General features: G+C 67.5%; 51 protein-coding genes and 1 other RNA gene (1 of these 52 only partly in view). 23 read left to right on the top strand and 29 right to left on the bottom strand.

Annotation, left to right across the window (positions count from 1 at the left end; genetic code table 11):
* Positions 1–985: the 5' end (the start) of an efflux RND transporter permease subunit gene (locus tag AC5P7A_RS16655; RefSeq protein WP_169412063.1), read on the bottom strand. 2,537 nt of this gene lie to the left of the window's left edge; only the first 985 of its 3,522 coding nucleotides appear in the window; it begins with the start codon at positions 983–985; the stop codon falls past the left edge of the window.
* Positions 982–2,127: an efflux RND transporter periplasmic adaptor subunit gene (locus AC5P7A_RS16650; RefSeq protein ID WP_014036886.1), complete on the bottom strand. Its 1,146-nt coding sequence runs from the start codon at positions 2,125–2,127 to the stop codon at positions 982–984. Before AC5P7A_RS16650 ends, AC5P7A_RS16655 begins: the two co-directional genes overlap by 4 nt.
* Positions 2,128–2,332: 205 nt before the next feature.
* Between AC5P7A_RS16650 and AC5P7A_RS16645 the strand changes: the two genes are divergently transcribed.
* Together AC5P7A_RS16645 and AC5P7A_RS16640 are read left to right on the top strand one after the other, a co-directional pair.
* Positions 2,333–2,722 carry a c-type cytochrome gene (locus AC5P7A_RS16645; protein ID WP_014646842.1) on the top strand — a complete coding sequence of 130 codons (390 nt, stop codon included), beginning with the start codon at positions 2,333–2,335 and terminating at the stop codon, positions 2,720–2,722.
* Between the two features lie 9 nt (positions 2,723–2,731).
* Entirely contained in the window at positions 2,732–3,193 is a 462-nt protein-coding gene (locus AC5P7A_RS16640) for a c-type cytochrome (protein WP_005416218.1), read from the top strand.
* 154 nt (positions 3,194–3,347) lie between these two features.
* Here the strand turns inward: AC5P7A_RS16640 and AC5P7A_RS16635 are convergent, their stop codons facing one another.
* Together AC5P7A_RS16635 and AC5P7A_RS16630 are read right to left on the bottom strand one after the other, a co-directional pair.
* Positions 3,348–5,231, bottom strand: coding sequence for an ATP-binding cassette domain-containing protein (locus tag AC5P7A_RS16635; protein ID WP_014646841.1), 1,884 nt, complete (start codon positions 5,229–5,231; stop codon positions 3,348–3,350).
* Between the two features lie 356 nt (positions 5,232–5,587).
* Complete coding sequence (locus tag AC5P7A_RS16630; protein ID WP_014646840.1) at positions 5,588–6,463, bottom strand: LysR substrate-binding domain-containing protein; 876 nt, start codon at positions 6,461–6,463, stop codon at positions 5,588–5,590.
* A 101-nt stretch (positions 6,464–6,564) separates the two neighbouring features.
* On the opposite strand from AC5P7A_RS16630, the gene AC5P7A_RS16625 reads away from it, so the two are divergent.
* Together AC5P7A_RS16625 and dbpA are read left to right on the top strand one after the other, a co-directional pair.
* Positions 6,565–7,644 (top strand): YeiH family protein, encoded by a 1,080-nt coding sequence (locus AC5P7A_RS16625; RefSeq protein ID WP_046430181.1) that lies wholly within the window; start codon positions 6,565–6,567, stop codon positions 7,642–7,644.
* Positions 7,645–7,828: 184 nt separating this feature from the next.
* Positions 7,829–9,205, top strand: a complete 1,377-nt coding sequence (gene dbpA, locus AC5P7A_RS16620) for an ATP-dependent RNA helicase DbpA (protein ID WP_014646838.1) — start codon at positions 7,829–7,831, stop codon at positions 9,203–9,205.
* Between the two features lie 174 nt (positions 9,206–9,379).
* Here dbpA and AC5P7A_RS16615 read toward each other — a convergent pair whose 3' ends face one another.
* The 4 genes from AC5P7A_RS16615 to AC5P7A_RS16600 all read right to left on the bottom strand — a co-directional run bounded on the left by AC5P7A_RS16615 (position 9,380) and on the right by AC5P7A_RS16600 (position 13,223).
* A complete protein-coding gene (locus tag AC5P7A_RS16615; protein WP_049405272.1) occupies positions 9,380–9,916 on the bottom strand; it encodes an adenine phosphoribosyltransferase in 537 nt (178 codons plus the stop codon).
* Between the two features lie 620 nt (positions 9,917–10,536).
* Positions 10,537–12,102, bottom strand: a complete 1,566-nt coding sequence (locus AC5P7A_RS16610) for a protein adenylyltransferase SelO (protein ID WP_495220350.1) — start codon at positions 12,100–12,102, stop codon at positions 10,537–10,539.
* Positions 12,103–12,134: 32 nt separating this feature from the next.
* Entirely contained in the window at positions 12,135–12,824 is a 690-nt protein-coding gene (locus AC5P7A_RS16605) for a glutathione S-transferase family protein (protein WP_014646835.1), read from the bottom strand.
* A 189-nt stretch (positions 12,825–13,013) separates the two neighbouring features.
* A complete protein-coding gene (locus AC5P7A_RS16600; RefSeq protein ID WP_005416210.1) occupies positions 13,014–13,223 on the bottom strand; it encodes a cold-shock protein in 210 nt (69 codons plus the stop codon).
* A 303-nt stretch (positions 13,224–13,526) separates the two neighbouring features.
* On the opposite strand from AC5P7A_RS16600, the gene AC5P7A_RS16595 reads away from it, so the two are divergent.
* Positions 13,527–14,015, top strand: coding sequence for a YaiI/YqxD family protein (locus AC5P7A_RS16595; RefSeq protein ID WP_014646834.1), 489 nt, complete (start codon positions 13,527–13,529; stop codon positions 14,013–14,015).
* Between the two features lie 13 nt (positions 14,016–14,028).
* Here AC5P7A_RS16595 and AC5P7A_RS16590 read toward each other — a convergent pair whose 3' ends face one another.
* Complete coding sequence (locus AC5P7A_RS16590; protein WP_401730492.1) at positions 14,029–14,898, bottom strand: pseudouridine synthase; 870 nt, start codon at positions 14,896–14,898, stop codon at positions 14,029–14,031.
* Between the two features lie 124 nt (positions 14,899–15,022).
* Here AC5P7A_RS16590 and AC5P7A_RS16585 point away from each other — a divergent pair, with 124 nt between their 5' ends.
* The 3 genes from AC5P7A_RS16585 (at position 15,023) to AC5P7A_RS16575 (ending at position 18,913) form a co-directional block, all read left to right on the top strand.
* The gene (locus tag AC5P7A_RS16585) at positions 15,023–15,571 is read left to right on the top strand and encodes a YaeQ family protein (RefSeq protein ID WP_014646832.1); all 549 of its coding nucleotides are present in this window, start codon (positions 15,023–15,025) and stop codon (positions 15,569–15,571) included.
* On the top strand, positions 15,568–16,752 hold the full coding sequence (locus AC5P7A_RS16580) for a BaiN/RdsA family NAD(P)/FAD-dependent oxidoreductase (RefSeq protein ID WP_046430176.1): 1,185 nt from the start codon (positions 15,568–15,570) through the stop codon (positions 16,750–16,752). The genes AC5P7A_RS16585 and AC5P7A_RS16580 overlap by 4 nt, the downstream gene beginning before the upstream one ends.
* Positions 16,753–16,843: 91 nt before the next feature.
* A complete protein-coding gene (locus tag AC5P7A_RS16575; RefSeq protein ID WP_262224645.1) occupies positions 16,844–18,913 on the top strand; it encodes an EAL domain-containing protein in 2,070 nt (689 codons plus the stop codon).
* Between the two features lie 114 nt (positions 18,914–19,027).
* On the opposite strand, the gene fabV is transcribed toward AC5P7A_RS16575, so the two are convergent.
* From fabV to queA, 6 genes are all read right to left on the bottom strand, one after another.
* Positions 19,028–20,287 carry an enoyl-ACP reductase FabV gene (gene fabV / locus AC5P7A_RS16570; protein WP_227864451.1) on the bottom strand — a complete coding sequence of 420 codons (1,260 nt, stop codon included), beginning with the start codon at positions 20,285–20,287 and terminating at the stop codon, positions 19,028–19,030.
* Between the two features lie 728 nt (positions 20,288–21,015).
* Positions 21,016–21,996, bottom strand: a complete 981-nt coding sequence (gene secF, locus AC5P7A_RS16565) for a protein translocase subunit SecF (RefSeq protein WP_014646828.1) — start codon at positions 21,994–21,996, stop codon at positions 21,016–21,018.
* Positions 21,997–22,012: 16 nt separating this feature from the next.
* A complete protein-coding gene (secD, locus tag AC5P7A_RS16560) occupies positions 22,013–23,869 on the bottom strand; it encodes a protein translocase subunit SecD (RefSeq protein WP_046430175.1) in 1,857 nt (618 codons plus the stop codon).
* 61 nt (positions 23,870–23,930) lie between these two features.
* Entirely contained in the window at positions 23,931–24,275 is a 345-nt protein-coding gene (gene yajC, locus AC5P7A_RS16555) for a preprotein translocase subunit YajC (RefSeq protein ID WP_014036867.1), read from the bottom strand.
* Between the two features lie 133 nt (positions 24,276–24,408).
* Entirely contained in the window at positions 24,409–25,539 is a 1,131-nt protein-coding gene (tgt, locus tag AC5P7A_RS16550; RefSeq protein ID WP_014646826.1) for a tRNA guanosine(34) transglycosylase Tgt, read from the bottom strand.
* 98 nt (positions 25,540–25,637) lie between these two features.
* Positions 25,638–26,705 carry a tRNA preQ1(34) S-adenosylmethionine ribosyltransferase-isomerase QueA gene (gene queA, locus AC5P7A_RS16545; RefSeq protein WP_014646825.1) on the bottom strand — a complete coding sequence of 356 codons (1,068 nt, stop codon included), beginning with the start codon at positions 26,703–26,705 and terminating at the stop codon, positions 25,638–25,640.
* Between the two features lie 209 nt (positions 26,706–26,914).
* Here queA and AC5P7A_RS16540 point away from each other — a divergent pair, with 209 nt between their 5' ends.
* Positions 26,915–28,411: an aminotransferase class III-fold pyridoxal phosphate-dependent enzyme gene (locus AC5P7A_RS16540; protein ID WP_241886700.1), complete on the top strand. Its 1,497-nt coding sequence runs from the start codon at positions 26,915–26,917 to the stop codon at positions 28,409–28,411.
* A 193-nt stretch (positions 28,412–28,604) separates the two neighbouring features.
* A complete protein-coding gene (locus tag AC5P7A_RS16535; RefSeq protein ID WP_014036864.1) occupies positions 28,605–29,198 on the top strand; it encodes an LOG family protein in 594 nt (197 codons plus the stop codon).
* Positions 29,199–29,217: 19 nt separating this feature from the next.
* Here AC5P7A_RS16535 and AC5P7A_RS16530 read toward each other — a convergent pair whose 3' ends face one another.
* Positions 29,218–32,058: a bifunctional diguanylate cyclase/phosphodiesterase gene (locus tag AC5P7A_RS16530; protein WP_495220349.1), complete on the bottom strand. Its 2,841-nt coding sequence runs from the start codon at positions 32,056–32,058 to the stop codon at positions 29,218–29,220.
* Between the two features lie 247 nt (positions 32,059–32,305).
* Here AC5P7A_RS16530 and AC5P7A_RS16525 point away from each other — a divergent pair, with 247 nt between their 5' ends.
* The 5 genes from AC5P7A_RS16525 to AC5P7A_RS16505 all read left to right on the top strand — a co-directional run bounded on the left by AC5P7A_RS16525 (position 32,306) and on the right by AC5P7A_RS16505 (position 36,486).
* Positions 32,306–32,824 carry an RNA polymerase sigma factor gene (locus AC5P7A_RS16525; protein WP_229653773.1) on the top strand — a complete coding sequence of 173 codons (519 nt, stop codon included), beginning with the start codon at positions 32,306–32,308 and terminating at the stop codon, positions 32,822–32,824.
* The gene (locus AC5P7A_RS16520; protein ID WP_164167538.1) at positions 32,821–33,819 is read left to right on the top strand and encodes a hypothetical protein; all 999 of its coding nucleotides are present in this window, start codon (positions 32,821–32,823) and stop codon (positions 33,817–33,819) included. Before AC5P7A_RS16525 ends, AC5P7A_RS16520 begins: the two co-directional genes overlap by 4 nt.
* Positions 33,820–33,859: 40 nt before the next feature.
* Positions 33,860–34,456 (top strand): IMPACT family protein, encoded by a 597-nt coding sequence (locus tag AC5P7A_RS16515; RefSeq protein WP_495220348.1) that lies wholly within the window; start codon positions 33,860–33,862, stop codon positions 34,454–34,456.
* Complete coding sequence (locus tag AC5P7A_RS16510) at positions 34,449–36,221, top strand: ABC transporter transmembrane domain-containing protein (RefSeq protein WP_032960563.1); 1,773 nt, start codon at positions 34,449–34,451, stop codon at positions 36,219–36,221. The genes AC5P7A_RS16515 and AC5P7A_RS16510 overlap by 8 nt, the downstream gene beginning before the upstream one ends.
* 70 nt (positions 36,222–36,291) lie before the next feature.
* On the top strand, positions 36,292–36,486 hold the full coding sequence (locus AC5P7A_RS16505) for a hypothetical protein (protein WP_014646818.1): 195 nt from the start codon (positions 36,292–36,294) through the stop codon (positions 36,484–36,486).
* A gap of 219 nt (positions 36,487–36,705) precedes the next feature.
* Here AC5P7A_RS16505 and AC5P7A_RS16500 read toward each other — a convergent pair whose 3' ends face one another.
* From AC5P7A_RS16500 to AC5P7A_RS16490, 3 genes are all read right to left on the bottom strand, one after another.
* The gene (locus AC5P7A_RS16500) at positions 36,706–37,830 is read right to left on the bottom strand and encodes a prephenate dehydrogenase (protein WP_495220347.1); all 1,125 of its coding nucleotides are present in this window, start codon (positions 37,828–37,830) and stop codon (positions 36,706–36,708) included.
* On the bottom strand, positions 37,827–38,735 hold the full coding sequence (gene pdxY, locus AC5P7A_RS16495; protein WP_014646816.1) for a pyridoxal kinase: 909 nt from the start codon (positions 38,733–38,735) through the stop codon (positions 37,827–37,829). The genes AC5P7A_RS16500 and pdxY overlap by 4 nt, the downstream gene beginning before the upstream one ends.
* A 419-nt stretch (positions 38,736–39,154) precedes the next feature.
* Entirely contained in the window at positions 39,155–40,354 is a 1,200-nt protein-coding gene (locus AC5P7A_RS16490; protein ID WP_041863321.1) for an MFS transporter, read from the bottom strand.
* Between the two features lie 72 nt (positions 40,355–40,426).
* Between AC5P7A_RS16490 and AC5P7A_RS16485 the strand changes: the two genes are divergently transcribed.
* Positions 40,427–41,224 carry an AraC family transcriptional regulator gene (locus AC5P7A_RS16485; RefSeq protein ID WP_014646814.1) on the top strand — a complete coding sequence of 266 codons (798 nt, stop codon included), beginning with the start codon at positions 40,427–40,429 and terminating at the stop codon, positions 41,222–41,224.
* 60 nt (positions 41,225–41,284) lie between these two features.
* Here the strand turns inward: AC5P7A_RS16485 and dnaJ are convergent, their stop codons facing one another.
* From dnaJ to hrcA, 4 genes are all read right to left on the bottom strand, one after another.
* Entirely contained in the window at positions 41,285–42,409 is a 1,125-nt protein-coding gene (gene dnaJ, locus AC5P7A_RS16480; RefSeq protein ID WP_014036853.1) for a molecular chaperone DnaJ, read from the bottom strand.
* Between the two features lie 154 nt (positions 42,410–42,563).
* Positions 42,564–44,486: a molecular chaperone DnaK gene (gene dnaK / locus AC5P7A_RS16475; protein WP_032959111.1), complete on the bottom strand. Its 1,923-nt coding sequence runs from the start codon at positions 44,484–44,486 to the stop codon at positions 42,564–42,566.
* Positions 44,487–44,668: 182 nt separating this feature from the next.
* Entirely contained in the window at positions 44,669–45,184 is a 516-nt protein-coding gene (gene grpE, locus AC5P7A_RS16470; RefSeq protein ID WP_495220346.1) for a nucleotide exchange factor GrpE, read from the bottom strand.
* A gap of 63 nt (positions 45,185–45,247) precedes the next feature.
* A complete protein-coding gene (gene hrcA, locus AC5P7A_RS16465; RefSeq protein WP_010484463.1) occupies positions 45,248–46,312 on the bottom strand; it encodes a heat-inducible transcriptional repressor HrcA in 1,065 nt (354 codons plus the stop codon).
* Positions 46,313–46,427: 115 nt separating this feature from the next.
* Between hrcA and recN the strand changes: the two genes are divergently transcribed.
* Positions 46,428–48,089 carry a DNA repair protein RecN gene (gene recN, locus AC5P7A_RS16460; protein WP_014646810.1) on the top strand — a complete coding sequence of 554 codons (1,662 nt, stop codon included), beginning with the start codon at positions 46,428–46,430 and terminating at the stop codon, positions 48,087–48,089.
* 110 nt (positions 48,090–48,199) lie between these two features.
* On the opposite strand, the gene AC5P7A_RS16455 is transcribed toward recN, so the two are convergent.
* A complete protein-coding gene (locus AC5P7A_RS16455; protein WP_032959114.1) occupies positions 48,200–49,117 on the bottom strand; it encodes a LysR family transcriptional regulator in 918 nt (305 codons plus the stop codon).
* A gap of 97 nt (positions 49,118–49,214) precedes the next feature.
* On the opposite strand from AC5P7A_RS16455, the gene AC5P7A_RS16450 reads away from it, so the two are divergent.
* Entirely contained in the window at positions 49,215–50,522 is a 1,308-nt protein-coding gene (locus AC5P7A_RS16450; RefSeq protein ID WP_495220345.1) for an SGNH/GDSL hydrolase family protein, read from the top strand.
* A 63-nt stretch (positions 50,523–50,585) separates the two neighbouring features.
* On the opposite strand, the gene fur is transcribed toward AC5P7A_RS16450, so the two are convergent.
* Positions 50,586–51,002 (bottom strand): ferric iron uptake transcriptional regulator, encoded by a 417-nt coding sequence (fur, locus tag AC5P7A_RS16445; protein ID WP_014646807.1) that lies wholly within the window; start codon positions 51,000–51,002, stop codon positions 50,586–50,588.
* Between the two features lie 103 nt (positions 51,003–51,105).
* Between fur and AC5P7A_RS16440 the strand changes: the two genes are divergently transcribed.
* The gene (locus AC5P7A_RS16440) at positions 51,106–51,498 is read left to right on the top strand and encodes an outer membrane protein assembly factor BamE (RefSeq protein WP_014036847.1); all 393 of its coding nucleotides are present in this window, start codon (positions 51,106–51,108) and stop codon (positions 51,496–51,498) included.
* 33 nt (positions 51,499–51,531) lie between these two features.
* Here the strand turns inward: AC5P7A_RS16440 and AC5P7A_RS16435 are convergent, their stop codons facing one another.
* Positions 51,532–51,789 (bottom strand): RnfH family protein, encoded by a 258-nt coding sequence (locus tag AC5P7A_RS16435; protein WP_049439213.1) that lies wholly within the window; start codon positions 51,787–51,789, stop codon positions 51,532–51,534.
* Between the two features lie 3 nt (positions 51,790–51,792).
* Positions 51,793–52,218 (bottom strand): type II toxin-antitoxin system RatA family toxin, encoded by a 426-nt coding sequence (locus AC5P7A_RS16430; RefSeq protein WP_032959119.1) that lies wholly within the window; start codon positions 52,216–52,218, stop codon positions 51,793–51,795.
* Between the two features lie 57 nt (positions 52,219–52,275).
* On the opposite strand from AC5P7A_RS16430, the gene smpB reads away from it, so the two are divergent.
* Complete coding sequence (gene smpB / locus AC5P7A_RS16425; protein WP_005409231.1) at positions 52,276–52,779, top strand: SsrA-binding protein SmpB; 504 nt, start codon at positions 52,276–52,278, stop codon at positions 52,777–52,779.
* Entirely contained in the window at positions 52,776–53,207 is a 432-nt protein-coding gene (locus AC5P7A_RS16420; RefSeq protein WP_049439209.1) for a GNAT family N-acetyltransferase, read from the top strand. Before smpB ends, AC5P7A_RS16420 begins: the two co-directional genes overlap by 4 nt.
* 26 nt (positions 53,208–53,233) lie before the next feature.
* Here AC5P7A_RS16420 and AC5P7A_RS16415 read toward each other — a convergent pair whose 3' ends face one another.
* Positions 53,234–53,806, bottom strand: coding sequence for a hypothetical protein (locus AC5P7A_RS16415; RefSeq protein ID WP_014646803.1), 573 nt, complete (start codon positions 53,804–53,806; stop codon positions 53,234–53,236).
* 220 nt (positions 53,807–54,026) lie between these two features.
* Here AC5P7A_RS16415 and ssrA point away from each other — a divergent pair.
* Both ssrA and AC5P7A_RS16405 read left to right on the top strand, forming a co-directional pair.
* Positions 54,027–54,380: a transfer-messenger RNA gene (ssrA, locus tag AC5P7A_RS16410) on the top strand.
* Positions 54,381–54,545: 165 nt separating this feature from the next.
* Positions 54,546–55,751, top strand: a complete 1,206-nt coding sequence (locus AC5P7A_RS16405; RefSeq protein WP_495220344.1) for a tyrosine-type recombinase/integrase — start codon at positions 54,546–54,548, stop codon at positions 55,749–55,751.
* Positions 55,752–55,754: 3 nt separating this feature from the next.
* Here the strand turns inward: AC5P7A_RS16405 and AC5P7A_RS16400 are convergent.
* On the bottom strand, positions 55,755–56,115 hold a 361-nt coding region (locus AC5P7A_RS16400), incomplete at its 5' end, for a hypothetical protein (protein ID WP_495220343.1).

Raw genomic sequence — 56,115 nt, 5'->3', positions numbered from 1 at the left:
GCACCGGCACGCCGTTGGCAACCACGCTGGAGCCACCGCCGGACGATGCGCTCTGTGCCGCCGACGCCGCCGCGATGGCGGCCGCCGAACCGGTCGACGCGGCGATGTTGAACATCTGCTGCAGCGCCGAGTCCGCCGCGCTGCCATTGGCGGCCTGGGTGGTCACCAGCAGGTTGCGGATCTCCTCCAGGTCGGCGAACTGGTTGACGGTACGCACCAGGAAGCGCTGCGAGCCCTCCTCCAGGCGGCCGCCGGAAATGTTGATGTTCTCGTCCTTCAGGCGCTTGATGACGGTGTCGATCGGCAGGTTCAGCTGGGCAAGCTTCTGCTGGTCGATGTCGACCTGGATCTCGTCCTCCAGGCCGCCGCCCACCTTCACTGCCGCCACACCGGTGACCGGCTCCAGCTTCTTCTTGAGGTCTTCATCGGCATAGCGGCGCAGGCCGGTCAGCTCGCGCACCGCATCGGCATCGCTGGTCGGCGCCGTCTTGTTCGACAGCACCAGGCGCATGATCGGCTCGGTTGACGGATTGAAGCGCAGCAGCACCGGGGCCTTGGCCTCCAGCGGCAGGTTCAGCGCTTCCATCTTGTCGCGCACCTCCAGGCTGGCCTGGTCCATGTTGGTGCCCCAGGCGAATTCCAGCACCACGTCGCTCTGGCCGGTGCGCGAGACCGACTTCAGCTTGCGCAGGTTCTTGACCACGCCGACCGCTTCTTCGACCGGCTGGGTGATCAGGGTTTCGATTTCAGTCGGCGCTGCACCGGTGTATTCGGTGCGCACGGTCAGCGTCGGGTAGCTCAGGTCGGGCAGCAGGTTGACCTTGAGATTGCCCAGCGCGATCAGGCCGAACAGCAGCAGCGTGACCGTGCACATGGCGATGGTCACGCGGCGGCGGGTGGCAAACTCCACCAGGCCGCCGCGCATGCCGGCGGCGGCGCCGTCGCTCGCCGGCGAGGCACCGTGGTCGTGGCCCGGGGCGGTCATTGCTTGCTCCCGGCCTTGTCTGCGGGCTTGGCGGCCGCAGCGACCGTCTTCGCCTTCGGATCGGCAATCACCTGCACCGTGGTGCCGTCGCGCAGGGCGACCTTGCCGGCGGTGACCACCTGATCACCGGCCGCCAGGCCATCACGGATCTCCACCCACGGGCCCTCGGCGTAACCCAGCTTGACCGGAACGCGTGCGACCTTGCCTTCGCGCACGCGGAACACCGCCGGCTCACCGTCGTCGAGCAACGCCAGGCGCGGTACGACCAGCGCATCGGCACGCTGGTCGTAGTCGATGCGGATGCGACCGAACATGCCGGGCTGCAGCGCGTGTGCGGCGCCGTCGAAGGCGCTGACCACGCGAAACGTGCCGCTGCCCGAATCCACCACCGGCGCGATGCGATCAACGGTGCCGGTGAAGCTCTGCCCCGGCAGCGCGTCGGCCGCCAGCGTCACCGGCTGGCCGGCGCGCAGGGTGGCCAGTTCACGCTCGGGCACGTTGAGGGTGGCTTCCAGCCGCGAGTTGTCGACGATGCGGAAGATCGGCGTGTTGATCTGCACGAAGTTGCCGGTCTTGATCGAGCGCGATGCGATCACGCCGGAGATCGGCGCCACCACCGTGGTGTAGGACAGCTCCAGCGTGGCCAGCCGGTACTGCGCGCGGACGTTTTCCAGGTCGTAGCGCAGCTGGTCGACATCGGCGGCGCTGACCATCTGCTGGCCGACCAGCTTCTGTGCGCGCTGGTAATTGTTTTCCAGCTTGCGCATCTGCGCTTCGCTCTGTGCAACGGCCAGCCGTGCACGATCCGGGTCCAGCCGCACCAGCGGTTGGCCGGCGGTGACCCGCTGCCCTTCCTCGACCAGCACCGCCAGCGCCACGCCGGAGGTCTTGGCGACCACCTGCGACTCGGCGCGTGGTTCCAGCGCGGCCGTGCCGGTGTAGCTGGCCGCGACGGCACGATGGCTGGCCACCGCCACTTCGACCGGGACTGCGTCGACCTTCTTCTCCTCCTTGGTTTCGGCAGCCTTGGCTTCGGAATTGGGCCCTGCGGCGCAACCGCCCAGCAGCAGGGAGGTGGAGATCAGCAGTGCGGCAGCGCAGATTCCGCTGCGACGGCCGGACAGGAAGGTTGGGTGCGACATCGTCGGGTCCCTGAAGGATGCGTGGACAGGTGTGGTAGCAAAGTAATGCACCACTTCACGGCAACACCATATCCCAAAGGTCATGGTGCCTTCACGCCGCCGGTCGGCCCGACCCCATTTCAGCTAGATGAAACCTGAGGCTATACTCGGGTCGTTCCGTACCCCACGCCGGAACGACCAGACCCGAATCCCCGGAAACGACACCATGCGCCCGCAGCCGCTCGCCGCTTGTCTCGCTCTGGCCGTCCTCCTGCCCCTTGGGGCCGCCGCACAGCCCGCTCCTGCTCCTGCCACACCCGCCCCGGCCCCGGCTCCCGCCGTTGCGCCAGCGCCTGCCGCACCCACCGGCAACTTCGACAATGGCCGCGTCCTGGCCTACACCTGCCAAGGCTGCCACGGGATCACCGGCTACAAGAACGCCTACCCCAGTTACCGGGTGCCGAAGATCGGCGGCCAGACCCAGCAGTATCTGGCCCAGGCCCTGACCGAGTACCGCCAGGGCAAGCGCCGGCATCCGACGATGCAGGCGCAGTCGATGAGTTTCAGCGAACAGGAGATCGCCGATCTCTCTGTTTACCTGTCCACCGTCAAGTAAGGCCCGCCCATGTCGAAAGCCGCGCATCCGATGCGTCACGCCATCGCCCTGTCCGTTGCCCTGCTGCTGGCCGCCTGCTCACAGTCGCAGGTGGAAAACAGCGAAAAATCGGCCGCCGACCCGGGCCATGCCAGCGGCGAGCACGGTTCATCGTCCTCCGCCGGCCTGCCCGCTGGCCGCGAGGCCGCCGGTGAAGCCCGCGCCAAGGTGAAGGGCAAGGCCACCAACCAGAGCTGCATCGACTGCCATGGGGCCGACGGCAATGCGCCGATCGATCCGACCTATCCGAAACTGGGTGGGCAGTACGGTGACTACCTGGCGCACGCGCTGCAGGCCTACCGCGCCGGTGACCGCCAGCATGCGCTGATGACGCCGCAGGCGAAGGACCTGAGTGATCAGGACATCGCCGATCTGGCGGCGTACTTCGGCAGCCGGCCGAGCCAGCTGCGGGATCTGCACGGGGTCAAATGACGGCCGGCCCCCCGGTCGGTGCGGACCGTCGGTTGGTAGGTGCGGACCGTTGGTCCGCACAGATTCCGGATATCCACGCATGGCGTGGATCTGCTGAGCCGAGCGTGGGCTCGGCTCTACATCAATCGGCGCGATCGCTGGCGCCGGTCAACGCTCAGCCTTCCAGCTCTTCCCAGCGCGCGTAAGCGGCATCCAGTTCGGCCTGCACCTTGGCCAGCTGCTGGGTGTGCGCCGTCACTTCAGCACTGCTGCGGGTGTAGAACGATGGGTCGTTCATCGCCGAGGTCAGCCCTTCGACATCGCCTTCCAGCTTCTCGATGGTCTTTGGCAGCTGCTCCAGCTCGCGCGCTTCCTTGTACGCCAGCTTGCGCTTGGGGGCTGCGGGAGTCGCGGCCGCAGCAGCGGCCGGTGCAGCAGTCGCCGGCTTGGCAGCCGGGGCCGCGGCAGGCGCAGCCACGCTGGCCGCATAGCGCTGCCAGTCGCTGTAGCCACCGACGTACTCGCCGATCACGCCGTCGCCTTCCATCACCAGCGTGGAGGTCACCACGTTGTCGATGAAGTCACGGTCGTGGCTGACCAGCAGCAGCGTACCGGTGTACTCGCCCAGCAGCTCTTCCAGCAGCTCCAGGGTTTCCACGTCGAGGTCGTTGGTCGGTTCGTCCATCACCAGCAGGTTGGACGGCTGCGCGAAAAGCTTGGCCAGCAGCAGGCGGTTGCGCTCGCCACCGGACAGGCGGGTGATCGGCGCACGCGCGCGCTCGGGGGTGAACATGAAGTCCTGCAGGTAGGCATGCACGTGCTTGCGCTTGCCGTTGAACTCGAGGAAATCGCGGCCTTCGGCCACGTTCTCGATCGCGCTCCAGTCTTCGCGCAGCACCGCGCGGTACTGGTCGAAATAGGCGATCTGCAGGTTGGTGCCCGCATTGACCTCTCCCTTGGCCGGCTGCAGTTCGCCCAGCAGCAGCTTCAGCAGCGTGGTCTTGCCGCTGCCGTTGGGGCCGATCAGGCCGATGCGGTCGCCACGCAGGATGGTGGTGGTGAAATCGCGGACCATGGTGCGCTCGCCGAAGGCGAACGAAATGTCCTTGACGTCGATGACCTTCTTGCCGGAGCTGACGCCCTGCGCAGCTTCCATCTTGACGTTACCGCTGAGGTCGCGGCGCTGCGAGCGTTCGGTGCGCATCGCCTTGAGGCGGCGCACGCGGCCTTCGTCGCGGGTACGGCGCGCCTTGATGCCTTGGCGGATCCAGACTTCTTCCTGCGCCAGCAGCTTGTCGAAGCGGGCATTTTCCTGCGCCTGCGCGTTGAGGCGTTCCTCGCGGCGGCGCTCGTAGTTGGCCCAGTCGCCCGGCCAGCTGGTCACCTGGCCGCGGTCGATCTCGACGATGCGGGTGGCCAGCGCACGCAGGAAGCGGCGGTCATGGGTGACGAACACCACGCTGCCGCTCCAGCCCTTCAGGAACGCTTCGAGCCAGTCGATGGCTTCGATGTCCAGGTGGTTGGTCGGTTCGTCCAGCAGCAGCACGTCCGGGCTCGATACCAGTGCACGGGCCAGCAGCACGCGGCGCTTCATGCCGCCGGACAGGCGGCCGAATTCGGCATCGCCGTCCAGGTCGAGCTTGGTCAGCGTTTCGCTGACACGCTGGTCCAGGCCCCAGCCGTTGGCGGCATCGATCTTGGCCTGCACATTGCCGAGGGCTTCACCATCGAAGACCTCGGCATGGCTGAGATGGTGGAACTCGGCCAGCCACTGGCCCAGTTCACCGAGGCCATCGGCAACGACGTCGAACACCGAGCCGGCTGCGCCGTGTGGCACTTCCTGCTCCAGGCGGGTGACGCGCACGCCCTGCTGCACGCGGACTTCGCCGTCATCGGGCTTGTGGTCGCCCGACAGCAGCTTGAGCAGGGTGGATTTGCCGGCGCCGTTGCGGCCGATCAGGGCGATGCGTTCGCCCGGCTCGATCGACAGTTCGGCCTTTTCCAGCAACAACGGGCCGCCGACGCTGAAGTCGACGTTCTGCAGAGTAATCAGAGGCATCCGGATATTGTACGGGTTGGGGGCGTCGGCCGGGTTGCACCCGGCACCCGCGGTAGTGCCGGCCGCTGGCCGGCAACCTCAACGGCAACGTCAAAAGCTGGTTTCCTGTGGGATGGCGGGATGGGTCCGGTCGCGGGGGACGCCGTAAACCCGTCCCTGGGGGCTTGGCCGCGGCATCCATGCCGCGGACACCCCCGCAACCGGACCCATCCCGCCTTCGACAGATTCCTGCAATCTGTCGGAACTACATTCTGCTCTGGTGGGTGTCGACCTTGGTCGACTCGGTAGATCCACGCCATGCGTGGATGAGCGCTACAAGAAGGGTCGATGGATGGAGTCGACTGGAAATCTGATGGCTACCCCACCTCCCCCAGCAATGCCTGCAACCCCGGCAGCCATTGCTTGCCGGGGTGGCGCACCAGCCACAGGGTGCGCTGCAGGGCCGGCAGAGGAGTCTCGAGCACGCGCAGGCGGCCCAGGGCCAGCGGCTCTTCCAGCGCGTGGCGCGACAGGCAGGCCAGGCCGAGGCCGGCGATGGCGGCCTGCTTGATCGCTTCGGTATTGCCCAGCTGCAGGGTCTGCGCGAAGCCACGCAGGTGCGGCAGCAGGGCCTGTTCCACGGCTTCGCGGGTGCCGGAGCCGGGCTCACGCAGCAGCCAGCGTGCGCGGCGCAGCTCATCCAGCGACCAGCGTGCGCGGGCATCGGCGGCAGCCACGATCACCAGTGGGTCCTGCTGCCAGGCGGTCACCTGCAGGCCACGCTCATGGCACGGGCCTTCGATCAGGCCGGCGTCGACGTCCAGGCGCTGTACCGCGGCGACCACGCCGGCACTGTTGTCGATGCGCAGATCGACCTCGGCCTGCGGCGCCTGCCGCAGCAGTTCGGCGATGCGTGGCGGCAGCAGGTAGTTGCCGATGGTGGTACTGGCGGCCAGCACCAGCCGTAGCGGTGCGCCCTGCGACGGGTCGCCGCCGGCGGCCAGCTGCCGCTCCAGATCGGCGGCGTTGACCAGCAAGGTGCGCGCCGGCTCCAGCAGCGCGCGGCCGTGCCCGTTCAGCGCCAGGCGGCGGCCGATGCGGTCGAACAGCGGGGTGCCGAAGTGCGCCTCCAGCTCCTGCAGGGCGGCGCTGCTGGCCGACTGCGAGAGCGCGACGGCCTGGCCGGCGGCAGTGGTGGTGCCATGGTCGGCGATGGCGACGAAGACCTGCAGCTGGCGCAAGGTCAGGCGCATGGAATTTACCCGATTTATAGGTAGGTTTCACCCATATTATTCGTTTTACAGGTCAGTGACACAGGCGCACGCTTGGCCCATCACTCCAGTCCTGTCGCGCCATGAACGCCACCGCTCTCTCCTCCTGGTCCCTGCCCGCCCTGCGCCAACGCTGGCAGCCTCGCCTGCCCGGCCTGCTGCTGGTGGGCCTGATCGCGGCGGCGTCGCTGTACCTGGCCGAGCTTCCCTGGCTCCAGGCGCATGGCCTGAGCGCGCTGACCGTGGCCATCGTCGCCGGCATCGTCGTCGGCAACACCCTTTACCCGCGGCTGGCGCCGAGCAGCGCGGCCGGTGTCGGCTTCTCCAAGCACTGGCTGTTGCGCGCCGGCATCGTGCTGTACGGCCTGCGCCTGACCTTCCAGGACATCGGCCACGTCGGCGTGGCCGGCGTGCTGATGGACGTGCTGGTGGTCGCCAGCACCTTCGGGCTGGCCTGCTGGCTGGGCATGCGCGTGTTCAAGATGGAGCGCGAAGCGGCGATGCTGATCGGCGCCGGCAGCGCGATCTGCGGCGCGGCGGCGGTGATGGCCGCCGAGCCGGTGGTGCGCGGCCGCGCTGCGCAGGTCACCGTCGCGGTCTCTACGGTGGTGGTGTTCGGCACGCTGGCGATGTTCCTTTACCCGGCGTTGTATGCACTGGTGCAATCGCACGGCTGGCTGGCAATGGACGCGCGGCAGTACGGCCTGTTCACCGGTGCGACGGTGCATGAAGTGGCACAGGTGGTGGCGGCAGGCCGCGCGGTCAACGAAGCAGCGGCCGACACGGCGGTGATCACCAAGATGGTGCGGGTGATGCTGCTGGCGCCGTTCCTGGTCGCGCTGTCGCTGTGGCTGGCGCGTGGCGGCAAGGCCAGCGCCGACGGCAGCAAGGCGCGCATCGTGGTGCCGTGGTTCGCTTTTGGTTTCGTGGCGGTGGCCGGGTTCAACTCGCTGCATCTGCTGCCGGCGGGCCTGCAGGCGGGGCTGGTGCAGCTGGATACCGTGCTGCTGGCGATGGCGATGGCCGCGCTGGGCCTGACCACCCACGTCTCGGCGCTGCGCCAGGCCGGGCTGAAGCCGCTGCTGCTGGCGCTGATCCTGTTCGCCTGGCTGCTGTTCGGTGGCCTGGCGATCCATCAGGGTGTACTGGCGGTGCTTGGCTGAGCAGGAGCGTGCCGACCCAGGTCGGCATCCACCCGTAGATCCACGCCATGCGTGGATGCCCCCCGGGTGTATTCACGCCCTGCGTGGATGACGACTCCGATGGGGTCGGAGCCCTTTCCTGCGGAAAGGGATTCGACCCCATCCGATCAGGCGGGACCGGCCGCGCAGGCAGGTACAATGCGCCATGACTGACTTCTCGACCCTGCCGCTGAGCCCGGCCCTGCAGCCCGGCCTGGATGCCCTCGGCTATACCACCCTCACCCCCGTGCAGGCGCAGAGCCTGCCGGCCATCCTCGATGGCCGTGATGTGATCGCACAGGCACCCACCGGCAGCGGCAAGACCGCCGCCTTCGGCCTGGGCCTGCTGCAGGCCATCGACCCCAGCCTGATCCGCGTGCAGGCGCTGGTGCTGTGCCCGACCCGCGAACTGGCCGACCAGGTCGGCAAGCAGATCCGCAAGCTGGCCACCGGCATCCCCAACCTGAAGCTGTTGCTGCTGGTGGGCGGCGTGCCGCTGGGCCCGCAGCTGGCCTCGCTTGAAGGCCACGATCCGCATGTGGTGGTCGGCACGCCCGGCCGCGTGCAGGAGCTGGCACGCAAGCGCGCGCTGAACCTGGGCGCGGTGCGCACGCTGGTGCTGGACGAGGCCGACCGCATGCTCGACATGGGCTTCGAGGAGCCGATCCGCGAGATCGCCGGCCGCACCCATAGGGACCGCCAGAGCCTGCTGTTCTCCGCCACCTTCCCCGACAGCATCCGCGCCATGGCGCGTGACCTGCTGCGCGACGCGGTGGAAGTGACCGTGGAAGGCGCCGACCAGGCACCGGCCATCCGCCACCTGTTCTGCGAGGTGGAACCGGCGCATCGCCAGAAGGCGCTGGCCGGCCTGCTGCTGAAGTACACGCCGGAATCGGCGGTCGTGTTCTGCAACACCCGCAAGGACGTGGACGAAGTGGCCAACTCGCTGCAGCAGTTCGGCTTCTCCGCACTGGCCCTGCATGGCGACATGGAGCAGCGCGACCGCGAGGAAGTGCTGTTGCTGCTGGCCAACCGCAGCTGCAACGTGCTGGTCGCCAGCGACGTCGCCGCGCGCGGCCTGGACGTGGAAGAGCTGGCGGCGGTGATCAACTACGAACTGCCGACCGACGTGGAGAGCTACCAGCACCGCGTGGGCCGTACCGGGCGCGCCGGTGCCAGCGGCCTGGCGATCAGCCTGGTGGCCGGCCGCGAGAAGACCCGCGCCGACGCCATCGAAGCGCAGATGGGGCAGCCGCTGGACTGGCAGAAGACGCCGCTGGCAACCTCGCGCCCGGCCGAACTGCCGCAGGCCGCGATGCGCACGCTGCGCATCGACGGTGGCAAGACCGACAAGCTGCGCCCGGGCGACATCCTCGGTGCGCTGACCGGTGATGCCGGCCTGTCGAGCAAGTTCATCGGCAAGATCGCGATCTTCCCGACCCGCTCCTATGTGGCGATCGCGCGTGAGCAGGCCAACAAGGCCGTGGCCAAGCTGGAAGCCGGCAAGATCAAGGGCCGTCGTTTCCGCGTGCGGATGATGTGATTGAAGCAGCGTTGCCAACCACGGTTGGTAACGATCTGGCCTGGTAGCGGCCAACCTTGGTTGGCCCGTCCATGGCACCCGTCACGAAAAGTGCTGCCAACCAAGGTTGGCAACGACCGGCTCCCGGCCATTCGCGCTGGCAGGTGCCAACCCTGGTTGGCACCCACCCTTCGGTCAGAACACCAGTTCGGTGTGCAGCGGCAGGTCCGATTCCCAGCGGGCGCGACCTCCGAGGCCGTCCAGTTCGACCAGTACACCGGCGCCGACCACTTCAACGCCCAGGCGGCGCACCAGCGACAGCGCAGCGACCAGCGTGCCGCCGGTGGCCAGCACGTCGTCGATGATCACCACGCGGGCGCCGGCCGGCAGCGCATCGGCATGCACTTCGATGCAGTCGCTGCGGTATTCCAGCGTGTATTCCTCGCGCAGGACCTGGCCCGGCAGCTTGCCCGGCTTGCGCACCGGCACGAAGCCGACGCCCAGCTCCAGCGCCATCGCGGCACCGAGGATGAACCCACGCGATTCGATGCCGACCACTGCGTCCAGCTTCTGGTCGCGCCAACGGTCGGCCATCGCGGTGATCGCGCCGCGGAAATCCTCGCCATGGGCGAGCAGCGGCATGATGTCCTTGAACAGGATGCCGGGCTTGGGGAAGTCGGCGATGTCGCGCAGGCGGGAGGCCCACTGCGGAGCGACGATGGCGTCGGTCATGTCACATTGGCTATCTGATGGCGGCATAGGGTACCTGTTCCGGGCGCCGCCTGCCTGCTGGTGGTGTCCGGCCGGGCTGCGCCCGGCACCTGCCGTAGTGCCGGCCGCTGGCCGGCAACCTCAACAGCAACTGCAACTGCAACTGCAACTGCCTGCATCCCGGGGGACGGCGGGGCGGGCCCGGTTGCGGGGGACGCCGTAGATGCGTCCGCGTAGGCTCGGTCGCGCCATCCATGGCGCTCACGCCCCCGCAACCGGACCCACCCCGCCTTCGACAGTTTCCTGCGATCTGTCGGAATTGCTCATGGGGTCAGATCCGTTTTACGAAGGAAAACGGATCTGACCCCGGAATTTCATTCGATATCTGACAGATGTGTCGACCAAGGTCGACACCTACCCACAGCCGCGGGAATCTGTCGGAGGTGGGGCGGTGTCGGAGTGCGGGGTGTCAGCCGCATGGATGCGGCTGCCAAGCTTACAGGGACGTACTTGCAGCGTCCCCGCACCTTGCAGCGTCCCCGCACTCCGACACCGCCCCGCCAAACCACGGAATCCGCTTTTGCTCTGGCTGTTGATCTGGCCTCCGCAGCTGCAGGGCGCAGCCCTGCCGAAACCCACCCTCAGGAACTGCAGGACAGCATCGAGCAACCGGCGCGATTGTCGGCCCACGCCGGGCGCTTGCCAGCGAAGTGTTCCAGGCCGGCACGCTCGGTGTACGGGTCGCGCAGCACGTCCTGCAGTGCATGGACGCCGCCGAGATCCCCCTGCTCTGCGCGGTCGATCGCTTCCTGGGCCAGCCAGTTGCGCAGCACGTACAGCGGGTTGGCCGCTGCCATCTTCGCCTGGCGTTCGCTGGCCGCCAGCGGATCGCGGCGCAGGCGCGCTGCGTAGTCCTGCAGCCAGTGCCGCAGCGGTGCCTGCACTGCCTGTCGCCGCGCCTCGTCGTAGTACACCGCGTCCAGAACCGTCGCATCTGCTGCCGCCGGGTCGATGCGCATCAGTGCGCGCCAAGCCAGGGTCATGTCCATTGCGCCCTCCTGCATCAGCTGTTGCCAGCGCTGGTAGAGCTGCAGGTCATCATCGTCGGCAGCAGCCAGCCCCAGCTTCGCTGCAGCATCGCGACGCGTGCAGGCCACGAACGTGGACTGGTAAGCCGCCAGGCCTGCCTGCAGCGGTTCGACATCGGCGAACAGCGGCGACAGCGCCTGCGCCAATCGGCTCAGGTTCCAGTACGCCACCTGCGGCTGGGTGCCGAAGCGGTAGCGGCGCCCCTGGGCGTCGGTGGTGTTCGGCGTCCAGTCCGGATCGAAGTCCTCGACCCAGCCATAGGGGCCGTAATCCAGCGTCACACCGAGCACGGACAGGTTGTCGGTGTTCATCACGCCGTGCACGAAGCCGACACGCATCCAGTGCGCGATCATCTCGGCCGTGTGCACCGCGATCTGCGCGAACCAGTCGCCGTACAGCGCCTCGCCCTGCCCTTGCAGTTCGGGGAAGTCGCGGGCGATGCAGGCATCCACCAGCTGCTGCAGCAGGGCGGTTTCACCGCGCGAGGCCGGCAGTTCGAACGAACCGAAGCGCAGGAACGACGGCGAGACCCGGCATACGATGGCGCCTGGCTCGGCACGCGGATGGCCGTCATAGAACATGTCGCGCACCACGTCCTCACCGGTGCCGACCAGTGACAACGCGCGCGTAGTCGGCACGCCAAGGTGATGCATCGCCTCGCTGCACAGGAATTCGCGGATCGATGAGCGCAGCACTGCCCGTCCATCGGCCCCGCGCGAGTACGGCGTTGGCCCGGCCCCCTTCAACTGCAGCTCCCAGTGCTGGCCATCCGGCGCAACCAGCTCACCCAGCGAAATCGCACGCCCGTCGCCGAGCTGGCCGGCCCAGTGGCCAAACTGATGGCCACCGTAGTTGGCTGCCCACGGTTGCATGCCGGCGTACAGCGCATTGCCGCCGAATACCTGCGCGAAACCTTCGCTTTCGACTTCAGCGGTATCGAAGCCAAGCATTTCGGCAACGTCCGGCGCCCAGGCCAACAGCGTGGGCGCCGTCACCGGGGTCGGCATCACGGGCGACCAGGCGGCGCCCAGCACTTCGCGCCTGCGCGGGCCGGATTCGGGGTCGCCCGGCAGGGTGTGCAGCAGGCGGTTGTCGAAACGGGGAGTGTCGGTATCCATGGTGCTGGAGATGAGGGCGACGGCCGCCCTCCTCAATTGCCGCCGAGCGCCTGCAGGTGGCCGCCGTGGGCCTCGGCACGCTGGTAGGCCGGGCGTTCACCGATACGCTTGAGGAAGCCACGCAGTGCCGGTTTGTCGTCCAGGCCACCACCGCGCGCGGCAGCGGCCTGGATCGGGAAGCTCATCTGGATGTCGGCCGCACTGAAACGCTCGCCGGCAAACCACGGGCTTTCGGCCAGGCGGCGCTCCATCCAGTCCAGGTGCAGGCGCCGCTGCGGGCCGATGAAGCCGCGCTCGGCCTTGTCGGCAATGCTGCGTGCGATCGGGCGCGCGAAGAACGGCATCGGCGCGTTGCGTATGCGGCCCATCACCAGGGTCAGCAGCAACGGTGGCATCGCCGAGCCTTCGGCGTAGTGCAGCCAGTAGCGGTAAGCGATGCGTTCGGCCCCGTCTGCCGGCATCGGTGACGGCGACAGCTGGCGTTGCGTGTCGTAACGGTCAGCGAGGTAGTCGAGGATCGCGCCGGACTCGGCCAGTACCAGCTCACCATCCTGCAGTACCGGCGACTTGCCGAGCGGATGCACGTTGCGCAGTTCCGGCGGCGCCAGCAGCGTCTTCGGATCGCGCGGATAGCGGCGCAGTTCGTAGTCCAACCCCAGCTCCTCCAGCATCCACAGCACGCGCAGCGAACGGGAGTTTTCCAGATGGTGGACGATGCGCATGGGGGTGATCCCTTGGGGAGACGCGCATCGTACCGCGCCGGCTGCATGTCCTTTGTAGAGTCGAGCCATGCTCGACTGTCTTTGGGCGCAGTCCAGCATGGCTCGACTCTACAAAAAAAACGGCGGGCAATAAAAAACGCCGGAAGCTTTCGCTTCCGGCGTTCTGGCTACCCAACGGTAGCAGACGGATTAGACCGCCTGCACCTGGTCAGCCTGCATGCCCTTCTGACCCTGGACGGCGATGAAGGTAACCTTCTGGCCTTCCTGCAGGGTCTTGAAGCCGGTGCCCTGGATCGCGCGGAAGTGCACGAACAGGTCCGGGCCGCTTTCCGGGGTGATGAAGCCGAAGCCCTTGGCGTCGTTGAACCACTTGACGGTACCGGTCTGACGTTCAGACATTTTTACTAACTCCTGAAACACATGTTGAAAAAAATCGCAGCCACCGGGTATCGGGGCCGAGACTGAGTTGCAGGCGTTGGTAAAGCGGATCGATGAGCGGATCGTGAGATCAACTGCACCAGGCCACGATTCACGGTGACCCTAGCAAACACAGTGGGTCGCACGATACGCGTGTTTTCTGCAAAAAGCGATAGCCCCGACGTTCATGGGAATACGTCACCCGCTAGGCGTGACAAGGGTTGGCAGCCTCTCGCGGCTAACTCCGAGTCCCCATTCAGGTTTTTCCTACCCTACACTGGGTAAATGACTGAAGCTGAAACCCCCGCTGAACACGCCTCTCCCCGCATCTGGGTGGATGCGGACGCCTGTCCCACCGTCATCCGCGACATCCTGTTCCGTGCGGCTGAACGGGTCGGGATCGAACTGACCCTGGTCGCCAACCAGTGGATCCGCACCCCGCCCTCGCGCTGGCTGCGCTCGATCCAGGTGCCGCAGGGGCTGGACGTGGCCGACAGCGCCATCGTCGAGCGGGTCGCCGCGGGGGACCTGGTGGTCACCCAGGACATCCCGCTGGCCGCGCTGGTGCTGGAGAAGCAGGCCGTCGCGCTGAACCCGCGCGGCCAGTTGTACACACCGAACAACATGGCCGAGCGACTGTCGATGCGCAATTTCATGGAGGAACTGCGCGGCGCCGGGGTCCAGACCGGCGGACCGCCGCCCCTGGGCCCCCGCGACCGGCAGCTGTTCGCTGCCGAGCTGGACCGCTGGCTGGCGCGACGCCCGGCCCGCTGAGCGCCTGGCCGCCCTAAGCCGGAAGGCTCAGGCTGCGGCCGCTGCTGAACATCCGTCGTGCACCACTCAACGGGTCATCGAAAGCCAGGGCCCGCGCCAGCAGCTGCAGCGGCGCCTCGGCTACGTCCGGTGCCCGTTGGCGAAGCTGCGGGTACAGGTCGTCACCCATGATCGGCGCCCCCAGCATGGCCATGTGCACGCGCAGCTGATGCTTGCGGCCGGTTTCCGGCAGCAGCCGGTAGCGCCAGATCGGCCCTTCGGCCTCGATCAGCTCGATCCGGCTGCGCGCATTGGCCTCGCCGGGCACTTCGGCCATGCGGAAGAACGGCTCGCCCGGCACCAGGCGGCTGTACCGCTGCAGCGGAAACTCCCGCCCCGGCAGCGCCGGTGCCAAGGCCTCATAGGTCTTTTCGATGCGCCGCTCACGGAACAGGCGCTGGTAAGCATCGCGCGACGCACGCTGGGTCGAGAACAGCACCAACCCGGCCGTCAGCCGATCCAGCCGGTGCAGCGGCACCAGATCGGCATTGCCGGTGCGGGCGACCAGCCGCGCCAGCAGCGTCTCGCGTACATGCCCGCCCGCCGGTGTCACCGGCAGGAAATGCGGCTTGTCGGCCACCAGCAGGTGCGCATCCAGATGGACGATGGTTTCGGTGAAGGGGATCACCGGTTCGTCGGCCACCTCGCGGAAGTACTGGATGTCCAGCCCGACCTGCCAGGGCATGTCCGCAGTGAGCGCCCTGCCCTGTGCGTCCAGCACGCGGCCGCGCGCGAAGCGATCCTGCCATTGCGCGCGCGCGATGCGCGGAAAACGTGCACACAGGCCATCCAGCAGGGTGGCCCAGGGGCCGGGCGGCAGTTGCAGCCGGCTGGGCAAGGTCATGGCGTCCACTCCGGCCACGGGAAAGAGCGCAAGAGTGCCACCGTTGACGGTGCGCAGACAGTCCGGCCACGGACACCCCCGGAGCAAACCTCTATCATTGTCCTCTTTAGTCCACGGATCCCCCATGGCTCTTACCGCCACCATCCGCAAGGCCGAACTGCAGATCAGCGACATGGATCGCGGCTACTACGCGACCCACAACCTGACCTTGGCCCAGCATCCGTCCGAGACCGACGAGCGCCTGATGGTGCGCCTGCTCGCCTTCGCGCTGAACGCCGGCGATCGCCTGGAGTTCGGCCGCGGCCTGAGTACCGATGACGAGCCCGATCTGTGGGAACACGACTACACCGGCGACATCCTGCAGTGGATCGACCTGGGCCATCCGGACGAATCGCGCATCCGCAAGGCCAGCAATCGCAGCCGCCAGGTGCAGGTGGTCAACTACGGCGGCAACGCCTCGGAGATCTGGTGGAGCAAGCAGGGCAAGGGCCTGGCGCGCTTCGACAATCTTTCGGTGGTCGCTCTGGACGGCGAATTCGTCGAGCGCTGGGGCCAGCAGATCCAGCGTGCCATGCGTTGGAGCGTGCTGATCCAGGACGGCGAAGTGCAGCTGCTCAACGACCAGATCCAGCTCGACGTGATCCCGGACTGGCGCAAGCGCGCCAAGGCATGAGCACCATCCGTTGCGATGTGGTGGTCATCGGTGCCGGCGCAGCCGGGCTGATGACCGCGATCACTGCCGGCCAGCGCGGCCGCCAGGTGCAGGTGATCGACCATGCCAACAAGGTCGGCAAGAAGATCCTGATGTCCGGCGGTGGCCGCTGCAACTTCACCAACACCGGCACCACCCCGGCCAACTTCCTGTCGGCCAACCCGCACTTCTGCAAGTCGGCGCTGGCCCGCTACACGCCCTGGCATTTCATCGAGCTGGTGCACAAGCACGGCATCGCCTATCACGAAAAGGAACTGGGGCAGCTGTTCTGCGATATCTCGTCCAAGCAGATCGTGAAGATGCTGGTGGACGAGTGCCAGGCGGCCGGCGTACAGATCCGTACCGACTGCAGCGTGCAGCGCATCGAGCACGGCAGCGATGGTTTCCGCGTGCACACCACCCAGGGCCTGTTCCATTGCGCCTCGCTGGTGGTTGCCACCGGTGGCCTGTCGATTCCCAGCATGGGGGCCAGCGGTTTTGGCTATGAGGTGGCCCGCCAGTTCGGCCACCAGGTACTGCCGACCCGCGCCGGGCTGGTGCCGTTGACCCTCAGCGGCAAGCACCAGGAGCGGCTGGCCGACCTCAGCGGCGTCGCACTGCCGATCGAGGCGCGCTGCAACGGAAAGAGTTTCCAGAACTTCATGCTGCTGACCCACCGTGGCGTAAGCGGCCCGGCCATCCTGCAGATTTCGTCGTTCTGGCAGCCCGGCGATGCGCTGGAGCTGGACCTGTTGCCGGGCCAGGATGCCGGCGAGTGGTTGCGCCAGATGAAGCGCGACCGCCCGGCCGCCGAGCTGCGCACGGTGCTGGGCGAGGTACTGCCGAAGCGGCTGGCGCAACGCCTGTGCGAGCACTGGCTGCCCGACCGGCCCGTGCGCCAGCTGGACGAGCCGGTGCTGCGCCAGGCCGCGCAGCTGCTGGGCGCATTCCCGCTGGTGGCCAGCGGCACCGAAGGCTACCGCACCGCCGAGGTCACCCTGGGCGGCGTGGACACCGCCGAAGTGTCATCCTCGACGATGGAATCCAAGCGCGTGCCCGGCCTGCACTTCGTTGGCGAGGTGCTGGACGTGACCGGCTGGCTGGGCGGCTACAACTTCCAATGGGCCTGGGCCAGCGGCCACGCAGCCGGCGGCGTGGTGTGAACCACTTCGCCGTTCGACGCGCGCCAGGGGTGCGCGCATGGACGGTTCGCCGCGCATCGTGTATCTAGATTCGCAGATTGGGGAGCAGTGCATGCAGAACGCGAACGACATCACCATCCGCCTGCTGATCGTCGATGACAGCGGCGAGAATGCCGAAGCCATCGTCAGCACCCTGCGCAACAGCGGCATCGCGGTACGCCCGTGGCGTCCGCAGGATGCGGCCGAGCTGGCCCAGGTGCTGGCCAGCCAGGCCATCGACCTGGTGCTGGCCTCGCCTTCGCAGGGCATCCCGCTGCAGCTGGCGGCCCAGCACATCGCCGCCAGCGGCAAGGACATCCCGCTGGTGCTGCTGGCCGAGCGCATCGACGAGGACGAACTGGTGCAGGCCAGCAGCCATGGCATCCGCGCCCTCGCCCTGCGCCAGCGCCCCGAGCATCTGCTCGCCGTGGTCCGCGACCAGTGGGTCGACCTGCAGGCGCGTCGCGGCCTGCGCCGGATCGAGGCGCAGATGCGCGAGACCGAGCGCCGCTGCGACGCGCTGATCGCCTCCTCGCGCGACCCCATCGCCTATGTGCATGAAGGCATGCACATCCGCGCCAACGACGCCTACCTGGAGATGTTCGGCTACGATCATTTCGAGGACATCGAAGGCATTTCGCTGCTGGACATGGTCGCCGCCCAGCACGTGGAGGGCTTCAAACAGCTGCTCAAAGGCCTCAGCCGTGGCGAGGCGCCGCCGCCGCAGTACCAGCTCGACGCGCGCCACGAGGACGGCAGTTCCTTCCCGGCGACGATGGAATTTGCCGCGGCCACCTACGAGGGCGAGTCCTGCCTGCAGGTGGTGCTCCGCCGCCGCATGGAGTTCGACCCCGAGCTGGCACGCGAGGTCGAGGACCTGCGCCAGCGCGACCAGGTCACCGGCCTGCTCAATCGCCCGACCTTCATGCTGCAGCTGGAAAGCGCGGTGGCCCAGGCCGGGCGCAGCGAGGGTCAGTTCGGCCTGCTGCTGATCGAGCCTGACCACTACGCGCGCCTGCTGCCGGATATCGGCCTGGCGTCGGCCGACATCCTGATCGGCGCTCTCGCCGCCCTGCTGGCCGAGGTGGTCGGCGAGGACGCGCAACTGGCCCGCTTCGGCGAACACAATTTCGCCGTGCTGCAGGCCGGGCCCTACGCGCAGACCGTGGCGCTGGCCGAGCGCATCCGCGAAGCCTATGCCGCACATGTCTTCAGCATCGGCGCACGCTCGGCCACGGTGACGGTCAGCATCGGTGGCGTGCAGGTGGGCGAGAAGATCGCCAGCATCGGCCAGGTGCTGGCGCGCGCCAGCGACTGCACCCAGGCCGCCGCCGAACTGGGCAACACCTGCCGCATCTTCGACCCGGCTGCCGCCGACCGTGTCGAGGAAGAACGCGTACAGCGCTGGGTTGCGCGCATCCGCGAGGCGCTGGCCGGCGACGGCTTCCAGCTGCACTACCAGCCGGTGCTGAACCTGCAGGGCGAGCCACTGGAGCTGTACGAGGCCTACCTGCGCCTGGAGAACAATGGCGAGCTGCTGAGCCCGACCGCGTTCCTGGGCATCGCCGAGGAACACGGCCTGCTGGCCGACATCAACCGCTGGGTGGTCTCGCAGGCCATCGCGGTGCTCGGCCAGCGGGCACGCGAAGGCAGCGCCACCCAGGTGCTGGTGAAGGTGACGCCGGAATCGTTCGAGGACCCGCAGATGATCGCCACGCTGCGCCGCGAACTGCAGGCACAGGGCGTGCCCGGCGAACGGCTGTGGCTGCATGCGCCGGAAGCGAAGGTTTTCACCCACCTGCGCAGTGCGCAGCAGTTCCTAGCCGAAGTGGCGCCGCTGGGCTGCCGCATCGGCCTGGAGCAGTTCGGTTCGGGGCTGGATTCATTCCAGCTGCTGGCCCACTTCCAGCCGCAGTTCCTCAAGCTGGACCGGGGCTTCACCAGCGACCTGGCCGCCACGCGCGAGAACATCGACCGCATCAGCCAGATCACCGCGCGCGCACAGGAAGCGGGTATCCGCACCATTGCCGAGTTCGTCAGCGATGCCAACTCGATGACGCTGCTGTTCAGTGCCGGCGTGGATTACGTGCAGGGCGACTTCGTCGGCCCGGCGCTGCCGGAGATGGGCTTCGAGTTCGGGTGACGCCTCTCTGTAGAGCCGAGCTACGCTCGGCTGCGGGACTCAAGCGAAGAGCAGCCGAGCATGGCTCGGCTCTACACAAACGAGAAGGCCGGCGTTCGCCGGCCTTTTCGTTGATCAGGTCATGTCGACCAGATTTTCGATCTTCACGTCCGGATTGACGTCGGCCTCGTAGTCCACGCCCTCCACGCCGAAGCCGAACAGGCGCAGGAAGTCGGCCTTGTAGCCGGCCAGATCGCTGATCTCGTACAGGTTCTCGTTGGTCACCTGCGGCCACAGCGCGACCACCCTGCCCTGCACATCTGCGGCCATTTCCTTGTAATCGGCGCGCAGGCGGCCTTCCTCATCGATCAGCGCAACGGTGCGGCCATCGCCATCGACCAGGTCGTGGCGCAGGCGATCGATCGCCACGCCCTCGGCCTTGCCGCCGTAGAGGATGTCGTACAGCACGTCCAGCTGTTCGATGCAGCCTTCGTGGGTGCCCTTTTCCTTCATCACCTTGAACAGCAGCGACAGGTACAGCGGCATGGTCGGAATGGCCGAGCTGGCCTGGGTCACCACCGCCTTCAGCACCGATACGCGTGCATCGCCACCGATCTTGGCCAGCTTCTCGCGCAGGCCCAGCACTTTGGTGTCCAGGTCCTTCTTGGCCGCACCGATCGAGCCATTCCAGTAGATCGCCTGGGTGATCTCTTCGCCCACGTAGGTGAAGGCGGTGGTGGTGCAGCCGTTGGCCAGCACGCCGGCATCGGCGAGCGCGTCGATCCACATCTGCCAGTCTTCACCGCCCATCACCGCGACGGTACCGGCGATCTCTTCCGGGGTAGCCGGCTGCAGGTGGGTCTCGGTCAGCACTTCCTTGTCGGTATCCAGGCCACGCAGGGTGATCGGCTCGCCGATCGGCTTCAGCGAGGAGCTGATGATCTCGCCGGTCTTCGGATGCTTGCGGCGCGGCGCCGCCAGGCTGTAGACGACCTGGTCGACCTGGCCGAGATCGGCCTTGATCATTTCGATAGTCTTCGCCTTCACTTCATCGGAGAAGGCATCGCCGTTGATGCTCTTGGCATACAGGCCGGCTTCGTCGGCGTACTTGTGGAACGCAGCCGAGTTGTACCAGCCCGCCGTGCCCGGCTTGGTCTCGCTGCCCGGCCGTTCGAAGAAGATGCCGAGGGTGGCGGCGCCACTGCCAAAGGCAGCGGTGATGCGCGCGGCCAGGCCGTAGCCGGTCGACGCACCGATCACCAGCACCCGCTTGGGACCGTTCTGGATCGGTGGGCGCGCGCGGATGTAGTCGATCTGCTGCTTGACCGCGGCCTCGCAGCCGGTCGGGTGGGTGGTGACGCAGATGAAGCCGCGGACGCGCGGTTTGATGACCATGGATACCTCGGGTTGGCAGATGCGGCGCACGGGGCGCTCAGCAGGAATACGGGCGCGCGCCTGCGCGCGCGAACCGCAGGATCGTAGTGCGCGGGGGACGATTGCACAACCGACGCTGGCGTAGGGTGGGGTTTCTCTTTGCAGGGCTGCACCCTGCACACGCGGTAGTGCCGGCCGCTGGCCGGCAACCTCAACAGCAGCATTAAAAGCGGGGTTCCTGTGGGTTGGCGGGGTGGATCCGGTTGCGGGGGACGCTGCAAGTACGTCCATGTAAGCTCGGTCGCCGCATCCATGCGGCTCACGCCCCCTCAACCGGACCCACCCCGCCCTCGACAGTTCTCCGCGATCTGCCAGGACGGCTTTCTGCTCTGGTGGGTGTCGCCCTTGGTCGACATGGTAGATCTGATTCCAGTCTGATTATCGATATCTGATAGATGTGTCGACCAAGGTCGACACCTACCAACAGCCGCAGGAATCTGTCAGAGGCGGGGCGGTGTCGGAGTGCGGGGTGTCAGCCGCATGGATGCGGCTGCCAAGCCTACACGGACGTACTTGCGGCGTCCCCGCACTCCGACACCGTCCCGCCCAACCACGGAATGCACTCTGTTGCTGTTGCTGTTGCTGTTGCCGGCCAGCGGCCGGCACTACCTTGGGTGCAGGGCTGCAAGCCCTGCACACAAAAAACCCCGCTTGCGCGGGGTTCTCTGTGTGCCGCATGCAGCAGATGCTTACGGGCGACGGGCCAGGGCCTCGACGTCCTTCGCCTTCGGCAGCAGGTCCTGCTTGCTGACGCGCAGGAAGCCGATCGTCAGCATCGGCACCGCGACCAGGATCGAGGACAGCACCACGATCACCGCACCGATCATGTGCGTCTCGGCCAGGCCTTCCATCGACGCACCGCCGTACAGGTACAGGGCAAGCGCCGACAGGAAGAACATCACCGCGGTGATCACCGTACGCGACAGCGTCTGGTTGATCGAACGGTTCAGCACCTCCATCGAGTCCACGCGCAGGCTGCGGAAGTTCTCGCGGACGCGGTCGAACACCACGATGATGTCGTTGATCGCAAAGCCCATCACCGACAGCAGGCCGGCCAGCACGGTCAGGTCGAACTCACGGCCCAGCAGGGACACGTAGGCGACCGTCACGATCAGGTCGAACATCGCCACGATGCTGGCGGTGACCGCGAACTTCCATTCGAAGCGCACCGCGATGTAGATCAGGAAGCCGGCCAGCATGAAGATGGTGGCGTACAGGCCGTTCTTCGCCAGGTCCTTGCCGATCTGCGGGCCGACGAATGCGGTACTCATCACCGTGGCCTGGTTGTCGGCGCTGGACAGCACCTTCACCACGGCCGCGGCGGTGGCCTTGTCCTCGGCAGCGGCATCACCGGTGCCCGGCGCATGCTCGCCGTGCGGCGCCAGGCGGATCAGCAGGTCGGTATTGCCACCGACGCTCTGCACCTGGGCACCGTCGAAGCCGTTCTGCTCCAGCTTGGCGCGGACCTGCTCGACGTCCACGGCCTTCTCGAAACGCGTTTCGATCAGGGTGCCGCCGGTGAAGTCCAGTGCGTAGTTGAAGCCCTTGATGCCGATGATGGCGACCGAGGCCAGGAACACCACGATGGTGACTGCCATGGCGACATGGCGCCAGCGCATGAAGTCGATCTTGGTGTCGTTCGGGAGGATGTGCAGCGGAAACAGTTTCATTGTGCGTGTCGTCCCGTCAGATGGCCACGTTCTGGAGCTTCTTGCGACGGCCGTAGATCAGCGTCGCCAGCGCACGCGACACGGTGATCGCAGTGAACATGGAGGCGAAAATACCGATGATCATGGTCAGCGCGAAGCCCTTCAGCGGACCGGTACCGAATGCGAACAGCGCCACGCCGACGATCAGGCCGGTCAGGTTGGCGTCGAGGATGGTGCCCGAGGCACGCTCGTAACCGGTCACGATCGCGGTCTTGCCCGGCACGCCGGCGCGCAGTTCTTCACGGATACGCTCGTTGATCAGCACGTTGGCGTCCACCGACAGGCCCACCGACAACGCCAGGCCGGCGAAGCCCGGCAGGGTCATGGTGGCGCCGAACAGCGACATCACCGCCACCACGATCAGCAGGTTGAACAGCATCGCCGCCGAGGTGATCACACCGAACATGCGGTAGTAGATGCTGAAGAACACCAGGGTGAACAGGAACGCGAACACCACCGCGCGCATGCCGTTCTTGACGTTCTCGGCGCCCAGGCTCGGGCCGACCACGCGCTCTTCGACGAAGTCCATCGGCGCGGCCAGCGAGCCGGACTTCAGCAGCTTGGCCAGGTCCTCGGCTTCCTTCTTCTGCAGGCCGGTGGTCTGGAAGTTCTTGCCGAACACGCCGTTGATGTTGGCCACCGAGATCACTTCCTCGTTGACCTTGAAGCCACGCACTTCCTGGCCGTCGACGACGGTCACGGTCGGCACGCGTTCGGTGTAGACCACCGCCATCGGCTTGTTCACGTTGGCGCTGGTGAAGTCGAACATGCGCTGGCCGCCGACATTGTTCAGCGTCACGCTGACGGCCGGGGAGCCACTGTTCGAATCGGTCACCGCCTGCGCGCCGACCATCTGGTCACCGGTGACGATCACGCGCTTGTTCAGCAGGATCGGGCCGCGGCCATCACGCTGCTGGTAGACCTTCGCTTCCGGCGGGATGCGGCCGGAATTGATGGCGTCCTGCGCATTGCCCTCGACCACCGCGCGGTACTCCAGGGTGGCGGTGGCGCCGATCATGCGCTTGGCTTCGGCGGTGTCCTGCACGCCCGGCAGCTGCACGACCACACGGTCGGCACCCTGGCGCTGGATGATCGGCTCGGCCACGCCGAGCTGGTTCACGCGGTTGCGCAGGGTGTTGATGTTCTGCTCGATGGCGCCGTTGGCGATCTGCGTGATCTCGGTCTCCGGCACGGTGACCGTGATGCGGTTGCCGCTGACGTCATAGCCGAGCGTCGGCTGTGCCTTGACCAGGGCGGCACGGGCACGCTGCGCGGCGTCGTCACCGGCGGACGGGCTCAGGTTGGCCACGATGCTGTTGTCCGCACGGCGCTCCACCGACTGGTAGGCGATGCGGGCGTCACGCAGGGTGCCGCGCACGTCTTCGGTGTAGGCATCCAGGCGCTTGTCGAGGGCGGCCTTCTGGTCGACCTGCAGCACGAAGTGCACGCCACCCTGAAGGTCCAGGCCGAGCACCATCGGGCGACCGCCCAGCCGGGCCAGCCAGTCCGGCACGGTCGAGGCCAGGTTCAGGGCCACCGTGTACTTCTCGCCGACGGTGTCGCGCAGGGCATCGCTGGCCGCAGACTGCGACTTCAGGTCCGGCAGACGGACGATCAGGCTTTCCCCTTCCTTTTCGGCACCGATGGCAGTGACCCCGGCCTTCTTCAGGTCGGCCAGCACACGGTCGCGCAGCGCATCGTCGATCTGCCCGCCACGGTTGGCGGTGATCTGGATGGCCGGGTCCTTCTGGTAGATGTTGGGCAGCGCGTACAGCGCACTGAGCGCCAGTACGATCAGGATGACGACGTACTTCCAGCGTGGAAATTCGAGCATTGCTTGGGTCCCGCGCGGCGCCATCCCCGGCGCCGCGGTTGTGCTTCGGAAAGGGAGTGGCTTACTTGGCCGAATCCAGGGTGCCGGTCGGCAGCACGCTGCCGACAGCGCCCTTCTGCACGCGGATGCGCACGTTCTCGGCCACTTCGATGGTGATGAAGTTGTCGCCGATGTCGGTGACCTTGCCGGCGATGCCACCGTTGGTCAGCACTTCGTCGCCACGCTTGATCTTCTCCAGCATGGACTTGTGTTCCTTCTGCCGCTTCATCTGCGGGCGGATCATCAGGAAGTACATGATGGCGATCAGGATGATCGGGAACAGCAGCGTGGTCAGGCCCATGCCCTGCGGTTGGCCGCCGGCGGCCTGGGCGTGGGCGGCGGGAATCAGGAAAGCAAGCAGGTTCATCGTTGGTCCTTTGGTTGGGCGGCGCTCCCGTCCCTTCAGGGACGGGGGTGTCGACCGCGGATCTGGGTCAGCCTTGAAGTATGCCACGGCCCCGGACGTTCGTCCTTGGGCCGTTTGGCAGGGGGCGTTCGGGTTACAGCGGCGGGGCCACCGCCCCGCGTGCCGCGTAGAAGGACTCACGGAAGGCCAGGAAGGTTCCCGCCTCGATCGCCGCGCGGATGTCGGCCATCAGCTTTTCGTAGTAGAACAGGTTGTGCAGGGTGCCCAGCATCGGCGCCAGCATCTCGTTGCAGCGGTCCAGGTGGCGCAGGTAGGAACGGGTGTAGCCGCCGGTGCAGGCCACGCAGCCACAACCCGGCTCGATCGGGTCCATGTCGCGCGCGTACTGGGAGTTGCGGATGCGGACGGTGCCGAACGAGGTGAAATAGTGGCCGTTGCGGGCGTTGCGGGTCGGCATCACGCAATCGAACATGTCCACGCCACGTGCGACACCCTCGACCAGGTCCTCCGGCCGGCCCACGCCCATCAGGTAGCGCGGGCGGTCGCCCGGCAGCTCCGGGTCCAGGTGGTCGAGCATGGCGTTGCGCTCGTGCTCCGGCTCGCCCACGGCCAGGCCGCCGATGGCGTAGCCGTCGAAGCCGATCGCCTGCAGGGCATCGGCCGAGCGGCTGCGCAGGTCGGTATGCACGCCGCCCTGGACGATGCCGAACAGGGCCGCGTCGTTGCCCAGTTCGTCATGCGCGTTGCGGCTGCGCTGCGCCCAGCGCAGGCTCAGCTCCATCGAACGGCGGGCAACGTCCTCGGTGGCCGGGTACGGGGTGCATTCGTCGAAGATCATCACGATGTCCGAATCGAGCACCTTCTGGATCTTCATGCTCTCCTCGGGACCGAGGAAGACCCGTGCGCCGTCGGTCGGCGAGGCGAAGGTCACGCCCTGCTCGGTGATCTTGCGGCGGTGCGCCAGCGAGAACACCTGGAAGCCGCCGGAGTCGGTCAGGATCGGGCCATCCCAGCGGCAGAAGCCGTGCAGGCCGCCGTGGTCGGCGATGATGTCCAGGCCCGGGCGCAGGTACAGGTGGAAGGTATTGCCGAGGATGATCTCGGCGCCCAGCGCGCGCACCTGGTCCGGCAGGATGCCCTTGACCGAGCCATAGGTCCCCACCGGCATGAAGGCCGGCGTTTCCACCGTGCCACGCGGGAAGGTCAGGCGGCCACGGCGGGCACGGCCGTCGCGGGTCTGGAGCTGGAACTGCAGTCGGGACATGGAGCGGTCATTGGGGCAAATAGTTGCCTATTGTCTCCCAAGAAGGCGTGCGCACCAAGGTGCGCACCCACAGGGGGCCCCTGCCCTCCCGGGGCGCGCTACCCCGCCTGCGGGAACAGCAGCATCGCGTCGCCGTAGCTGAAGAAGCGGTAGCGCTGCTCGATCGCGTGCTGGTAGGCCTCGAACACGCGCTCCTTGCCGGCAAACGCGGAGATCATCATCAGCAGCGTGCTTTCCGGCAGGTGGAAGTTGGTCACCATCGCGTCGACGCTGCGGATGCGGTAGCCCGGGGTGATGAAGATCTGCGTCTCGCCGGCGAACGGCAGCAGCTCGCCATCGCGCATCGCGCTTTCCAGCGCGCGCACCACGGTGGTGCCGACGCCGATCACGCGGCCGCCGGCGGCGCGCGTGCGCCGCACCTGCTGCACCAGTTCGGCACCGACATTCAGCCACTCGCGGTGCATCACGTGGTCCTTCAGGTCTTCGGCACGCACCGGCTGGAAGGTGCCCGCGCCCACGTGCAGGGTGACGTGGCCGAACTCCACGCCCTTTTCCTTCAGTGCGGCCAGCAACGGTTCGTCGAAATGCAGGCCCGCGGTCGGTGCCGCCACCGCGCCCACTTCACGCGCGAACACGGTCTGGTAGCGCTCGCGGTCGTCCACGCCCGGCTCGCGCTGGATGTACGGCGGCAGCGGCAGGCGGCCGGCATGCAGCAGCCACTGCTCCAGCGACTCGGGCACGTGGAACTGCAGCACGTAGAACTCGCCATCGCGGCCCAGCACCTCGGCTTCGCCACCGGCATCCAGCGCGATGCGGCTGCCGGCCTTCGGCGACTTGCTGGCGCCGACCTGGGCACGGGCCTGCTGGCCGCCGAGCAAGCGCTCGATCAGGATCTCCACGCGGCCGCCGCTGGCCTTCTGCCCGAACAGGCGCGCCGGGATCACCCGGGTGTCGTTGAACACCAGCAGGTCGCCCGGCTGCAGCAGCGACGGAAGGTCACGCACCTGCAGGTCGGTGAACGCGGCGGGGGCTTGCGGCACCAGCAGCAGGCGGCTGGCGGAACGCTCGGCCAGGGGCGCCTGCGCGATCAGTTCGGCCGGCAGGTCGTAGTTGAAATCAGACTTCTTCAAGGCAGTGGGCGGCAACAGGTCGACAATGGCGCGCATTGTACGTCCAGCGTCTGCGAGCCGGCGTGCTTCGCGGCGAACGTCGCGCAAAATGCTGCTATGCAGCAGGTTTTTGCGGGGTTATCGCGCAAAAAAACAAGTGCTAGCATCGAGTCGGAAGTCCGCTGCACGAGCCTGTCCCCAAGCGCGCGTTGACGCGCGTTTTGCTTTTGAAGGCCCGTGCGACCCATCGTTTCAGGAGATCTGCAATGAGCTTCATCGAACGCCTCGCCCCCCTGCGCACCCAGCCCGGCACCCGCCTCACCACCGGCCTGGACGACGCCACCCTGACCGCCCTGTCCGTCCGCCACCCGCAGCTGATCGCCGCAGTGGATGCCGCCGCCGAGGAGTTCGCGCGCGTGCAGGCCGACCTGGGGCCGCTGCTGGCGCAGGACGAACAGGCGCAGATCGACGCGATGCAGGACGGCTTCGTCAATTTCTACGCCGATGATGCAGTGACCCCGTACGTGGCGCTGGCCGCGCGTGGCCCCTGGGTGGTCACCCTGAAGGGCGCGGTGCTGTACGACGCCGGCGGCTACGGCATGCTCGGCTTCGGGCACACCCCGGATGCCGTGCTGGAGGCGATGGCACGCCCACAGGTGATGGCCAACATCATGACCCCCAGCCTGTCGCAGCAGCGCTTCATCACGGCCCTGCGCGCCGAGATCGGCCACCGCCGTGGCGGCTGCCCGTTCGCGCGCTTCATGTGCCTGAATTCCGGCTCCGAGGCGGTTGGCCTGGCCGCGCGCATCGCCGACGTCAACGCCAAGCTGCAGACCGACCCGGGCGCGCGCCACGCCGGCGCCACGATCAAGCGCGTGGTGGTCAAGGGCAGCTTCCATGGCCGTACCGACCGCCCTGCCCTGTATTCCGATTCCAGCCGCAAGAGCTACATGCAGCACCTGGCCAGCTACCGCGGCGAGGATTCGGTGATCACCGTGGCGCCGTACGACGAGGCCGGCCTGCGCAATGTGTTCGAGGACGCCGCACGCAACCAGTGGTTCATCGAGGCGGTGTTCCTGGAACCGGTAATGGGCGAAGGCGACCCGGGCCGTTCGGTGCCGCCGGCGTTCTATGCCGTGGCCCGTGAGCTGACCCGTGCGCACGGCAGCCTGCTGCTGCTGGACTCGATCCAGGCTGGCCTGCGCGCGCATGGCGTGCTGTCGGTGGTCGATTACCCGGGCTTCGAAGGCCTGGATCCGCCGGACATGGAGACCTACTCCAAGGCGCTCAACGCCGCGCAGTACCCGCTGTCGGTGCTGGCGGTGACCGAGCACGCCGCGCAGCTGTACCGCAAGGGCATCTACGGCAACACCATGACCAGCAACCCACGCGCGCTGGACGTGGCCTGTGCCACCCTGGCGCAGCTGACCCCGCAGGTGCGTGCCAACATCGCCGAGCGCGGTGCCGAGGCCGTGCGCAAGCTGGAACAGCTCAAGAGCGAACTGGGTGGCCTGATCACCAAGGTGCAGGGCACCGGCCTGCTGTTCTCCTGCGAGCTGGCCCCGCAGTTCAAGTGCTACGGCGCCAATTCCACCGAGGAATGGCTGCGCCAGCACGGCATCAACGTGATCCACGGCGGCGAGAATTCGCTGCGCTTCACCCCGCACTTCGGCATGGACAGCGATGAGCTGGACCTGCTGGTCGGCATGGTGGGCCGCGCCCTGCGTGAAGGCCCGCGTCGCGAACAGGCGGCTGCCGCGTAAGCCTGCTTGGCGTTTGTAGAGTCGAGCCATGCTCGACTCAGCCTTTGCCGCGATCTGAACGAAGCGCAGCCGAGCGTGGCTCGGCTCTACAGAAGGCCTGTCAAGGCCTCATAATCCACCGACACCCCGTCCCTGACCGCCCTGCGGTTGGCGACGGGGCGTTTTCGTTTCCGGCCAAGAGACAGGAAGATCCATGAAATCGATCTGTGTGTACTGTGGTTCCAACGCTGGCAGCAAGCCGGCCTACACCGAACGCGCCATTGCCCTGGGTGATCGCATCGCCCGTGACGGCCTGCGCCTGGTGTATGGCGGCGGCAACGTCGGCCTGATGGGAACCGTGGCCAATGCCGTGCTCGCCGCCGGCGGCGAGGTGACCGGCGTGATCCCGCGCCAGCTGGCCGACTGGGAAGTGGCCCACCGCGGCCTGACCGAACTGGAGATCGTCGGTTCGATGCATGAGCGCAAGTCGCGCATGTTCGACCTCGCCGATGGCTTCGTCGCCCTGCCCGGCGGCTTCGGCACCATGGAAGAGATCTTCGAGATGCTGACCTGGCGCCAGCTGGGCATCGGCAACAAGCCATGCGCCTTCCTCGACGTGGAAGGCTTCTACGCCCCGCTGATCGGCATGATCGATCGCATGGTGGAAGAGCGCTTCCTGCATCCGGACCAGCGCCAGGACCTGTGGTACGGCTCGGACATCGAGGAAATGCTGGAGTGGATGCAGAACTACCAGCCGGCCCAGGCTTCCAAGTGGATCGACGAGAAGCGTCGCTCCGCCCTGCGCTGAGGCGACCCGGCGCGGTGGCTCAGGCCACCGCGCCGTCCCACGGCGCCGGACGGCCCAGCAGGTAGCCCTGGCCGTAGTCGCAACCAAGTTCGCGCAGCGTCTGCCGCTGCGCTTCGGTCTCGATGCCTTCGCCGATGGTTTCGATGCCCAAGGTGCGGGCCAGTGACAGCACGCCCTCGACCAGCGCGCGCGTGCTCTGCACTTCCGGCCCATGCAGGCCGGCGATGAAGCTCTGGTCGATCTTCAACGTGCTGATCGGGAAGCGGTGCAGGTAGGACAGCGCCGAGAAGCCGGTACCGAAATCGTCCAGCTGCACCTGGATGCCACGCTCGCGCAGGCCCTGCAGGATGCGCAGCGTGTGCGGGCCATCATCCAGCAGCGCCACCTCGGTAATCTCCAGGCGCAGCCGGCGCGGGTCGGCACCGCATGCATCGAGCAGGCCGAACAGGCGGCCACTGAACTCGGCCGAGCGGAAATGGCGTGGCGATACGTTCACCGAGACATAGCCGCGGCCGCCTTCGGCCAGTCCCGCGATGACCTGTTCGTAGATCAGCCAGTCGACCTGCTCGATCAGGCCGCTTTCCTCGCCCAGCTCCAGGAACGCCCCGGGCAGCAACAGGCCACGACGCTCGTGGCGCCAGCGCAGCAAGGCCTCGTGCCCCACCACCTCGCCATCGGACAGGCGCACGATCGGCTGGTAGAACGGCACGAAGTCGCGGTTGTTGATCGCACGCCGCAGATCCGCTTCCAGGTCCAGGCTGCGCATCGCTTCTTCGCGCATGTCTTCGTCGAAGATCGCGCAGCGGTCATGACCCTGCGCCTTGGCCCGGTACATCGCCGCGTCTGCGTCGCGCAGCAGTTCTTCACCGGTCCGGTAGCGCGGGTTCCACAAGGCGATGCCCAGGCTGCCGGACGGGAACAGTTCGCGCCCGGCGATCCACATCGATTCCTGCAGTGCCAGCAACAGCCGCTGGCCGAACTCCAGCGCCTGTGCCAGCCCCTGCGGACACTGCAGCAGCACCGCGAACTCATCGCCGCCCAGCCGCGCCACCACGTCATCGGTGCCGGCCATCGATACGATGCGCTTGGCCACCTCCACCAGCATGCGATCGCCGGCAGCGTGGCCGATGCTGTCGTTGACCAGCTTGAAGCGGTCCAGGTCGAGGAACAGCACGGCGAACACCGGCCCACCCTCGCGCTTGGCCAGCGCCAGCGCATCCTGCAGGCGATCGAGCAGGTGCAGGCGGTTGGGCAGGCCGGTCAGCGCATCGTGCATGGCCTGATGGGTCAGGCGCTGCTCGGCACGCAGGCGCTCGCCGATCTGCCCGAGCAGCTTCTCGTTGACCTCGGCCAGCTCGCGGGTACGTTCCTCCACGCGCTTTTCCAGCTCGGCATGCGCCGAACGCAGCTGCTGCTGGTCGCGCTGGCGCGCCAGCCCGGTTCCGATGTTCTGTGCAACGAAGGTCAACAAGCGCTGATCGTGCACGCTGAACGTGCTGTTCTCGCTGTAGCTCTGCACCACGATCGCGCCGACCACCTCGTCATCGCGCAGCAGCGGCACACCCAGCCAGCAATGCGAACGTGCGCCCGATTCGCGCACTTCGCCGCTGGCCAGCAGTGCGTCGATCTGCTGCCGCGAAGCCAGCAACGGACGCCGGTTGCGCACCACGTACTCGGTCAGGCCGCGGCTGAACGGGCGTGGCGCGCGGCTGGCGTTGTGCTCGTCCACTGAGTAGACGAAGTCCAGGCCGCTGCCGGCCCCGTTCACCAGCGCGATATAGAAATTGCGCGCGTCAAGCAGGCGCCCGACCACGCCATGCACCTGCCCGTAGAACTGGGCCAGGCTGTCGGCCGACATCGCCATCTCGGCGATGTTGTACAGCGCGGTCTGCAGCTGCTCTGCGCGGCGGCGCTCGGCCACTTCATCCTGCAGGCTGTGGTTGGCACGCTGCAGCTCCAGCGTGCGCCGCTCCACCTGCTGTTCCAGCCGGACCTGCGCCTGGCGCCGGTCCATCGCGGTCTGCACGTGCTGCGCGACAAAACCCAGCAGCGCCCGCTCGGCCTCGCCATAACGGGCCGCCAGCTCATAGCTCTGCACCACGATGGCGCCGCATACCCGGCCATCGCGCAGCATCGGCACGCCCAGCCAGTCCAGGCTCTCCGGTCCACGCTGCGGGTCGTGCTCCTGCTCGACCACGCGCGCCAGCAACTCGCGCGAGGGGCCGCTGAGCGGCTTGCCGTGGCGCAGCAACGCCACGGTCAGGCTGCGCGGCATCTCATCGGCGTCATGGCTCTGCGACGGATCGGCGACGAAGTCATCGACCTGGTCGGCGAAGTACAGGAAGCGGATCTGGTCGCGGACATCGTCGTACTCGACGATGTAGCAGTTTTCCGCGTACATCAGCGTGCCAAGCACGCCGTGCACGTGACGCAGCATCTCCGACATCTCGAGGTCCGCGCCAGCCAGATCGGCGATCTGGAACAGCGCCTGCTGCAGCCGTTCAGCTTCTTCCAGCGCCTTGATCTGCCCGGCCTGGCGACCGCGCTGCAGCGCCAGCTCCATGGCCTGCCGGGCCAGCCCCCACCACGCCGCTGAAGGCACGGCACCTTCGACCGACAACTGCAGGCGGGCACCGTCATATTCCCAGCCATGGCAACCGTTGCCCACGCCGGGCACCGTCAACGCGTCGGCCGCCGCGACAGCCGGCCAGCCGCCCTGTCCGCGGCCCAGCTGCGGGTCATCCCAGCCAACGCGGACCACGGCCGAGTCCGGCAGCAGCGCATGCAATGCGCGCACCAGCGCCGCGCTCAGCACGGCCTCGTGTGGTGGCTCTTCCGCCGGTTCAACGTGCGTGGACAAATGACAATCTCTTGGCGCCGTCTGTGCGTCGCCTCCCCTGAGCCGCCGAGCATAGCGCGCCACCCGGGGGGCAATGGAAGCCCGTAAACCCCGAATCGTGCGCCCGTACGTTTTTCCTCCTGCCCGTAGCCGCTTCCACGCCATGAACCTCGCCCTGCCCGCCCCCGTCACCGGCTATGCGCCACCGCCTGCAGGCCTTACCCTGTACGCTGTGGAAGCCAGCGCACTGCCAACCGATGAAGCCTTGATGCTGGCCTGGGCCGGTGGCGACCTGCGCGCGTTCGAAAGCCTGTATGCACGCCATCGCAAGCGCCTGTTCGGCTTCCTGCTGCGGCAACTGCGCGACAACGCGTTGGCCGAGGAGATCTTCCAGGATGTCTGGCAGCGGGTGATCAGCGCGCGCGCGGGCTGGCAGCCTGACGCTGCATTCAGCACCTGGCTGTTCCGCATCGCCCACAACCGCCTGAACGACCACTGGCGGGCCGCTCGCCATCGCCCTGCCGCACCGGCCGACGCCGACCTGCGCCTGGCCGCGATCGAGGACGGGCAGACCCCGGAAGCCGAGCTTTCCGAATTCGAACAACGTCGCCGCATCCAGCTGGCGATGGAGCAACTGCCGCCCGAGCAGCGCGAAGTGCTGCAGCTGCGGCTGGATCAGGAACTGAGCCTGGAGGAGATCGGCCAGATCACCGGCGTAGGCCGGGAAACCGTGAAATCGCGGCTGCGCTATGCGATGGACAAGCTGCGTGCGGGATTGAACGCATGAACCGAGACGAACCGCTGACGCCGGAAGAACGCGAGCTGGCGCGCCTGCTCGGCCGTCGCGTCGAACAGGCCCCGCCGGCCGCGCTGGACGCCACCATCCTGGCCGCGGCGCGCGCTGCCGTGCACGCACCGGCGGCCGATGCTGCTGTCTCCGCCGAGGCGCCGCGCAGGCAGCGCACACGTCCGCGTTGGCCGGCGGTGTTCGGCATCGCCGCCTCGATGGTGTTCGCCATCGGCATCGCCTGGCAGCTGCGCCCGGAACCGCCGCCGGTTCCGGCAGGCGAGGCCGCTGTTGCCGCGGCGCCCGCTGCGGCAGACGTCGCGGCCGCCGATCAGGCCGCTGGGAGCAGTCCAGCCGACAGCGCGGTTGCCGCATCGGAAACGGCCACCGAACCTGCAGCACCCGAGGCGGCCCCTGTTGCCGCTCCCCCGGCGCCGTCCGTCGCGCGGGTAGCCAAGCCTGCGCCGACCGAGACTGCTGAAGCTCCGGCCCAGGCTGCACGATCGATGGCGGCGGATGCGGCCGCCGATACGTCCTTTGCCGCGCTCCCGCCTGGTCCGGCCACCGCACCGGCAGCGGCACCGCCCGCGCCTCCCGCACCGGCTGCCTATTCGGCACCTGCACCGGCATTGGCGCCGGCCCCGGCAGGGGCGCTGAAAGCACGCACCGCCGAGGCGCCAGTGGCCAACGCTGCCGATGCAGAACGGGCGCAGGCACTGGATCGGGTAGAGATCACCTCGATGAAGCGGCAGGCCCCGAGCCGCTCCGCGCCCGGCGTCATGCGCCGCGGCGCCGACGCGCGGCTCAGTGCGGATGCCGTGCAGGCCGAGGTGGACGCCGATGCACAGCTGCCGCGACGGCAGTGGCTGCAGAAGATCCGCGCGCGCCGCGATGACGGCCAGCGCGACCTGGCCCGCGCCAGCCTGGAGCGCTATGTGCAGCAGTATCCGGAAGCACGCCTGCCGCGCGACCTGCGCCCGCTGCTGGACGACTGAAGCGGGCAGTGACCTCTGGCGACCCCGTAGAATGGCGGGAATGCCCGATACCCTCGCCCAGCCGGTAAGCCACACGCTGGAAGTCAAACACAGCCGCTTCATTGCCCATGCCGCGCCGATCGATGGCGCCGCGGCAGCATTGGCGTTCCTGCAACAGGTGGCCGTAGCCGACGCAACCCACAACTGCTGGGCCTACCGGCACGGCCAGGACTACCGCTCCAGTGACGATGGCGAGCCCGCCGGCACCGCTGGGCGGCCGATCCTGGCTGCGATCGACGGCCAGGGCTTCGACCGGGTGGTGGTGGTGGTGACGCGCTGGTTCGGCGGCATCAAGCTGGGCGCCGGTGGACTGGTGCGCGCCTACGGTGGCGCCGCCGCCGAATGCCTGCGTACCTCCCCGCGCTTGCCGCTGGTGGCGATGGCCCGGCTGCAGCTGTTGGCCGGCTTCGAGGATCTGGGCACCCTGCATGCCACCCTTCCCACCTTCGGCGCCGTGAAGCGCGATGAACAGTTCGATGCCAACGGCGTGTGCCTGCGGGTCGAATTGCCGGCCGATCAGGTCGATGCATTGAAAATCCGCCTGCGCGACGCCACCCGTGACCGTATCCGCATACAAGACGACGACCAGGATGACTGACAAGGACGACGCCCCCGCCTCGGCCCCACCGCTGCGCCGCCTCGGCAGCCTGAGGACGCTGTGGCCGTTCGTGCGCCGCCACAGCGGGCTGTTCACCGCCTGGCTGCTGGCGCTGGCGGTCTCTTCGGCCGCGACGCTGAGCCTGCCCCCCGCCGTGAAGCAGATGATCGACCACGGCTTCACCAGCGGTGGCCAGATCAACCGTGCCTTCGCCCTGCTGATGCTGGTGGCGGTGGTGCTGGCGCTGGCAACGGCCGCACGGTTCTTCTTCGTGTCGCTGCTTGGCGAAAAAGTCGTGGCCGACCTGCGCAGCCGCCTGTACGCACACCTGATCCAGCTCGGTGCCGGTTTCCATGACCGCAGCCGCAGCGGCGAACTGGTCTCGCGCCTGACCGCTGACAGCGAACTGCTGCGCAGCGTGGTCGGCTCGACCATGTCGGTCGCCCTGCGCAGCAGCGTCACCGTGGTCGGCAGCCTGGCCATGCTGTTCGTCACCAGCCCCAGGCTGGCGGCATGGTCGCTGCTCGGCATCCCACTGGCGGTACTGCCGATCATCATCGGCGCGCGCAAGCTGCGCACGGTTGCACGCAGCAGCCAGGACCGCATCGCCGATGCCAACAGCCTGGCCAGCGAGACGCTGGGCGCCGTGCGCACGGTGCAGGCACATGCACGCGAGCCTTACGAGCGCGGACGCTTCGACAAGGCACTGGGCGATGCCATCGGCGCCGCGCGCCGACGCATCGGTGCGCAGTCGCTGGTCACTGCCAGCGCCATCCTGCTGGTGTTCGGCGCCATCGTTGGCGTGCTGTGGCTGGGCGCGCACGATGTCATCGACGGGCGCCTCAGTGCCGGCACGCTGGGGCAGTTCGTGCTGTACGCGCTGATCGGCGGCGGCTCGGTGGGCGCGCTGGCCGAAGTGTGGAACGAACTGCAGCGTGCAGCCGGTGGCATGGGCCGCATTGGCGAGCTGCTGCAGGAAGACATCGAGATCCGTGCGCCGGCGCAGCCGCACGTTCTGCCGCAACCATTGCGCGGCGAAATCCAGTTCGACGACGTGGTGTTCCACTATCCGCAACGTCCGGACCAGGCCGCGCTGGACCACTTCAACCTGCATGTCCGCCCGGGCGAGACGGTGGCCCTGGTCGGCCCGTCGGGCGCGGGCAAGAGCACGGTGCTGTCGATGCTGCTGCGCTTCCACGATCCGGCCAGCGGCCGCATCTGCGTGGATGGCATCGACGTTCGCCAGGTCGATCCGGCCGAGCTGCGCGCGCAGCTGGCGCTGGTGCCGCAGCAGCCGACGCTGTTCGCGGCCAGTGCGCGCGACAACATCCGCTATGGCCGCCTGCAGGCCAGTGACGCCGAGGTCGAAGCTGCCGCGCGTGCGGCCGAGGCCGATGGCTTCCTGCGCGCGTTGCCGCAGGGCTACGACAGTGAGCTGGGCGAACGCGGTGCGCGCCTGTCCGGTGGCCAGCAGCAGCGCGTGGCGATTGCCCGCGCACTGCTGAAGGACGCGCCGATCCTGCTGCTCGATGAAGCCACCAGCGCGCTGGACGCACAGAGCGAGCACAGCGTGCAGCAGGCGCTGGAGCGGCTGATGGCCGGTCGCACCACGCTGGTCATCGCCCACCGCCTGGCCACCGTGCTCAAGGCCGACCGCATCGTGGTGATGGACCAGGGCCGCATCGTGGCCGAAGGTACCCATGCCCAGCTTCTGGCCGAAGGCGGACTGTACGCTGAACTGGCACGACTGCAGTTCATCGATTGATGACGGCCGGCTAACATCGGCCGGACCAAGCTGGCCTCGCATCAGCAGCATCCGCTGAAGGAGGTACGCGATGTCGTTCCGTCAGTTCCCTGCAGTCGACAGCAATGGCGAAAGCCACATCATCATCGAGTTCAAGCCCGAGGCGAATGGCAGCGGGCATCACTCTGAATCCACGCCGCGTTACGAGCTGGATGACGGGCGTCATCTGGTTCGCAATGGCCGCGAATTCACCACCAGCGGTGGCGAACTGCGGTTGATGATCTAGGGCTGCGCACCTTGGTGGGCACTGGCCGTGTCGCCCTGCTCTGGTAGGTGTCGACCTCGGTCGACACGCGCTTTGCCAAGGGCAGTCGAGCAAGGCTCGACTCCACAAGAAGGCGTGATCAATTTTTCACCAAGCATCTTGACAGCCTTGCCTGACAAGGGCTGCGCAGGGTTATCCACACGTTTGCTCAGAAACCATCCACACCGCCTGTGGATGAATTCAGCCCAGCACCCGTCCGATGCCGCTGGCGTCCACGTCGGCCGCGGCCCGGGTGATCGCCGCCGGATCGCTGCCGGCCACGAATCCGATGCGGAAGTGCACTTCACCGCCGGGCGTGCGCGAGGAATGGATCGAAGCCAAGCTGATGCCATGCTGCTCGAACACGTTCAACAGCTCGCGCAGCGAGCCAGGCCGGTCCTCCGGCAGGTGCACCGACAGCGCGTTGCGCTCGGTCAGATCGGCCAGCAGATACCCCACGCGTTCGAACGTGTAGTTGCCATCCGCCAGGGCCTGCTCGCCGAAGGCACTGCGATTGGCTGACAGCAGCTGCTCACGGAATGCAGCCCGTGCGCCGTCGTCGCCCTGTCCGACCTGCACCTGCAGGGCCTGCAGCTGCCCCACCAGCCGCTCCAGCATCGGCGCCACGTACGGGTTGCCGAACTGGATGTCTTCGTAGATCGCCGGATTGAGCGACAGGATGCGCGAGATGATCGCCGTGTCCAGCTCGAACGACGCCGAACGGTACGGCATCATCGCGGCCAGATCGCCCAGCTGCGGCTGGTACTGGCGCAGCACGCCTGCCTGCGCCAGGTGGGTGGCATGCACCATCGCCTGCACCAGCGCCATCATCTGGTCGTGGTGCTGCGGCGTCGCGCGCACGCACTCGGCCTGCAGCGCGGTGCACAGCGTATCGACCCATGCCCGCCAGTGCTGCAGCCGCGCTTCGCAGACCACCATCACCCGCCCCTTCAGGGTCGGCGCTTTGGGTGGCGCGGCCATCGGGTGCAGTCCGACCACTTCGGCCTGCGAGGCCAGCATCGCCTGTACCGGTGCCTCCTTTACCGAGGTCACATCCAGCCACAGCCTGCCCTGCTCGCGGCCCGCCGATTGCCGCACGTACTCGGCGATCAACGCCGGCGTGTGCCGGATCGGTGCCGAGAACACCAGTACATCGGCCTGCGCCAGCAGGTGTTCCGGCGTGTGCGAGTCCGGGTCGGCCGGGTCATGGCCGATCACCTGCAGCTGCAGGTGCTGCTGGAAGAAGCGGCACAGCCAGCGCCCATAGGCACCAGCACTGCCGACGATGCCGACCGTGCGCGGCGTGCGTGGATCCAGGCCGCTCATGCCACGCGTTCAGCGCGGAAGCGCGTTCCTTCGGCCAGCGCCGCCGGCGCGGCAGCGATCACGTCAAACTCCTCGAAGCCGTTGTCCAGGGTCGCCTCCAGCGCCGCATGGGTGCCGGCAATCGCGCGCGAAATCGCCTGCTGCATCGACTCACCGCGCAGCAGGAACGACACCACCAGCGACATCAGCACGTCACCGGTACCGGCCACGTCCACCGGCAGCAGCGGTGAGGTCCAGCGCCAGGTTTCCTCGTGCCCGACCGCCAGGGTGACCAGCTCACCCGGGTTGCCGCCTACGCTGTGCGCGATCACCCAGTGCGGGCCACGATCCAGCAGCGTGCGCGCGGCGGCGATGGCATCGGCCTCGGCCAGTGCCGGCATGCCGGTCAGGCGATTCAGTTCGAAGGCATTGGGCGTCACCAGCCAGGCGTGCGGCAGCAGGCGCTCGGCGAAGATCGCTTCCAGGCCCGGTTCCACGTAGGGTCCGGTATGGGTATCACCGATCACCGGGTCCAGGCAGTAACGCAGCTGTGGGCAGGCCGGCAGGATGTTGTCCAGCCAGTCGGCGAAGGCCGCACCGTTGGCGGTGCTGCCGAAGTAACCGGACACCAGCATCTTCGCCCGCTGCGGCAGGCCACGCTCGTGGGTACCCAGCAGCAGGTCGGCAAACCAGTCGGCGGGCAGCACGCGGCCCCGCGTAGTGTCGTAGAACGGCGCATTGCTCAGCAGCACGGTCGGGATTTCGGCGACGCGCACGCCCAGTGCGCGCATCGGCGGGACGGCGGCACTGTTGCCGGCGTGGCCGTACACAAGTTGCGACTGGACCGAGATGACATCGATCGGCGACGGCCCATCCGGCCGCTGGCGGCGGCCGTGGACCAGGTGGTTATCAAGGGATTCGCTCATGGCCGCATTCTACGCCCAAGGGAGTTTTCGGCAGGGCTTGCAGCCCTGCACCTGCCGAAGGCGAAGCCGAAGCAAGATCAAGAGCCGCATTCCGTGGGATGGCGGGGCGGTGTGGGTGGTCAGGACCGTTGGTCGGCACATCTGTGGGATACCGAAATAAATCGGGGTCAGATCCGTTTTCCTTCGGAAAACGGATCTGACCCCACGAGCTGTTCCGACAGATCGCGGAAAACAGTCGAAAGCGGGGTGGGTCCGGTTGCAGGGGTGTCCGCGGCATGGATGCCGCGGCCAAGCCCCCAGGGATGGGTTTACGGCGTCCCCTGCAACCGAACCCACCCCGCCAACCCACGGATGGCCCGCTTCTGCTGTTGACGTTGCTTCGGCAGGTGCAGGGCTGCAAGCCCTGCAACCCAACCCCCTCAGTGAGCAGCAGGCCGCGACGGTGGCAGCCACGCTGCGACGATACCGAGCAGCGGCAGGAACGCGGTCAGCTGATAGACGAATTCAATGCTGGTCCTGTCTGCCAGCATGCCCAGCACGGCCGCGCCAAGCCCGCCCATGCCGAATGCAAAGCCGAAGAACAGGCCGGACACCATGCCGATGCGGTGCGGCATCATCTCCTGCGCGTACACCACGATGGCCGAGAACGCCGAGGAGAGCACGAAGCCGATCAGCACTGCCAGCACTGTGGTCCATAGCAGATCGGCGTGCGGCAGCATCAGCGCGAACGGGGCCACGCCGAGGATCGAGGTCCAGATGATCGGCTTGCGGCCGATGCGGTCACCCAGCGGGCCGCCGAGGAAACCACCGGCGGCAGACGCCACCAGGAACGCGAACAGATGCAGTTGCGCCTGTGCCACCGGAATGCCGAAGTGGTGGATCAGGTAGAAGGTGAAGTAGCTGCCGATGCTGGCCATGTAGAAGTACTTGCTGAAGATCAGCACCAGCAGGATCGCCAGCACCTTGGCCACGGTGCGCGACGAATGCCGCGGGGCCATAGACGCGGTGCTGGCCGGACGCGGTGTGCCCAGGTGCAGTGCATACCAGCGGCCAACATAGGTCAGCAGCGCGATGCCGATCAGCGCGGCGCCGGCAAACCATGATGCGGCACGCTGGCCATACGGCACGATCACGGCCGCAGCGATCAACGGCCCCAGCGCGGTACCGAAGTTGCCACCCACCTGGAACACCGACTGCGCGAAGCCATGGCGACCGCCCGAGGCCAGCCGGGCGATGCGCGAGGCCTCCGGGTGGAAGATGGCCGAACCAATGCCGACCATCGCCGCAGCCATCAGCACCACCGCGTAGTTCGGCGCAAAGCCGAGCAGCAGCATGCCGCACAGGGTCGAGGCCATGCCGATCGGCAGCGAGTACGGTGCCGGGCGGCGGTCGGTGGCCATGCCGATCAACGGCTGGAAGATCGACGCGGTGAGCTGGTAGGTCAGCGTGATCAGGCCGATCTGGGTGAAGCTGAGGTTGAAGCCGCCCTTGATCACCGGATAGATGGCCAGGATCAGGGACTGCATCATGTCGTTGACGACATGCGAGGTGGAGATGGCGGCCAGCACGCCGGGAGCCACCGGGCGTGAGGTCGTTGCGGGAGAAGCCAGGGTCGACATGGACACAGTCAGGTTGGGGGCGAGCCACGCATGCTACGGTGGGCCCCCACTCCCTTCTGCCGCGTTCGGGTCATGGCCTATCGCAAAAAGGACACTCCCTGCCCGATCCGCGAGACCGCGCCGTGGAACGAAGTGCCGGTACACCGCCCGGTGACCAGCCGCGCCCGGCACTACCCGCCCGGTACCCACATCGCGCCACACCGGCATCGCCGTCACCAACTGGTCTTCGCCATGTCCGGCCTGATGGTGGTGCGCGCGGACGGTGGCCGCTGGGTCGTGCCCTCCACCCGCGCGATCTGGGTTCCGGCCGGTATGGTGCATGCGGTGGACTGCATCGCCGAGGTGCACATGCGCAGCCTGTACGTGGAACCGGACTTTGCACCGCAACTGCCGGATGGGGCGTTCGCAGTACAGGTGGCGCCGCTGCTGCGCGAACTACTGCTGGCGGCCAGCCTGATCGAGTCCGCGCACGTGGACGACAGCCGCGACGGTCGCGTGGTGCGCCTGCTGCTGGACGAGCTGCACCGCATGGACGTGCTGCCGCTGCACCTGCCCTCGCCCACCGACCCGCGCCTGCAGAGGATCTGCCAGCACATCCAGAAGCATCCCGCCGACGACGCCACGCTGCAGGACTGGGCCCAGGCGCTGCAGGTGGACGTGAAGACCATCCAGCGCCATTTCGCCGGCGAACTGGGCATGACCTTCGGGCAGTGGCGGCAGCAGGCGCGGCTCCTGGCCGCCCTGGAGCGATTGGCAGTCGGCGACAAGGTCATCGATGTGGCGCTGGCGATGGGCTACGACAGCCCCAGCGCGTTCACCAGCATGTTCAAACGCCAACTGGGGCAGACGCCCGCGGCGTTTTTCCGCTGATCGCAAACGAAAACGCCGGGCATGACCCGGCGCTACCGCTCAACGCTTCGGTTGAAAAACTCAGGACGTCATCCGGTCCCAGAAGCCCTTCACGCCATCCATGAACGTCGCCGACTTCGGCGAATGCTTGCGTGCTTCCTCGCCGACAAAGGTGGCTTCGAACTGCTCCAGCAGCTTGCGCTGTTCGTTGGTGAGGTTGACCGGGGTCTCCACCACCACGCGGCAGTACAGGTCGCCCTCGCTGCGGCTGCGCACCGAACGCACGCCCTTGCCACGCAGGCGGAACAGCTTGCCGGTCTGGGTCTCGGCCGGGATGCGGATTTCCGCTTCGCCGCCGAGGGTCGCCACGCGTACGGTGTCGCCCAGCGCTGCCTGCGAGATGCGGATCGGCACTTCGCAGTGCAGGTCGTCGCCATCGCGCTGGAAGATCGCATGCTCGCGCACGCGCACTTCCACGTACAGGTCACCCGGCGGCGTACCGGCCGGACCGGCCTCACCTTCACCCTGCAGGCGGATGCGGTCGCCGGTATCGACGCCCGCCGGCACCTTCACCGACAGCACCTTGTCTTCCTCGACACGGCCGTTGCCGTGGCAGGTCTTGCAGGGCTTGGCGATGATCTGGCCACGGCCGCCGCAGTTGTGGCAGGCCTGCTGCATGGCGAAGATGCCGCGCTGGATGCGCACCTGGCCGCGGCCATGGCACACATTGCAGGTTTCGACCTTGCCGTCTTCGGAGCCACTGCCATCGCAGTCGCCGCACTCGGCCAGGGTCGGGATCTCGATGCGGCGCTCGACGCCGCGTACCGCTTCTTCCAGGTCCAGCTCCATCACGTAGCCGATGTCGGCGCCGCGACGGGCCTGGCGCGGCCCACCGCCGCCCCCGCCAAAAATGTTGCCGAAGATATCGCCGAAGATATCGTTCATGTCCGGGCCGCCCGGACCACCACCGCCCATGCCGTGCTCGAACGCGGCGTGGCCGTGGCTGTCGTACATGCGGCGCTTGTTGCCATCGGACAGCACTTCGTAGGCTTCCTTGCACTCCTTGAAGGAGGCTTCGGCCGCCGCATCACCCGGGTTGCGGTCCGGGTGGAACTTCATCGCACAGCGACGGTAGGCCTTCTTCAGCTCGTCGTCGGTGGCGGTGCGGGCAACGCCCAGCACTTCGTAGTAATCGCGCTTGCTCATATGGTGAATCTAGTTCCGGAAAGTCGGGATTCGTCAAAGCGGAAGAGCGGAACCAGGTCCGCTCTTGCGTCGGGCGCCCCGACACGCCGGTGGGCGGTCAGGACCCTGATGCGACAACGGGACGCTGATGACCAGCGTCCCGTGTCGGTCCGGATCAGGACTTCTTGTCGTCCTTGACTTCGGTGAACTCGGCGTCGACCACGTCGTCCTGCGCCTTGCCGGCGTTGCCGGCGTCGGCACCCGGGGCACCGCCCTGGTCGGCCGAAGCAGCGGCGAACAGCGACTGGCCGGCTTCCTCCAGCACCTTCGACTTGGCTTCGATCTGTGCCTTGTCGTCACCCTTCATCGCGGTTTCCAAGTCGGCCAGGGCCGCCTCGACCTTGCCGATGACATCGCCGCCGACCTTGCTGCCGTGCTCGGTGATGGCACTGCGGGTGCCGTGGATCAGGGCATCGGCCTGATTGCGGGCCTGCACCAGCTCCTGGAACTTCTTGTCTTCTTCGCGGTTGGCTTCCGCGTCGGCGACCATGCGTGCGATCTCTTCCTCGGACAGACCCGAACCGGCCTTGATCTCGACCTTCTGTTCCTTGTTGGTCTTCTTGTCCTTGGCCGACACGTGCAGGATGCCGTTGGCGTCGATGTCGAAGGACACTTCCACCTGCGGCAGGCCACGCGGAGCCGGCTCGATGCCGGACAGGTCGAACTTGGCCAGCGACTTGTTGAAGCGGGCCTGCTCGCGCTCACCCTGCAGCACGTGCACGGTCACGGCCGACTGGTTGTCCTCGGCGGTGGAGAACACCTGCGAGGCCTTGGTCGGGATGGTGGTGTTCTTCTCGATGATCTTGGTGAACACGCCGCCCATGGTCTCGATGCCCAGCGACAGCGGGGTCACGTCCAGCAGCAGCACGTCCTTGACGTCGCCGCCCAGCACGCCGCCCTGGATCGCAGCACCCAGTGCCACGGCTTCGTCCGGGTTGACGTCCTTGCGCGGTTCCTTGCCGAAGAACTCGGTCACCGCCTGCTGCACCTTCGGCATGCGGGTCTGGCCACCGACCAGGATCACTTCGCTGATGTCGCTCGAACGCAGGCCGGCATCGTTCAGGGCGACGCGGCACGGCTCGATCGACTTCTTGATCAGGTCTTCCACCAGCGCTTCCAGCTTGGCGCGGGTCAGCTTGATGTTCAGGTGCTTCGGACCCGAGGCGTCAGCGGTGACGTACGGCAGGTTCACTTCGGTCTGCTGGGCGCTGGACAGCTCGATCTTGGCGCGCTCGGCAGCGTCCTTCAGGCGCTGCAGGGCCAGCGGATCCTTGCGCAGGTCGATGCCCTGGTCCTTGTTGAATTCTTCAACCAGGTACTCGATGACGCGGTTGTCGAAGTCTTCGCCGCCCAGGAAGGTGTCGCCGTTGGTGGCCAGCACTTCGAACTGCTTCTCGCCGTCAACGTTGGCGATCTCGATCACCGAGACGTCGAAGGTGCCGCCGCCCAGGTCGTACACCACGATCTTGCGATCCTTGTTGTCGCCCTTGTCCAGGCCATAGGCCAGCGCGGCCGCGGTCGGCTCGTTGATGATGCGCTTGACGTCCAGGCCGGCGATGCGGCCGGCGTCCTTGGTCGCCTGGCGCTGGCTGTCGTTGAAGTAGGCCGGCACGGTGATGACCGCTTCGGTGACCTTCTCACCGAGGAAGTCCTCGGCGGTCTTCTTCATCTTTTCCAGCACCTTGGCCGAGATTTCCTGCGGCGCCATCTTCTTGCCGTCGCTGGTGGCCACCCAGGCATCGCCGTTGTCATGGGCCAGGATGCTGTACGGGACGTGGGCGATGTCCTTCTGCACTTCGGCGTCGGTGAACTTGCGGCCGATCAGGCGCTTCACCGCGTAGAAGGTGTTCTTCGGGTTGGTGACGGCCTGGCGCTTGGCCGAGGCGCCCACCAGGACTTCGCCGTCCTTGGTGTAGGCGACGATCGACGGGGTGGTGCGATCGCCTTCCGAATTCTCGATGACGCGGGCCTTGCCGCCGTCCATGATCGCCACGCACGAGTTGGTGGTGCCGAGGTCGATACCAATGATCTTGCCCATGGGGGAGACTCCTGAGGATGCTTGTTGGGGTCAGTCCGGCCGTTCGGCCGGTGGATGAATACGATGTGGGGGAGGCTCGTGGAACATTCAAGCCATCTCCCGAACGCTGTGTTTCCGGTCGCCCGGCGCGTTCAGCGTCGGGCCGGGTGACGGGACATTCCCGCCTTCCGGCCCTGGAGGGGTCAGTCGGCGGCCACCACCACCAGCGCCGGCCGCAGCAGGCGCTCGTTGAGCAGGTAACCCTTCTGGAACACGGTCACCACGCTGCCCGGGACGGCGTCTGGGGCCGGCACCTGGCTGATGGCCTGGTGGTGTTCCGGGTTGAACGGCTGGCCGATCGGGTCCAGCAGGACCAGCCCGTTGTCGGCGGCAACCTTCAGCAGCTGCTTGTAGGTCAGCTCCAGGCCCTCGCGCAGCGGATGCGGGTCATCGCCGGCCGCCTTCAAGCCGGCATCCAGGCTGTCGAACACCGGCAGCAGCTCGCCCAGCAGCTTCTCGTTGGCGAACTTGCGGGCCTGCTCGATGTCACGGGCAACGCGCTTGCGCTGGTTCTCGAGGTCGGCGCGCTCACGCAGCGCATCGGCCTTGATCTGCTCGACCTCGGCGCGCAGGCGCTCCACTTCGTCGTTGACGCCGGCGGCGGCGGCCGCATCGGCGGCAGTCTGCTGGGATTCGATATCTGGATGTTCGTGGTTCATGTCTGGGTCCCTGGCGGTCAGTCTCCGCCTCCACCCACCCTAGTGTGGGCGGGATGCTGCGTTTCAAGCGTCGGATGTTCCAGGAGTGCGCCCGGCTGGCGAAAACGCCGCGCCGAGTACATCGGCAGTAGCCTGGACCAGCGGGATCATCCGGTCGTAGGCCATCCGCTTGGGGCCGATCACGCCCAGCACGCCCAGCACCTGGCCATTGGCGGTATAGGGGGCGGTGACCAGCGAGACCCCCTGCAACGGCATCATCCCGGTCTCTTCGCCAATGAAGATGCGCACCCCCGGGGCCTGGATGGTGCGCTCCAGCAGCTGCAGGATCTCCCGCTTGCTGGAGAACAGCTCGAACAGCTCGCGCAGCCGCTCCAGGTCGGACAGGTCCTGCACCCCCATCAGGCGGGTCTGGCCGGCCACCAGCATGTCATCGGCCGCCGGCTGCAGGGCCTGCTCGGCCAGCTCGATGCTGTGCGCCAGCAGCTGCTCCAGCTCCGAACGGGCATCACGCAGTTCCAGCAGCAGGCGGGTGCGGATCTCGGCCATCGGCAGGCCGGCGAAATGCGCGTTGAGGTAGTTGGCGACCTGTTCCAGCTGGCCCGGCGCGAACTCCTGGCGGGTCTCGATGACCCGGTTCTGCACCTCGTTGTCGGCGAACACCAGGATCGCCAGCACCCGGCGCCCGTCCAGCGCCACGAAATCGATCTGGCGGAACGCGAACTGCTCGCGCCGCGGGGCGCTGACCACGCCGACGAAGTGGCTCATCGCCGACAGCAGCTCCGAGGCGCTGCCAAGCAGGGCCTGGGTGCTGCCGCCGCCGGCCAGTTCCTGGCGCAGCCGGGCCAGCTCGCCTTCGCCCGGCGGCTGCATCTGCAGCAGGCTGTCGACGAACACCCGGTAGCCATGTGCGGTCGGGACGCGCCCGGCCGAGGTGTGCGGCGAAGCCAGCAGCCCCAGGTCTTCCAGGTCACCCAGGATGTTGCGGATGGTGGCCGGACTGACCTCCAGCCCGGCCACGCGCGCCAGCGTCTGCGAGCCGACCGGCTCACCGTCCTGGATGTAACGCGCGATCAGCGTGCGCAGCAGATGGCGCGCACGCGGGGCAAGCTGGTCGGGAGAACCGTGCATGGAATCAACCTGTGAGACACGGACACTAGATAATGGCGGCGGATCACCTTGGCAAGTCATTGGACCTCCCGCGCCCGCGTGCTAGCGTTGCGCGGCTGCTGACACCCCCTTACCCATGCTCAGACATCTTTCGATCAAGGATTTCGCCGTCGTCCGCGCCACCGAACTGGAGTTCGGGCCAGGCATGACCGTGGTTTCAGGCGAGACCGGCGCCGGCAAGTCACTGATGGTCGACGCGCTGGGCTTCCTGTCCGGCCTGCGCGCCGACAGCGGCGTGGTCCGCCACGGCGCCGCGCGCGCCGAGCTGTCGGCCGAGTTCGCGCTGGACCAGCTGCAGGCCGCGCGCCAGTGGCTGGCCGACAACGAGCTGGACGACGAAGAACAATGCCAACTGCGCCGCGTGATCCGTGCCGATGGCGGATCGCGGGCCTGGATCAACGGCCGCCCGGTGACCCTGGCGCAGCTGGGCGACCTGGCCTCGCTGCTGGTGGAGATCCACGGCCAGCACGAGCAGCAGGCCCTGCTGACGCGCCCGTCGCAGCTGGCCCTGCTGGATGCCTATGCCGGCAACGAGGACGAGCGCCGCCAGGTGCGCCGCGCCGCTGCGGCCTGGCAGGCGCTGGTCGATGAATCGCTGGCGCTGTCGCAGCAGGGCGACGTCAGTGACCGGATCGGCTTCCTGGAGCACCAGCTGCGCGAGTTGGACCGCGAGGATCTGGAACCCGAATCGATTGCCGCACTCGGTGCCAGCCACCGTCGCCAGGCCCACGCCAGCGCCCTGCTGAGTGCCTGCCAGGCGGCCAGCAACCAGCTCAACGGCGACGACGGCAGTTCCGCACTGGACCTGCTGCAGCAGGTGCGCCACGAGCTGTCGCGCCTGATCGAGCACGACCCGCGCCTGGGCGAGGTGGACGGGCTGATCGAGAACGCCTCGATCCAGCTGCACGAAGCCCTGTCGCTGCTGGACCGCGTGCATGACGACCTCGACGCCGACCCGGAACAGTTCGAGGAGAACGAGCGTCGCCTCGGCCGCCTGCACGACCTGGCCCGCAAACACCGCGTGCCGATGGACGAACTGGGCGCGCAGCGCGAGCGCATGCACGCCGAAGTGGAACAGCTGCGTGGGGCTGACGAACGCCTGCAGCGCCTCGCCGGCGAGATCGACAAGGCCGCTGCGGCCTGGCGCGTGCAGGCCGGGCTGCTGACCGCCAGCCGCCGCGCCGCCGCTGCCGAGCTGTCGGCCACCACCACCGGCATCATCGCCGAGCTGGGCATGGGCGGCGGCCAGTTCCTGATCGAGCTGGAACCGCAGGACGCCGGCAAGCCCGACCCGCAGGGTGCCGAGCGCGTGGAATTCCTGGTGGCGGCCAATGCCGGGCAGCCACCGCGTGCCCTGCGCAAGGTGGCCTCGGGTGGCGAACTGTCGCGCATCTCGCTGGCCATCGAAGTGGCCGCGCTGGACCTGGATGCAGTGCCGACCATGGTGTTCGACGAAGTCGACTCCGGCATCGGTGGCGCGGTGGCGGACATCGTCGGCCAGAAGCTGCGCGCCCTTGGCGAGAAGCGCCAGGTGCTGTGCGTGACCCACCTGCCGCAGGTCGCCTCCAAGGGCCATGCCCATTACCGGGTCAGCAAGGCCCCGGTGGAAGGCATGACCCAGAGCGCAGTGGAAAAGCTGGACAGCAAGGCGCGCGAGGAAGAACTGGCGCGCATGCTCGGCGGCGTGGAAGTGAGCAAGGAAGCGCGCGCCGCCGCACGCAAGCTGCTGCAGGTGTAACGCCGGCCGAGCCGAGCATTGGCTCGGCTTCCGCACGGTAGTGCCGGCCGCTGGCCGGCACCCCGATGCGGGTGGATGAAGATCATGAGGTTGCCGGCCAGCGGCCGGCACTACCCCTGTGGCTGCGTCAGATCGACGTTCTCCACCAGGAAATCAAGAAACGCGCGCACCCGCAGCGGCAGGTAGCCGCCCTGCCCCAGGAACACCGCGTGCACCTCTTCCAGGTCACCGGGATTGGCGTCCTCCAGCACCGGCAGCAAGCGCCCGGCGGCAATATCCTGCTGCACCTGGAATGCTGCCAGCCGCGCCATGCCCAGCCCACCCAGCACCAGCTGGCGCAGCGCATCGCCGTTGCTGGCGCGCGCGTTGCCACTGGGCAGCAGCATGCGTTCGCGCCCATCCTGCAGCAACGGCCAGCCCTGCATCGCGCGCGCATGGCCGATATCCAACCGGTTGTGCGACTGCAGCTCCTCGGCAGTGCGTGGCAGCCCGTGCCGCTGCGCGTAGGCCGGTGCAGCCACGATCATCATCCGCGTCGCACCCAGCCGCCGCGCCACCAGGCTGGAGCTTTTCAGTGGACCGGCCCGCACCGCCACGTCGGTGCGCTGCTCAAGCAGGTCGATCACCTCGTCATTGAGGGTCAGGTCCACGCCTACCTGCGGGTTGCGTTCGAGGAATGCCGGCAGCAGCGGCAGCAGGAAATGCTGGCCGAACGGCACGTTGGAGTTTACCCGCAGCCGTCCGCGCGGCTCGGCATGGGCACTGGCACAGCGCTCGGCCTCCTCCAGGTCGGCCAGCACGCGCAGGCCGCGCTCGTAGAACGCACAGCCTTCCGGGGTCAGCTGCAGCTGGCGGGTGGAGCGTTGCAGCAGGCGCGTACCCAGCCGCTGCTCCAGCCTGGCCACCAGCTTGCTCACTGCTGACGGCGTCATGTCCAGGGTGCGGGCGGCGGCGGAGAAGCCACCGGTCTCGATCACCCGCACGAACACTTCCAGTTCGCCGGATCGGTTGATGTCGGGTCGCGCCATGACGATGAATCCAGTTCACAGATGATTGTCCATGCGCAGTCTAGTTCACAGATGACCCCGGAATCACCATGGCGTTCCCTCCCACCTGGATTGCCCGATGAACCGCTTGAGCCAGCTCACCGCCACCGCCCTGCTCGCCCTGTCCGGCGTCGCCAGTGCCGCATCCGCCCCGCACTGGGTCGCCAGCTGGCAGGCCAGCCCGCAACCGGTCTGGGACGCGGATTTCCTGTTCCCGACCCTGGTTCCGGCCACGCTGCAGGACCAGACCTTCCGCCAGACCGCGCGCATCAGCCTGGGCGGGCCCCGGCTGCGGGTGCGGCTGAGCAATGCCTACGGCACCCAGCCGCTGCGGATCGGGGCGGCCAGCGTGGCCGCGGGCGCGGGCGCCACCCCGCAACCGCTCAGCTTCGACGGCCAGCCTGGGGTGTTGATCGGTGCCGGTCAGGAACGGCTGAGCGATCCGCTGGCGGTGGCCACGGAAGACCACCAGGCGCTGCAGGTCAGCGTCTTCGTGGCGGGGCCGACGCCGGTGCAGACGTTCCATTGGGACGGCCGCCAGACCAGCTGGATCGCCGGCGGCAATCAGGCCCGGGCGCGCGACCTGCAGGGTGCCAGTTCCACTACCGCACGCCTGTTCCTCACCGGGATCGAGGTCGAGGCCGCCGCCAGTGCGCGTAGCGTGGTGGTGATTGGCGACTCGATCACCGACGGCGCCACCGCCAGCCTCGACCAGGACCAGCGCTGGACCGACCATCTGGCCGCGCGTCTGGCACCGCGCGGCGTCGCGGTGGTCAACGCGGGCATTTCCGGCAATCGGCTGCTGAGCGACGGCATGGGCGAGTCGGTTCTGGCCCGCCTGCGGCGTGACGCACTGGATCAGCCCGGCGTCGCCAGCGTCATCGTGCTGATCGGCATCAACGACATCAGCTGGCCCGGTACTGCCTTCGCCCGCGCGCAGCCCCGGCCCAGCCTGCCCGAGCTGCAGGCCGGCTATCGTGCCCTGGCCGAACAGGCCCACCGGCGGGGTCTACGCATATTCGGCGCCACCCTGATGCCGTTCGCGGGCGCCCTGCCCGGCACGCCGCTGGACGACTACTACCACCCGGACAAGGAGGCCCTGCGCCAACAGCTCAATGCATGGCTGCGCAGCAACAGCCCGTTCGACGCGGTGATCGACCTGGACGCGGCGCTACGCGACCCGGCCGATCCGTCACGGATGGCCGCCGCCCACGACTCCGGCGACCACCTCCACCCGGGGGATGCCGGCAACCGGGCGATGGCCGAGGCGGTGGACCTGGAGATCCTGCTCGGTTGCAAGGGGTCAGAGCCCTTTGCTGGCGCAAAGGGATCCGACCCCGCAGAGCGCCCGGGGCCGGCCCCCTTTCCTGGAGGGAAAGGGCCCTGACCCCGGCAACGAAAAACCCCGGGCAAGCCCGGGGTTTCGTCGCTAGCGGCTGGCCGGAACGGCCTACTTGCGCTTCTTGCGCACGTAGAGCACCAGCGAGTGTTCTTCCAGCTCATAGCCGTGATCGGCCGCGATCTTGCGCTGCAGCTCCTCGATCTCATGGCTTTCGAATTCGATGATCTTGCCGCTGTCCACGTCGACCATATGGTCGTGGTGGCCACCACGGTCCAGCTCGTAAACGGCTTGGCCACCCTCGAAATTGTGCTTGAGCACGAGGCCGGCGGCCTCGAACTGGGTCAGCACCCGGTAGACCGTCGCCAGGCCGATCTCGTCGCCATGCTCGAGCAGCTGGCGGTAGATGTCCTCGGCGGTCATGTGGTGCTGGTGGTGCTGGGCATTGCGCTGTTCGAGCAGCGCCAGGATCCGCATCCGCGGATGGGTCACCTTCAGGCCGACTTTACGCAGGTCGTGGGTTTCCATAGGTCTCCGTTCATTGGCGATTTAGCGCCAGCTGCCTCGGATTGGGTCGCGGTGGCACGCCGGGAGTGTATCATCGGTTTGATTTCCCCAACCGCCAGTCCCGATGCGCAATCTCCTGTTGGTCGCCGCCGTCGCCCTGTCCACCACCGGGTGCGGCATCATCTACAAGCAACCCATCTATCAGGGCAACCTGATCCGGGAAGATGCCGTGGCCAAGCTGCAGGTCGGGCAGAGCAAGCAGCAGGTCACCGCGCTGCTGGGCACCCCGTCCATCCCCGACCCGTTCCACGCCCAGCGCTGGGACTACACCTCCAGCCAGCGCGTGAACCGCCTCGGCCGCACCGAAGTGAAGAACTTCGTGGTGTTCTTCGAGAATGACGCCGTTACCCGCTGGGAGGGCGACTACTTCCCGGGCAACGACAAGGCCCTGGCCCAGCAGACGGTGCGCCAGTTCGGCCGCAACCTGCCGAAGGACAAGAAGAAGAAGGGCCGCTGAGGCCTGCCCGTCCGCAGGGACGGGTTGCCGGGATCAACCGCCGAGCGCGCGACGCCGGCGGTTGTCCTTGGGGTCGGCCAGCAGCGGGCGCAGCAGCTCGATGCGGTCCCCGTCCAGCAGCGCCTGCTGTGGACGGGCCACCACGCCATGCACCGCGGCGGCCGGACAGTCGGCACTACCTTCCAGCGCAGCGGCGGCGATGGCGTCGGCCACGGTCGCTCCCTCTTCCAGCTGCAGGTGGCGCGACAGCACGCGCTCCGGCCAGGCCAGCACCACCTCGACCTCGATCATCGCTCAGCCCTCGTCGGCGACGCGGACGAAATCATTGACCATGCGATCGGCCAGTCCCTGGAAGCCGATCGCCAGGGCCGGACCGAGCAGGCGCGAGCTGGGTTCGAACTCCAGGGTCAGGGTGACCTTGCACGCATCCTCGGCCAGCGCATGGAATTCCCAGCGGCCGTGCAGCTGCTTGAACGGGCCATCGCGCAGCTGCATGTCGATGCTGTGCGGGCGCTGCAGGGTGTTTTCAGTCTGGAACCAGGTACTGAACGAGCCCAGGCCCAGGTCCAGGCGCGCCACCAGGCGGTCCTCGCCCTGCTCCAGGATCTGGGCAGCCGAGCACCAGCGGAAACGGCGCGGATAGGCCTGGACGTCGTTGACCAGGTCGAACATGCGCGCGGCCGAATGTTCGACCAGGGCGCTGCGGCGGATAGTAGGCATGAATACAGGACGTTTCGGCAATCGACCGGGCGGGCCCGAATCGGAGACAATACGGAAATGAGCAAGAACAGCGGCAAGGATAAAGCAAAGAGCGCGACGGCCAACAAAACCATCGCGTTGAACAAGCGTGCCCGCCACGAGTACCACATCGAAGAGCGCTTCGAGGCCGGCCTGGCCCTGCAGGGCTGGGAGGTGAAGTCGATCCGCGCTGGCCGCGGCAACATCATCGACGCCTACGCCTATGTGAAGCACGGCGAGATCTTCCTGATCGGCGCGCAGATCACCCCGTTGATCCAGGCCTCCACCCACGTGGTGGCCAATGACCGGCGCGAGCGCAAGCTGCTGCTGCACCGGAGCGAGATCGACAAGCTGGTCGGCAAGGTCGAGCGCGATGGCTACACGATCGTGCCCACTGCGATGTACTGGAGCAAGAACAAGATCAAGCTCGAAGTCGCGCTGGCCAAGGGCAAGCAGACCCACGACAAGCGCGATGCCGCCAAGGACCGCGACTGGGCGATCGAGAAGCAGCGTGTGATGCGTCGCGGCAACCGCGACGCATGACCGCCCCCATCGGCGCCATGGTGACTGCCAGCGCCGATGAAACGCGCACGTTGTGCGCGCGCCTGCTGGCCTTCAACCAGGCCCACGGCGGCGATTCACTCGATGAGACTCCAGTCCGCCTGGCCTGGCATGACGAGCACGGCGCGCTGCGCGGTGGTGTGCTGGCCGACGTCTGTGCCAGCTGGCTGCAGGTACATGTGCTGTGGGTGGATCCGGAACTGCGCGGGCAAGGCATCGGCCAGCGCCTGCTGGCGGAAGCAGAAGCCGCCGCGCGCCAGCTTGGCGCCCGCAACGTGATGCTGGATACCTTCGACTGGCAGGCCGAAGCTTTCTACCTGCGGCAGGGCTACACCGTCTATGGGCGGCTGCCCGATTGCCCGCCCGGGCACGAGCGGATCTACCTGCGCAAGCCATTGTCAGGTTCCTGACCGCGGCCGCGGAAACCGCCGACCGGTCACCCTGCCAGCACGCCCTGCCCGCGCATGCGCGGTGCCAGCGCTGCGTGCATCACGGCTAGGTGCATCACCACTGCCAGTTCCGGCGCATGCCGGTCATCGCCGGCGCGCCACCGCTGCGCCAGCTGGGCCGCGTCGGCCGGCAGCAGGGCCAGCAGCTGGGCGTCATCCAGCGAATCGGCCGCGCCCTGGAGCTGCCGCGCCATCTGTCGCGCCTGCCATACATGCACGCCGATGCTGAGGCTGGCCAGCGACATCAGGACCACGGCCAGCCCGTGCTCGAACCATTGCGACAGCACTTCCGGCCCCCACAGCAGGGCCGCCAACACGGCCAGGCCCGGCAGGCGCCAGCCCAGCCAATGGATGCGACCGCGCTGCGACCAGTGCACAACCACCGCACTGGCCACCAATGCCGCGGCCGCAGTCGCCGGCAGCTCGGTCAGCGCGGTGGCCGCAAGCAACACCGCCAGCACCGCCCAGACCCAGCCGGGCGGCAGGGCGCGCCGCTGGTAGTCGGCACCGACCGGCCCGATCAGCTGCCGCAGGCTGCGTTGTTGGCTTGCATCGGTCACCCACAGTCTCCGTGTCTGTCCTGGCCCGGATGGTCGCCGCCAGTGTGTCGCAAATTCGTGCCAGTGACGTTACCAATCCGCTATGCCGCTGGCTCTACAACATGTTGTGGATTGCCACGGTGACTGTTCAGCTGTTTTGGCGTAGCATTGGCAGCGTTGGGCAGGCACTGGCCGTGGCGACACGAATCAGGCCTTGTACCTTGCAGAACTTGAAGAAACCGGGGGTGCATTGGTTTCGACGGGGGTTGTGAAGTCGCCTGGCGCATGCCGAGGGGGTAGCTTTCCTCGTAAATCCAGCTGCAAAACTCTAGTTGCCAACGACGACAACTACGCTCTGGCCGCTTAAGGCCTAAGCCTCGAAACCGCTTGTGTCCATGCTCGCGGTGTAGAGTCACTATCATGGAATCGCGCTGGATGGCTGCCTGTCAGTCCGGCACTAGAACACAACAGGCTGGTTCCCGGATGCGCTTTGCGCACCGTGCTGTTCGGGGACGAGATCCAACGGTGAGCTAAGCATGTAGTGCTGGGGATGGAGTGCCTTCGGACGGCGGTTCAATTCCGCCCACCTCCACCAACGAACGGTCCGTGAAGGACCGGAGAAGCCCGGAAACCCCCGCATCACAAGGGTTTCCGGGCTTTTTTATTGTCCGCAGCAGACCGGGGCAATCCGTTTCAATCCATGAGACGGTGGGGGTATATCAAGGGGTATCCGACCGCACCCACTGAAGCGATACCCCCAATGCCTCTGACCGACGCAGCTATCAGGCGCGCCAAGCCCAGCGACAAACCGCAGAAGATCACCGACGGTGGCGGCCTGTACCTCTATCTCACCCCGACCGGCGCGCGCAGCTGGCGCTGGAAGTACCGCATCGCCGGCAAGGAGAAGCTGCTTTCGATCGGCCTGTACCCGGATGTCTCCTTGGCGCGCGCGCGCGAGGCCCGCGACGAAGCCCGCCGGCTGCTGGCCCGAGGCGTCGACCCGGGCGCGCAGAAGAAGGCTGCCGCCCTCGCCCACTCCGCCCTCGGCTCGGACAGCTTCGAGACAATCGCCAATGAGTGGCTGGCCACACGCCCCTGGGTGCCCAGCTATGCGGAGAAGGTCGAAGCCTGGATGAAGAATGACGTATTCCCGTGGATCGGGTCGCGCTCTGTCGCCGGCCTTTCCGCGCCGGACTTCCTCCGGGTGGCCCGGCGCATTGAGGAACGCGGCGCGATCGAATCCGCGCACCGGATCATGCAGAACTGCGGCCAGATCATGCGCTACGCCGTGGCCACCGGCCGCGCCGAGCGAAACCCGGTTGCCGACCTGAAGGGAGCGCTCGCGCCGCCGAAGGAAGCCCACCACGCAGCGATTACCGACCCCGTGCAGCTGGGTGGCCTGCTGCGCTCCATCGAGGCATACAGCGGATCTGCCATCACCCGGACGGCGCTGCGACTGGCGCCGCTGGTGTTCCTGCGTCCTGGAGAACTGCGGCATGCGGAATGGGAGGAATTCGACCTCGACGCGGCCGTGTGGACCATCCCTGCCAGCAAGATGAAAATGCGTGCGGCACATCTGGTGCCGCTGTCCAGGCAGGCGCTGCAGATACTGGCGGACATCAAGCCGATCACCGGCAGGCACAAGTGGGTGTTCTCTGGCGCCCGCGATTCCAAACGCCCGATGTCAGAGAACGCCGTTACCGCAGCGCTGCGCAACATGGGTTACGACCGCACGATGATGACCGGCCACGGCTTCCGCGCGACGGCTCGCACCATTCTGGACGAGGTCCTGCACTTCCGCCCGGACATCATCGAGCACCAGCTTGCTCACGCGGTGAAGGATCCCAACGGCCGGGCCTACAACCGCACATCGCACCTGCAGGAGCGCGTGCGGATGATGCAGGTCTGGGCGGATTACCTCGATGGTCTGCGCGACGGCAACGTGGTGAAGCTGCGGGCAGGATGAGGCCTACACGCCCCGCCGCATCTGCTGCAGCCCTGCCCTCACCCACGCCTTGGTGCGGGCGTCCCTCGCGCGGGGTTTCGTCTCTGCCGGCGGCTTGCGCGGTTCAAGCGCCGCCTTGATCCGCTCGACCTCCTTCGACCCAGCCTCGGCCAGGCGTCGGGCCTGTTGCTGCTGCTCGCGGGTCGGCGGCAGGCCGGGCAGTGGCGGCGGCGGCTGGATCGGCGTGCTGTCGGTCAGCCGGGCGACTGCCTGGCGCAGGGGCAGATCGGGATAGAGCCTGGCCGCACACCAGCGCTCGGCGTACCGCTTCGCCTGCCGGACGTTGGCCGCGCGCACTTCCTTCACCTGCCACATCTTCTGGCCT

The sequence above is a fragment of the Stenotrophomonas sp. YJH_SMC_65 genome, from assembly GCF_059369475.1.
The sequence above is the reverse complement of the archived record's forward strand: the minus strand, read 5'-3'. Positions and strand labels throughout refer to the sequence as shown.

Bases quoted from the DNA above. Each gene is read 5' to 3' on its own strand.
- AC5P7A_RS16605 (WP_014646835.1), bottom strand. From the start codon at position 12,824: ATGCGCATCGTCCACCATCTGGAAAACTCCCGTTCGCTGCGCGTGCTG.
- recN (WP_014646810.1), top strand. From the start codon at position 46,428: ATGCTCAGACATCTTTCGATCAAGGATTTCGCCGTCGTCCGCGCCACC.
- AC5P7A_RS16590 (WP_401730492.1), bottom strand. From the start codon at position 14,898: ATGACCTTGCCCAGCCGGCTGCAACTGCCGCCCGGCCCCTGGGCCACC.
- AC5P7A_RS16580 (WP_046430176.1), top strand. From the start codon at position 15,568: ATGAGCACCATCCGTTGCGATGTGGTGGTCATCGGTGCCGGCGCAGCC.
- AC5P7A_RS16645 (WP_014646842.1), top strand. From the start codon at position 2,333: ATGCGCCCGCAGCCGCTCGCCGCTTGTCTCGCTCTGGCCGTCCTCCTG.
- pdxY (WP_014646816.1), bottom strand. From the start codon at position 38,735: ATGAGCGAATCCCTTGATAACCACCTGGTCCACGGCCGCCGCCAGCGG.
- AC5P7A_RS16500 (WP_495220347.1), bottom strand. From the start codon at position 37,830: ATGAGCGGCCTGGATCCACGCACGCCGCGCACGGTCGGCATCGTCGGC.
- AC5P7A_RS16575 (WP_262224645.1), top strand. From the start codon at position 16,844: ATGCAGAACGCGAACGACATCACCATCCGCCTGCTGATCGTCGATGAC.
- AC5P7A_RS16625 (WP_046430181.1), top strand. From the start codon at position 6,565: ATGAACGCCACCGCTCTCTCCTCCTGGTCCCTGCCCGCCCTGCGCCAA.
- grpE (WP_495220346.1), bottom strand. From the start codon at position 45,184: ATGAACCACGAACATCCAGATATCGAATCCCAGCAGACTGCCGCCGAT.
- AC5P7A_RS16600 (WP_005416210.1), bottom strand. From the start codon at position 13,223: ATGTCTGAACGTCAGACCGGTACCGTCAAGTGGTTCAACGACGCCAAG.
- AC5P7A_RS16585 (WP_014646832.1), top strand. From the start codon at position 15,023: ATGGCTCTTACCGCCACCATCCGCAAGGCCGAACTGCAGATCAGCGAC.
- AC5P7A_RS16595 (WP_014646834.1), top strand. From the start codon at position 13,527: ATGACTGAAGCTGAAACCCCCGCTGAACACGCCTCTCCCCGCATCTGG.
- AC5P7A_RS16440 (WP_014036847.1), top strand. From the start codon at position 51,106: ATGCGCAATCTCCTGTTGGTCGCCGCCGTCGCCCTGTCCACCACCGGG.
- AC5P7A_RS16635 (WP_014646841.1), bottom strand. From the start codon at position 5,231: ATGCCTCTGATTACTCTGCAGAACGTCGACTTCAGCGTCGGCGGCCCG.
- fur (WP_014646807.1), bottom strand. From the start codon at position 51,002: ATGGAAACCCACGACCTGCGTAAAGTCGGCCTGAAGGTGACCCATCCG.
- queA (WP_014646825.1), bottom strand. From the start codon at position 26,705: ATGCGCGCCATTGTCGACCTGTTGCCGCCCACTGCCTTGAAGAAGTCT.
- AC5P7A_RS16540 (WP_241886700.1), top strand. From the start codon at position 26,915: ATGAGCTTCATCGAACGCCTCGCCCCCCTGCGCACCCAGCCCGGCACC.
- AC5P7A_RS16510 (WP_032960563.1), top strand. From the start codon at position 34,449: ATGACTGACAAGGACGACGCCCCCGCCTCGGCCCCACCGCTGCGCCGC.
- smpB (WP_005409231.1), top strand. From the start codon at position 52,276: ATGAGCAAGAACAGCGGCAAGGATAAAGCAAAGAGCGCGACGGCCAAC.
- AC5P7A_RS16485 (WP_014646814.1), top strand. From the start codon at position 40,427: ATGGCCTATCGCAAAAAGGACACTCCCTGCCCGATCCGCGAGACCGCG.
- yajC (WP_014036867.1), bottom strand. From the start codon at position 24,275: ATGAACCTGCTTGCTTTCCTGATTCCCGCCGCCCACGCCCAGGCCGCC.
- AC5P7A_RS16535 (WP_014036864.1), top strand. From the start codon at position 28,605: ATGAAATCGATCTGTGTGTACTGTGGTTCCAACGCTGGCAGCAAGCCG.
- AC5P7A_RS16435 (WP_049439213.1), bottom strand. From the start codon at position 51,789: ATGATCGAGGTCGAGGTGGTGCTGGCCTGGCCGGAGCGCGTGCTGTCG.
- fabV (WP_227864451.1), bottom strand. From the start codon at position 20,287: ATGGTCATCAAACCGCGCGTCCGCGGCTTCATCTGCGTCACCACCCAC.
- AC5P7A_RS16525 (WP_229653773.1), top strand. From the start codon at position 32,306: ATGCTGGCCTGGGCCGGTGGCGACCTGCGCGCGTTCGAAAGCCTGTAT.
- AC5P7A_RS16515 (WP_495220348.1), top strand. From the start codon at position 33,860: ATGCCCGATACCCTCGCCCAGCCGGTAAGCCACACGCTGGAAGTCAAA.
- AC5P7A_RS16640 (WP_005416218.1), top strand. From the start codon at position 2,732: ATGTCGAAAGCCGCGCATCCGATGCGTCACGCCATCGCCCTGTCCGTT.
- tgt (WP_014646826.1), bottom strand. From the start codon at position 25,539: ATGTCCCGACTGCAGTTCCAGCTCCAGACCCGCGACGGCCGTGCCCGC.
- secF (WP_014646828.1), bottom strand. From the start codon at position 21,996: ATGAAACTGTTTCCGCTGCACATCCTCCCGAACGACACCAAGATCGAC.
- AC5P7A_RS16455 (WP_032959114.1), bottom strand. From the start codon at position 49,117: ATGGCGCGACCCGACATCAACCGATCCGGCGAACTGGAAGTGTTCGTG.
- dnaK (WP_032959111.1), bottom strand. From the start codon at position 44,486: ATGGGCAAGATCATTGGTATCGACCTCGGCACCACCAACTCGTGCGTG.
- secD (WP_046430175.1), bottom strand. From the start codon at position 23,869: ATGCTCGAATTTCCACGCTGGAAGTACGTCGTCATCCTGATCGTACTG.
- AC5P7A_RS16450 (WP_495220345.1), top strand. From the start codon at position 49,215: ATGAACCGCTTGAGCCAGCTCACCGCCACCGCCCTGCTCGCCCTGTCC.
- AC5P7A_RS16405 (WP_495220344.1), top strand. From the start codon at position 54,546: ATGCCTCTGACCGACGCAGCTATCAGGCGCGCCAAGCCCAGCGACAAA.
- AC5P7A_RS16490 (WP_041863321.1), bottom strand. From the start codon at position 40,354: ATGTCGACCCTGGCTTCTCCCGCAACGACCTCACGCCCGGTGGCTCCC.
- AC5P7A_RS16650 (WP_014036886.1), bottom strand. From the start codon at position 2,127: ATGTCGCACCCAACCTTCCTGTCCGGCCGTCGCAGCGGAATCTGCGCT.
- hrcA (WP_010484463.1), bottom strand. From the start codon at position 46,312: ATGCACGGTTCTCCCGACCAGCTTGCCCCGCGTGCGCGCCATCTGCTG.
- AC5P7A_RS16615 (WP_049405272.1), bottom strand. From the start codon at position 9,916: ATGACCGACGCCATCGTCGCTCCGCAGTGGGCCTCCCGCCTGCGCGAC.
- AC5P7A_RS16430 (WP_032959119.1), bottom strand. From the start codon at position 52,218: ATGCCTACTATCCGCCGCAGCGCCCTGGTCGAACATTCGGCCGCGCGC.
- dbpA (WP_014646838.1), top strand. From the start codon at position 7,829: ATGACTGACTTCTCGACCCTGCCGCTGAGCCCGGCCCTGCAGCCCGGC.
- AC5P7A_RS16505 (WP_014646818.1), top strand. From the start codon at position 36,292: ATGTCGTTCCGTCAGTTCCCTGCAGTCGACAGCAATGGCGAAAGCCAC.
- AC5P7A_RS16630 (WP_014646840.1), bottom strand. From the start codon at position 6,463: ATGCGCCTGACCTTGCGCCAGCTGCAGGTCTTCGTCGCCATCGCCGAC.
- AC5P7A_RS16420 (WP_049439209.1), top strand. From the start codon at position 52,776: ATGACCGCCCCCATCGGCGCCATGGTGACTGCCAGCGCCGATGAAACG.
- dnaJ (WP_014036853.1), bottom strand. From the start codon at position 42,409: ATGAGCAAGCGCGATTACTACGAAGTGCTGGGCGTTGCCCGCACCGCC.
- AC5P7A_RS16520 (WP_164167538.1), top strand. From the start codon at position 32,821: ATGAACCGAGACGAACCGCTGACGCCGGAAGAACGCGAGCTGGCGCGC.
- AC5P7A_RS16610 (WP_495220350.1), bottom strand. From the start codon at position 12,102: ATGGATACCGACACTCCCCGTTTCGACAACCGCCTGCTGCACACCCTG.